Origin of the sequence: Streptomyces rubradiris (assembly GCF_016860525.1) — a bacterium.
In the GTDB taxonomy this organism is placed as follows: domain Bacteria; phylum Actinomycetota; class Actinomycetes; order Streptomycetales; family Streptomycetaceae; genus Streptomyces; species Streptomyces rubradiris.
In genome coordinates this window covers 1-56425 of record NZ_BNEA01000007.1, presented here as the reverse complement: position 1 = coordinate 56425, position 56425 = coordinate 1, and the positions used below count along the sequence as shown (strand labels likewise).

Below are 56425 nucleotides of genomic sequence, written 5' to 3'. Positions count from 1 at the left end.
TCGGCGCCGAGCCTGGCGTCATTGCACAGGCGAACGGCAGGACGGCCTCCCGGAGGTTCGGACCTGGCCGCCCGTCGGCCGTACGGACGGTCCCGGCGGTGTCGTAGCCCTCGCCCGTCACGTCGTAACGGCATCCGGCCGTGGAGCGAGCCGAAGCCGTCGGCGTTGAAGCTGTGGATCACATCGCGAACCCGGTCGGCGCGGGAGAAGGTCATCCTGGTGATCTTCGCCACCGGCATGCCCTGCGCGGACAGCAGTACCATCTGGGCCCGCCGCCAGGTCACCACCGATCCAGTGCCCCTGCGGATGATCCGCAGTAACCGCTGACCCTCGCCATCGTCGATCTCTCGGACCTGTGCGCGTATCGCCATCAGCACAGAGTGGCCGCCCCCTGCCACCCGGTACAGCACCCGGACGGCGCGTCACATCAGGCCAACGTTCGCTGTTGCAACACGCGGCCGCTCTGCCTCGGAACCGTGCACCACGCCGCCGCGTCTATCACGGGCATGGGCGAGAGAACCGCGGAACGGGCCACGGATATGAACCCGAAGACTGAGGGCGGCGCCGGATGCCTACTCGCCGGCCTCGGTGCGACAGCCGCGCCGCTTGTCTGGGCACCGCGCGCCGCGGCGAGTATCGACGGAGGATTCGAGGGACATGCCCGCGATCTGAGCGTACTCTTCATCGATCTGCCGCTCATCGTGCTCGGCGGCGCACTGGTTCCGCTCTTCGCCTGGGCGTTGGCCACCAGATGGGTGCACCGCCCCTGGGTCGCGGCACTCGTAGCCTTGGCCACGCTCGCGCTCGCGGTGTGGGGGCTCACCGAGTGGTGGACCCCCCGCCGGCAGCCAGACCCCGGTTACGGACCTGGAATCTGACAACGGCGTCCGCACATCGCAGCGCGACCAGCAGCCCCAGGATCACAACATCCCCGCGCCGTCGACTGAAGGGCAAATGTTGTCTGATGCGGTACTAGGTCGCTCCCTCCGTCGGTGCTCCAGGTCGGGAAGCGGTCAACGGTCAGTGCTGAAGAGTGGCCACAACCTCGCCTACCAACTGCTGTGGCTCACCGACGCCCGCGGTGCCGCGGCCATCCTCGACCACACCATCCCGCGCACCCAACACCCCACCGCACGCGCCCTCCTATACCTCCGCCAGGCCCGCGCCCTCGCCGCCCTCGGTGAGGACGGCCCGTGCCGCCGGGCCCTGACCGCCGCGGAGAAGGCGCTGCGGGCCCCTCTTGCGATCCGGCGCCCGCCTGGTGCTCCTGGATGGGGATGGCGGACCTGGCCGCGGACAGCGGCAGGTGCCTCGCCGGTCTCGGCCAACGACGACGGGCTCACCAGCTCATGGACGAGGGCATCGCCCTGCTCCCGCTTACGCCGCTGGGTCGAGCGGACGTCACAGGGGGAGTTCGGCCTGGGTGAGGTCACTGTGCTGGTGGCGCCGCTCGTGTGGATGGTGCTGCAGCAGTTCGCACAGGAACTGGCTGGTGTGACGGTACGAGCGGCGCCAGCCGACTGTCCGCAGCGTGGCGCAGGCTGTGCGGCAGCCCTGCAAGCGTCTCCGCCCTGCCGCGGCTGGACGAGGCACAGCGCGCGGAACCGCGCGTCGTCGTCACGCAGCGCGCTCAGGAGGCAGGGCTCGCCGAGGCTTCGGCCAGACAGCTCGCGTCAAGTGTCATCCGCCACATCGAGCGCAACCAGTAGCCGAGCCCGCCCGTGCAACAGCCGTCGTCCACAGAGATTGGGGCCTATTACCGTCGATGGAGCGTCGGCAAAACCCGCAGGTTCATCCTCCTGCTCCTGCTCCTGACCACCTCGGGCATGTTCCTGATCAACACAGCGGCGGAGACCATCCTGTGGCGCCCCGCGTACGCGCCTTGCATACAGGCGTACGACGACATCAGCCCCCCGTCAGCAAGCAACTGGCGTCCTGGTCAGCCGCCGTTACCGTGGCTGGCCTTGCGGATGTCGGCCTTCTGACGCTCTTGGTGTTCTGGTTCATGCCAACCCGGCGCCTGGCCTGGTGCCCGTGCCCGCTTCCGCCAAGTTGTACAAGAACTGGAAGGCCTACGAGAACGGTGCGGTCTGCCAGTGCGCCCGAGCTATGTCGTCGAACTCAGCGCACCGGCGAAGTCGGCGGTGGTGTTCGGCCGGCCGGGCCTGCTGGTTCTGTGTCTGGACAACACGGCCTGGTGAATACGCGGCGGCGTCCGTGGCGTCGGCTCGCTCTACTACCTCGCCCGTGGGCGGTCGTGACGTTCACCGTGCTCACCTCGGCCGTCCTGCACGGTGTCACTGCCCGGGCCGGTGGTGTCCCGTCTCGACCGGCTGTGCGGAGCCGCGCCTGCGTACCCGGAGAACCGCTTCCGGCACCGTCGGCTCACCAGGCGCGGTCGGAAGGCTCCTCGTGCAGGACGGTGCGGGCAGAGGCCGCCGGCACTTCACTCCTGACGGACCGACGGGACAGTGGCCCGGGAGAGCAGGCGGAGGGCGGCCTGTGACGGGGAGCCGGGTTCGGCGATGGCGAGCACGATGTGCCGTTCCTCGTCCTGCGGGGGACGCAGGCTGTGCTGCCGGACGGTGAGGCTGCCGACCAGCGGGTGGTGCATCTCGTACACCGCGGAGTCACAGGGGCTGACCCTGTGATCGGCCCACATGGCGGCGAACTCCGCACTCCTCGTGGTCAACTCGTCGACGAGCGAGGTGAGCAGCGTGTCATCGGGGTGCCGGCCGGCCGTCATACGGAGGTTCTCGACGACGGCCCTCGCCTTGCTCGGCCAGTCGGCGTACAGCGCGCGGGTGCGGGGGTCGAGGAAGATCAGGCGGACCAGGTTGGGCCGGTTGCCGGGATCCGCCGGGCCGGCCGGGTCGAGGTGGGAGGCGAACAGCGCGTGCCCCGTCCGGTTCCAGGCCAGGACGTCACCGCGCCGCCCGCTGACGAGGGCGGGAACGTCACCGACAGCCTCCAGCAGGTCGAGGGTCGCCGCGTCGAGGTGTTCGGCGGGCGGGCGGTGGACGGCCGTACGCCGCTTCGCGCGGTCCGCCAGGTCGTGGAGGTAACGCTGTTCGGCCTCGTCCAGGTGCAGCGCCCGGCCGATGGCACCGAGGACCTCCGGTGAGGGGCCCATGGACCGGCCCTGTTCCAGACGGGTGTAGTACGAGGAACTCACACCGGCCAGCAGCGCCAGTTCCTCACGGCGCAAGCCGGGCACCCGGCGCCGGTCTCCGTAGTCCGGCAGCCCGACATCCTCCGGACGCAGCCGAGCCCGCCGAGTCCGCAGGAAGTTCCCGAGTTCTCGCTGTCCGCTCATGTGGCCCAGTATGCGGGCCTCGCGTGCCGGGAACCTGACCCGGCCGGGGATAGGCACGGTCCGGTCTGGCTCGGTCGCCGTGATGCCGCTGACATGGGTTCCGCACCGTTCACCCGCCGCGACGACGGCACCCCGTGCGGCGCACCTCACGTAAGGACGTCCACATGACCGGGCTCTTCGGCACCGCCGCTGCGTCCGCGGCGCTTGTCCGGGAGCTGTCCGGCCGAGACCGCCGACGCGTACGGGCCGTGCCACGCCGGACAGCCTCGTCGCCCCTTGAGAAAGCGCAGGGAAAGCCACCCATGAACACCATCACCCTGGGTGATGTCACGCTCACCCGTGTCCGGGAGTACTTCGGGCCCGTGGACATGACCCCCGAGACGTTCTTCCCGGACAGCCCCGCGCAGGCGTGGGAAGAACACCGCACCATGCTGGTCCCGGACTTCCTGGACGACGGCACCCGGATCGTCAACTCGGCGATCCAGACCTGGCTCCTGCGCAGCGAGGGCAGGACCATCCTCGTCGACACCGGCGTGGGCAATCACAAGGAGCGCCCGTACGCCCCTGTATGGAGCCGGATGGACACCGGATTCCTGGACAACCTCGCCCGCGCCGGAGTCCGCCCCGAGGACGTGGACATCGTGATCAACACACACCTTCACATCGATCACGTCGGCTGGAACACGTATCTCGACGGGCGTACCTGGGTGCCCACTTTTCCCAACGCCACCTACCTGATGCCGAAGGACGACTTCGACTTCTGGAACCCGGAGAACGGCCATAGGAGCGTACTCGGCCGCGGCAACCAGAACGTGTTCGAGGACAGTGTCGCCCCGGTGCACCAGGCCGGCCAGACACTGCTGTGGGAGGACAGCCACCAGATCGACGCCGGTCTGCGCCTGGAGTCCGCCCCGGGGCACACCCCCGGGTCCTCCGTACTGACGCTCACTTCCGGGACGGACCGCGCGGTCTTCGTCGGCGACCTGCTGCACAGCCCGGTGCAGATTTTCGAACCGGACTCCAACAGCTGCTTCTGCGAGGACCCCGCGCAGGCACGCGCCACCCGCCGCAAGGTCCTGGGCTGGGCGGCGGACAACCACGCCCTCGTCGTGCCGGCGCACCTGGGCGGCCACGGCGCCGCGCACGTGGTACGCGACGGCGGCAAGTTCGCGATCAAGCACTGGGCTCCTTTCGCCGCCCGCACCGAACAGGCTGAGCTCTGCGGAAAGGCACTGCGGTGAACCATCGCACCGACCCTGTCGTCACCACGACGCGGGGACCCGTCCGCGGTCTGCACCAGGGCGGCGTCGCCACATTCCTGAACATCCCCTACGCCGCCCCGCCCCGCGGTGCCGGCCGGTTCGCGGCGCCCCACCCGCACGAACCGTGGGACGGCATACGGGACGCCACGACGCCGGGGCCCAACGCTCCGCAGGCCGGACGCGAACTCGGCCGTCTGGACATGTCCCCCTACTTCGGGGCTGGTTGGAGCCGTGGCCAGGACTACCTCACGGTCAACGTCTGGACGCCCGCCGACAGGGACGGCGACCTGCCCGTCATGGTGTTCGTCCACGGCGGTGGGTTCGTCGCGGGGTCGACGCGGTCCGCGCTGTACGACGGTTCCGCCTTCGCCCGCGACGGTGTCGTCCTCGTCACCCTCAACTACCGACTCGGCATGGGCGGGTTCCTCGACCTTCCCGGAGCGCCCGCCAACCGCGGGCTGCTCGACGTCGTGGCCGCGCTGCGCTGGGTACGGGACAACATCGCCGCCTTCGGCGGTGCCCCGCACAACGTCACCCTGTTCGGCCAGTCGGCGGGGGCGACCGTCATCGGGGGCGTCCTGGCCACTCCCGAAGCCGCGGGACTGTTCCACCGGGCGATCGTCCAGAGCGGCAACGGCCTGGGCGCGTTCACGCCCGAGCAGGCCGCCCGCGTCACCGGGGCGGCGGCCCGGATCCTGGGCATCGAACCGCACGCCGACGCCTTCGCGGAGATTCCGGACGCCCGCCTGGTGGAAGCGGCCTCCGCGCTCGCCGGCACGGACCTGCGGACGGCCACTCACCGCGATCCGCTGGTCGGGCTCAGCCCTTTCAGCCTGGTCCTGGACACCCAGCCCGCGGAATCCGTCGCCGCGGGCCTCGGCGCCGACGTCGACCTGCTCGTCGGGACCAACACGGAGGAGGGAAACCTCTATCTGGTCCCCTTCGGCACGTACGCCACCTCGACCCGTGCGGACGTCGACGCCCTCGCGGCACGTGTGCATCCCGATCCGGTCCGGCTCGTGGACACCTATCGCGAGACCCGCCCGAGGGCGACCTTCGGCGAGCTGCGGTCGGCCATCTTGGGTGACGCCCTGTTCGGCGCGGGCAGCCGGGCCCTGGCCGACGCACACACCGACCGGTCCGGTGGCGCCACCTACGCGTACGAGTTCGCGTGGCGCTCCCACGCCCTGGACGGACGACTGGGTGCCGCCCACGCGGTGGAGCTGCCCTTCGTCTTCGACCTCACGCACCTGTCCCGGTTGCACGGTGCCCATGCCCTGCTCGGCCCCGACGGACCGCCCGCCGGTCTCGCCCCCCGTATGCACGAGACATGGATCCGGTTCGCCAGGACCGGCGATCCCGGCTGGGCCCCGTACGACACCGTGCGCCGGGCCACCATGCGTATCGACACCGACTGGACGCAGACCGACGACCCTCGCGGCCGGGAACGCCAGGCATGGACCTGACCCGGCACGCACATAGTGCGACGCGTTCTCCTTCACGAGGCGAGCTGTCCGCACCGGGCGAGTGCGACAGCCATGGGGTCGTGACCGGAGCTGTTCCCTCCAGAGCGCCGAGGGACCGCGCGAACCAGACCTGCTCGAACCGTTCGGTGGCGACTGCGGCGGCTCTGGCAACGACGCGGAGCACCTCTTGCCCGAGGTACCGCACTTCGTGCGGCCCCCGGAACGTTCTGCGGCGTGGAGGGCCTGCGGTGCTCGGTGCCGGGGCCGAACCGGGGGTCGGGTCAGCGAGATCCGTCGCCTGGATGGTCAGCCCTCGTCCGCCGCCGATCCGGCCGCCCTGGGAATGGTCTCGTTGATGAGGCCGGCCAGGCGGTGCAGCTGTGCGGCGAGTACGCGCTGCTCCTGCGGAGTGAACTGCGACAGGGCCGCGTACTGGCGCGCGCGCAGCTGGGCCCACATGACCGCGAGGTGTTCGGCGCCTTCCCGGGTGAGGCGGATGAGGACCTGGCGCTCGTCGTGCGGTGAGCGGCGTCGGGTGACCACGCTCCTGCGTTCCAGCGGAAAGGGCTGAACCCGCGGACGGCTACCGGACCCCCGGCCGGCCGCTCGTCGGCAGGGGCGGTGCTGGTGCCGTTGTCCGACCGGCCTGGGGCGCCGGCCTACCGCTCGGCCCGCCCCGCCAAGCCCCCAGCGCGTGCCAGAACCACGGCGAAGCCGAGCCGCGCCCCCCGCCTCCCGGGAGAAGACCAGGTCGTACGGGTGGCCGATCGGCAGCGCGCCGCCGATCCGGTGAACAAAGCCATCGCACCTGGCCGAACACCGGGCGCTGGTTCAGTCGGTGAAGCGCACCGTCACATAAAGGTCTTCGGGGGCAACGCCGTGTTTGCCGGGGTCGCCCTTTCGCGAATCCGCCCGCTGGGGATGTCGAGCGCGGCCTGCTGTGCGGCGCGCGCCTGGTCGTAGACCTCGTGCGCGACCTGGACGGTGGTGCTGCGGCCGTCGGCGCGGCCGGTGAAGACGTGCACGCCGTGCCGGTCGGGATCGGCACTGTCGTGGCTGCGCGGCGCGGGCAGGTGGATCTGAAGCGGGCGCGCAGCGTGTCCTTGCCCAGCGTGGTGAGCACAATCAGCCGGGCCAGGACGTTCGGGTCGGGGCCGGCCAGTTGTCGCCACAGATCGAGCTGGAAGGCCATGTGGGCGTCCGCGCGGCCCCGCCCGCCACCAGCCGGGGGAGCGAGGCGACTCGGTCCGGGTACAAGGCGGCGCCCGGCGCCGCGACCACCGGGCCCAGCGCGTGGCCCACGAGGTGGAACCGGTCGAGTCCCGCCTCCCTTGCCACCGGGGGCACTGGTCTCTCCCGAGCCCTGCAGAACCGGCGACGACGATGGTGTAGCGCTCACTCGGGTCGGCGATGAACGGCGGCCAGTTGCTGCCGGTCGCGGTGGCGCCGGTGCTGTGCACCAGGACCAGGCCGGGCCCCGCTGCATGTGACGAGGCAGTGCGCCCTTGGTGACGCCGCCGGAGGTAGGAACGTCGACGAAGGGCATGGGGGACTCCCAAGAGACGGAGGAGGTGATGAGAGGGGGCGGGCGTTGCTCAGAGCAGGTCGGACAGGGCCGCGCGCAAGGCGGCCGTGAACCGGTCCGCCTGGTCCTGCTGCGCCATGTGCCCAGCGCCGTCGATCACCGTGAGGCGGCTGCCGGGGATCAGGGCGGCGAGTTCGCGGGGCACCGACAGCGGCACCTCGGTGTCGAGTTCGCCGTGCAGGAAGTGGGTGGGCACACGCAGGGCCGCCACTCGTTCACGCGGGTCGTAGCCGGCCTGGTCGACGACGAGACCGTCGATACGGAAGGTCGACTCCAGGAGCTGGGCCACCGTCCAATCGATCATCGCCGTGCTCGCGCCGGGCCGGTACCAGTGCGGCACGAAGTCGGCGAGGGTGCCCGCGCGGTCGGCGCGCAGGCCCGCGAGCAGCTTGTCCATGGCGCCCTGACGCCCGCAGAAGTGGTGGACGCCTGCGTCGACGGGGATGATCGCCCCGAACCGGTCGGGGGCCGCGAGGGCTGCCTCGATGATGAAGGCACCCGCGATCGACGAACCGATCATCACCGGCCGGTCAAGTCCCAGGGCGTCGACGAACTCCAGCACATCGCCGGCGAGCCGACTGATGGTGTAGCCGTCGGCAGGCCGCTCGGAGCGCCCGCAGCCCCGCCAGTCAAGGGTGATCACGCGGTGGTCGGCCATGAGGTCGGCCGCCTGCGCGTCCCACACCCGGCCACTGGTGCCCCAGCCGTGCAGGAACACCAGGGGACGGCCCGCGCCGAGGTCCTCGTAGTGGAGAGCGATGCCGTCGACCGTCGTGTACGCCATGAGGATCTTGCCCTTCCCTGCCGACCCGGCCTGCCTGGCCGGTTCGCTGTGGTGATGGGTAGATTCCAGCGGACGGGCGCCCGTCGGCCAATGAGTGATCTGCTCCTGGACTCATCACCGATCGTGATGGGTCGTGAAGGGCCGTGCTGGGACGTGATGAGCGAGAGGTCCGGGGGGCGGGACGGCGTGGAACTGCGTCAGATGAAGTACTTCGTGGCAGTGGCGGAGGAACTGCACTTCGGGCGGGCCGCCGAACGGCTGTACATCGGGCAGCCCGCGGTCAGCCAGCAAGTGCGGCGACTGGAGCGGGAGTTCGGCGTCACCCTGTTCGACCGCAGCAAACGGGCCGTGCGGCTGACCGAGGCGGGCCGGGCGCTTCTGCCGCACGCCCGCGCGATGCTCGCGGCCGAGCGGGCGGCAGCCGAGACGATGGACGTCGTACGCGGCGAGCAGCAATCCACTGTCCGCATCGGTACGAGCGTGGGGCTCGGGCTGCGCCTGGACGGAGTGCTGACCGCGCTGTCGGAGCAAGCGCCATGGCTGCTCGTCGAACTGGTCAGCGGCCCCACGACGACACGGTTGCAGCAGGTGCGTGACGGGTACCTGCACGCCACGTTCGTGCGCGGCGCCGACCGCGCCCCGGGCCTCGAACTGCTGCCGCTGTGGCGGGACGAACTGGTCGCGGCGCTGCCTGCCGGGCATCCGCTCGCCGAGCGGGACCGGGTCGACCTCGCGGACCTGGCCGGGCTGCCGCTGCGGATCGCATCCCGCGAGAGCAATCCGTATCTGGTCGACGTGGTTGTGGACGCCTGCCGGGCGGCGGGTTTCGAACCAGCCATGGGACCGGCGTTCACCACCGATCAGGACACCCTGGCCGCGATCGCCGCGGGCCGGCCGAGCTGGACCGTCTACTTCGCCTCCCAGGCGGCCGTGCAGCCCGTGCACCGGATCGCTTTCCGGCCCTTCGCCGACCCGGCCAGGGCGCCCTCCCTGCCGACATACCTGGCGACGCGCCCCGGCCCGCCGTCCCGTCGGCTCACGGCCCTGCTTCAGGCGTGCAACCAACAGGCAGAGCAGCCGACACGGCAGCCGGCCTACTAGCTCTGCCGCCTCATCCAACAGGAGCTCGACCGTGCGCACCGCCGCAACCTACCCGCGATCGCCTCCCGCCTCCGCCACCGGCGGGAGCGCAAGGCCGGCCGATCGGGCGGTGCCCCTCGATGCGTGGATGGCCTCGGCGACACGTCGTATAACGCCTACGGCTTGACCGACGACGTGATCGGCGATCCGACCGTGGCGAAGTCCGGCACCCCCGCGTAGTCGGGCAGCTCGATGCCGTTGATCGCGCGTCCGACCAGCTCGGTGAACCACTCGCTGGCGAAGTCGGGGCGCGGCTCGGTGTCCGGCCCAGAGACGTCACGGCTGCGGGCGTTCAACCGGCCGATCTCCTGGTTGGCCTCGACGAACGACCGCATCCGCGCCTCGTAGCGGGCGAACCCGGCCTCGGGGACCCACCCGGCAGCGGCCAGCTCTCCGGCCAGCAGGTAGGCACCGACCAGTGCCAGCCCGGTGCCCTGCCCGGACATCGGCGACGAGCTGAACGCCGCGTCCCCGAGCAACCCCACCCGTCCACTCGACCAGCGGTCCATCACCACCTGGGCGACCTGGTCGAGGTAGAAGTCCGGAGTGTCGTCCAGGTGCGCGAGGATGTCCTGGGTCAACCAGCCCAGGCCCGCCATCCGCTCCCGCAGCAGGACCTTCTGGGCTGCGACGTCACGGTGGTCGACGTTGAAGTCGGCCGAGGCGAAATAGAACATGGCCATCGCCCGGGTGGCGTCCTGGGTGGGCCGCAGGAGGGCGGAGCGCCCGGACTCCTGATCCTGGTACTCCAGCAGCCAGCGGTCCAGTCCGAACTCGTTGGGCACACTGCAGAAGGCCAGCACGTGCCCGAGGTGGCGGAGGAACCGCTCATGCGGCCCGAAGACCATCGCCCGCAGCTCCGAGTGCAGCCCGTCTGCCCCGACCACCAAGTCGAAGCGCCGCCGGCTGCCGCCCGCGAAGACCACCTCGACCCCGTCCGCGTCCTGGGCGAGCCCGGCGATTCGGTCGCCGAAGACATACTCGACCCGGTCGCGGGTGTCGTCGTAGAGCACCTGGGACAGATCCCCGCGCAGGATCTCGATATCCGCGATGAACCCGTCGCCACCATCGTCGTCGGCATGGAAGGTTTTCAGCACCTGCCCGTCCGCGTCCACGGTGTGCGCGCCGGCGGTGTCGGTGCATGCCGCGCGCACCGCCGCGTCCAGCCCCATGCGCCCGATGACTTCCTTGGCGACCCCGCGCGCGTCCACCGCCTGCCCGCCGGGGCGCAGCTCGGAAGCCCGCTCCACCACGGTCACTTCAGCCCCCCGCCGGCGCAGCCAGTGGGCCAGCGCGGGTCCCGCGATACTCGCCCCCGCCACCAACACCCTGGGACCGCTCACCCTTGATCCCTGCCCGCCCGTCCGGATCGCGTGGCCCTGGTCGGGGTCGTCGACGCTCATCACAGCCTCCCTCTACTCCTCCCGCGCTGGAACGTCCCCAGCACAGGCCCACCGCTGTCGGCGTATCCAGCCGTATCGACAACGGATCCGCGCAAAACTCATCGGTCACGGCAGACATCGATGACATCAGCCGGGCCGGGGCCGTCGACGTCGCGCTGTACACAACGGCTCCGTCGGCGCGATCCCCGCCGAGCACCCGGAGGTCGACTGGGAGCAGCTGCGCACGGTGGACAAGGGTCGGCGCTCCATCTGTCCCATCCCGGTGACCGCCCTGGCCGGGGAGAGCGACGGGATCGTGACCCCGGCCTCCGCCTGGTCCGTGTTTCCCGGACATCGGCGGACTGCCGGGCGACCACTTCACCATCTCCGGCCCGACAGCCTCACCCACCGCTCGTACACCACACTGAAACGACTCCTCCTGGAGGCACGGCCCCGAGACGGAGCGCGGCCCGCGGAGGAAGCAGGGCCCGGTCGCCCCCACCCGCTGCCTCGAATGCCGCAACGCGTTCGTACTGCCCTCGAACCTCCCCCAGCTTCTGCTCTTCTCCGACCATCTCGAACGCCTGTGGCTGCGGCTGTCGCCTCAGCTCTTCCACACGCTCTGGGGGCAGAGCCGGGTCAACGTCACCGAAGCGATCAAGGCCCGCACCGACGCAGAGATCGCCCAGGTCCGCCGCCAGATCGTCGAAGGCGTGGCGGCCTTGCCTCTTCCCCTCTCGGCACACGTGGAGTTGGATGCATGACCAGCCGTCTGCCGCTCGCCCTGCCCGTCTCGGTCTTTCGGAACGACGAGCCCGTCATTCAGTCCCACCCGCTCCTGGAAGGCGCCTGTCCGCCGCTGTTCGGCAACACCGGCTGCTGGGACCTGAACGGCATCGTCCGCAGGGCCCCGAACCTGGCTGCCGCCGGTTTCCGCATGATCTTCCGCGAGCCGGATCCTCAGTGGAATCTGCTGGCCCGGGAGATGGCCATGATCTGGTTCAACCCGCGCCACCCAGCCGTACTCGCCCGCAGACTGCATCTTCCGCCCGACCCGGTGGCACCGCACACGGTCTCCCAACGCATCGGACACCTGCGAGCCCTGCACGCCTGCGGCGTCTCCCGACAGCTTCCCCCATGGGTCGGCGACTGGCTCGACGACGATTTCAATCAGTACACCGGGCGCAGCACCACGCTGTCCCAGGCCGTCGGCTGCGCCCTGGCCGATGTACTGACCCCGCCGGCGGGCGGGAGGACGGTACCTCGGGATGAGCCGTTTCAGCCAGGGTCGGGGAGTTCCTGGCGCAGGTCGAGGTAGCAGCGCAGCCGGACGCCGGGCTGTCCCGGGTCCCGCGTGGTGTGCTCCGCGGCCGTCGCCCACCGGCCGGCGAGCATCTGCTGGAAGGCGAGGGCGGTTGCGTCGCCGGCGGCCGCGATGTCGACACGACGAGCCCCGGCTCCTTCACGTGCGTCTCGTTGATCGGGTTCACGTAGAGCACCACGCCACGCTCTCCGTGAGGGTTCCGCCGGCATGATGTGTTCACTCAGCCGGGTGCGGCTGGTGCCGGCCTGACTTACTGATCGTTTCAGAATGAGGTTCGCAGGCGGCGGAGGCATATGAGGCTGCAGGCCAGCTCGAGCAGGCCCTGGTGGAGATCAGCGCGTCGTTCGTAGCGGGTGCGGAGCCGTTTGAACTGGTGCAGCCAGGCGAAGGCGCGCTCGACCACCCAACGCACCTTGCCCAGTCCTGAGCCGTGAGCGACACCGCGTCGGGCGATCACTGGCTTGATACCGCGCTTCCACAACAGGCGGCGGTACTTGTCGAAGTCGTAGCCCCGGTCGGCGTACAGGCGCCGGGGCTTGCGGCGGGGACGTCCGCGCAGCCCCCGGATCGGTGGGACCGCGTCCAGCAGCGGCAGAAGCTGGGTGGCGTCGTGTCGGTTGCCGCCGGTAAGCGTGACGGCGAGCGGGGTTCCGTGGCGATCGACGATTAGGTGGTGCTTGGAGCCCGGGCGGGCACGGTCGACGGGTGAAGGGCCGACATGATCCCCCCTTTGAGAGCCCGGACGTGCGATCCGTCCACGGAACAATCGTCCGGGTCCAGCAGGTCGGCACGGCGGAGCTCGGTCAGCAGGGCGCCATGCAGGCGTGGCCAGACGCCGGCCTCGGTCCAGTCCCTCAGCCGGCGCCAGGCCGTCACACCAGAGCAGCCCACAGTCTCTGCGGGAACATCGCGCCACGCGACACCGGTCCGCAGCACATACATGACGCCGGCGAGGGCCACTCGGTCGGGAACGCGCAGCCGTCCGGGGTAGCGGCGGCGACGTTCGGGAGTGGGCGGCAGCAGCGGGGCCACCCGCTCCCACAGGTCATCCGGGACAAGATCAGCACACACCTTGGACACCCTGCTGACCAAGATCGTCGAGCACGGCGTTCTCGTGGGCGCGGCTCGCCGGACCCGTCCCGTGGGACGCGCACTTCGTTCTCGACATCCCTTCGGAGAGGGAGCATGACAACGCGAGGAGGAAGCCCCCACACCCGTCGACCACCGGGTCACTGAACACGAGCACTGGCTCGCCGGCTTCCGCTCGTTGCGTACGTGCCGGCACTCGGCACGTTCCTGATGGTCACGACCAAGTCCGTGGTGGCCGGTCTATTCACCGGAGATCGACGTGCATGTCATCGCGCGCGGGCATCGTTATACTCCGGTTCCCCGCTTTCGAGGACGCGGAGTAGGGACGCCGTGACGACACGCGTCACACGGCCGATGCGTAGCACACGGCACGGAAACTGCCCGCTGCGGATCAGGTCGTATCCCTTAGCCCGTGAAAATCCAAGCGCCCTTGAGGCGTCTTCCACGCTCCCCGTTCCGTCCCAGGTGGCGCGGATGTGAGCAGGGCTATAGCGAGGGCCCAGAGTCTCTTCGATCTTCGTGTGCATTCTGCATTCTTTCGTCTGATGGGTAGCCCCTACCGGGCCTACGAACGTCGCACGCGCCCGTCATCGCGGTCACTGTCAATACTCCGCGCTACCGCCGGTTTGGCTAACCGGCGGTTCTGGGCTATGTTGCTTCGCTTGCCGTAGAAGGGCCCCATTCTGGCGGCGTGAGGTACGACGGAGAGGAGTCGGCAGCATCCAACAGTTCACGTCATTACTCAGCACGGTGACGAAGGGCAGTAGTCACCACAGAAGAGTTGGGTGTTGCATGGGTTTCCGATGACGCATCATGTGGAGTGCGTGGCGATCCTGGAGACTGCCGAAAATGGCCGCTGACCTGCGGTTTCGGTGGGTGCACATGATGTGCGCCATGTGCGTTACGGGCGATATCTTGACGCTCGAATGACGCTCTGCGAGGCGTCTTGACGTTCATCTGACGCTCGTTCTGATGAGGTGTCAGGCGCGTTGCGCCACTGGCCGGCTGGCCTGATGGGGAGGTCCGTGAGGCAGAGGTGCCAGTAATTACCGGTGTCAAACGGTCATGCTCAGCCGCATGACTAGAGCGCCCCGAGCACACCAGCAGAGCCTGCGAGGGCCAGGTGGTTCCGGGCACACCCTCACGCAGTCCGAACGGGTGTCAGCGGGGCGCGTCGGTCCCGCGGTGGGCGATGCGCTCGGAAGGACTGGCCGACATGGACGGCGCAGGGCGGATCGTGGTCATCGGCGTGGGCAATGAGTTCCGCCGTGACGACGGGGTGGGGTGGGCGGTGGTGGAACGTCTCGCCGAGCCGGGGTTCCCGGCGCCCGCTCTGACCGGCGTCGGACTCGCCTTCTCCGACGGTGACCCCGGGCGGCTGATCGGGACCTGGCGGGGCGCGTCGCTCGCCATCGTCGTCGACGCCGCGCACGCCCATCCCGGGTGCCCCGGCCGGGTGCACCGGCTGGAGATGGCACGGGGTGAACTGGCCGCGTCGTCCGCAGCCAGTTCGCACGGCCTGGGACTGGGCGAGGCCGTGGAACTGGCTCGCGTTCTCGGATGGCTGCCGGAGCGGTTGGTCGTCTTCGCAGTCGAGGGTGAGGACTCTACGGTGGGCCGCGGTCTCTCCGTGCCGGTCCAGAACGCTGTCGCGTCGGTGGTCGACCGCGTACGGCGAGAGATCCTCCGCCACCGCGCGGTCCTGAGGGGCCTGTCGGCATGAGCGGAGTCAGGCAGACCTGGCGCATCGAGATCTCCGGAACCGTCCAGGGCGTGGGCTTCCGGCCGTTCGTCCACCGCACGGCCAACGCGCTGGGCCTGGACGGCTGGGTACGCAACGTGGACGGTCACGTGGTCGCGGCGGCGGCCGGACCGCGGGATGCGCCGGAGCGATTCCTGGCCCGTTGCCGGGACGAGGCGCCACCCCTGGCCGTCGTCGGCACCGTCACCGTGGGCCGTCTGGACACCACCGACCCCCACGGCATCGCCCCCGGTTCGGGTTTCGTCGTACTCGAGAGCACAGCGGGAGCGGCTACCGGGCCGGTGCGCCAAGTCCCGGCGGACGCGGCGCCCTGCGCCGACTGCCTGCGCGAAGTCCTCACCCCCGGCGATCGTCGCTACCGCTACCCCTTCATCAACTGCACCGCGTGCGGTCCACGGGCCACCGTCATCACCGGCCTCCCGTACGACCGTGCGTGCACCACGATGGGGGCCTTCACCCTCTGCACGGCCTGCGCGCAGGAGTACGCCGACCCGGCGGACCGGCGGTTCCACGCCGAGCCGCTGGCCTGCCCCCGCTGTGGCCCCCGGATCTCGTGGTGGGCACCGGAAGCAGCGTACGGGGGTGAGGAAGCGATGAGTGCCGCCGCGGACGCGGTGCGCGGGGGCGCGTGGTGGCTGTCAAAGGGGTGGGCGGTTATCAGCTGGTGTGCGACGCCACCGACGCGGCCGCCGTGGCCGCCCTACGGCGCCGTAAGTGTCGCCCCGACAAGCCTTTTGCCGTGATGGTGCCGGACCTGGCCATGGCCCGGCGGCTGGCCGACGTCGGGCCTGTCGAACGCGAGCTGCTGAACTCGCCCGCCTGCCCCATCGTGCTGCTTCCGGCACGCCCGTCCTCACCCCTCGCGGCGGGAGTCCACCCCGGCACCTCGCGCGTCGGGCTCTTCCTGCCGGCCAGCCCGCTGCACCATCTGCTGGCGCGCGATGTGGACCGGCCGGTGGTGTGCACCAGCGGGAACCTGGCCGACGAGCCCCGGGCCATCGACGACGCCGAGGCACGAACGCGCCTCGCGGGCGTGGCGGACGGCTTCCTGACGCACGATCGCGCCATCCACGCCCGCTGTGACGACTCGGTGGTGACGACCCTGGGCCGTCAGGTCCTCACCATCCGCCGAGCCCGCGGCTACGCCCCCACGCCGATGCGGTTGCCCGTGGCCGGCCCGGTCCCGGCTCTCGCGGTGGGAGCGCAGCTGAAGCACACCTTCACGCTGGTGGCCGGTGACCGCGCCGTGACCGGGCCGCACACCGGGGACCTGGCGGATCCGAGAACCGTGGACGCCTTCGAGGCGGCCTGTCGTGGCCAGTCACGGCTGGCCGGGATCGATCCGCAGGTGGTCGCCCACGATCTGCATCCCGGATATGTCTCCACCCGATGGGCCGTCTCCCGCTGGCCGGCCGAGCGGCGCATCGCCGTCCAGCACCACCACGCCCATGTGGTGGCCTGCGCGGCCGAGCACGGGCTGGCCGGTCCGTTCACCGGCCTCGCCCTCGACGGCCTGGGGCTGGGCGATGACGGCACGCTGTGGGGCGGTGAGGTGCTCGTCGCCGACCTGACGGGATACCGCCGCGTCGGACGGTTCGGCACCGCGCCCCTGCCGGGCGGGGAAGCGGCCGTGCGCGCGCCCTTCCGTATGGCGCTCGGCTATCTGTTCGGCGCGGAGGACCTGGGCACCCCGCCGCCCACCCGGCAGCTGACGGACACGTTCACGGCAGACCGGCCTGCCGACGAGGTCCGCGCCCTACGGGCCATGGTGGACCGCGAGGTGAACTGTCCCCGCGCCTCCAGCTGCGGGCGGCTGTTCGACGCGGCGGCGAGCATCCTGGGACTGTGCCACCGCGTCAGCTACGAGGGACAGGCAGCGGTCGCCCTTGAGGCGGCAGCCGGTGACGTGGAGGAGGAGCCGCTGCCGTGGCGGCTGGTCCGCGCCGGGGACGGCCAAGACGCGCTGTGGGTGTACGACCCGTTGCCCACCCTGACCAGACTGCTGCGGGGACGGGCCGAAGGCGAGCCGGTCCGGCGCCTGGCGGCGGGATTCCACTCCGCCGTCGCCGCGGCGGCCGCCGCACTGGTGGAACGCGCCGTTGCGGACGGCGCACCGCCCGTCGTGTGCCTGTCCGGCGGCTGCTTCCAGAACCTGCGCCTGCTGAGCGAGATCGGCGGGCGGCTGCGCGGAGCGGGACTGGAGGTACTCGTGGGCAGCGCGGTGCCCGTCAACGACGGCGGTATCAGCTTCGGCCAGGCGGCGGTGGCCGCCGCCCGGCTCGCGGAGGAACGCGAGAGGAAGGGGGAGACGCCGTGTGTCTGGGCATCCCAGGACGCGTGATCGACGCCCGCGACGAGGCCGGCGTGCGGATGGCGACCGTCGACTTCGGCGGCGTGCGCCGGGACGCCTGCCTGGAGTACACCCCCGAAGCTGGCATCGGGGACTACGTGATCGTCCACGTCGGATTCGCCATCACCCAGGTGCACGAGGCCGAGGCTCAGCGCACCCTCGCGGTGCTGCGCGCCATGGGCGGCGTGGAGGACGAGCTGGGGGAGCCGCTGCCATGACGGGCGACACGGCGGTCATCGACACCGCGGGGATGGAAGCACTGGTGTCCACCCTCATCCGGCGCGGGCGCGTCGTCGTGGGCCCCACGGTACGCGACGACGCCATCGTGCTGGCCGAGCTGACGTCCGCCCGCGAACTGCCCTACGGGTGGGGCGTGGAGCTGGAGGCCGGCACCTACCGGCTCCGGCGCCGCGCCGACCGGATGGCCTTCTCCCACAGCGCCGGCCCGCAGTCGTGGAAGTACTACCTGCATCCGCAGCGGATCCGGCAGTGGAGCGCCGACCGTGGCCCGGACGGCACGGTGACCGTGACGGAGGAGGCCGACCGGCCGCCGTCCTACGCGTTCCTGGGCGTGCGCCCCTGCGACCTGGCCGCCATCGCCACCCAGGACCGGGTGCTGATGGGCGGTCCGCACACCGACGACGTCTACCGGCGGCGCCGCGCCGGGGCGTTCCTGGTCATGGTCGAGTGCGTCGAGCCGGGGGCCACCTGTTTCTGCGTCTCCAGCCCGGTCAGGATGGCCCCCAGTTCCAGTAGCAGGGCGATGGGGGTCCGCACGGCTCAGCCCTGGATGATGCGCTGGGCGTCGGCAATGCCGTCGCGGGTGCCGATGAGCACGAGGACGTCTCCGGCCTGCAGCATCTGACGTGGACCGGGCGAGGCGATGACGCCGTCGCAGCGGACGACGGCCACGACCGAGGCGCCGGTGCGGGTTCTCGTCCTGGTGTCGCCCAGGGCGCGGCCGGCAAACGGGCTTTCGTGCCGCACTTCGACCTGCCCGGCGCTCAGGCCGGGCACTTCGCGGGTCAGGTCGGCGAAGCGTTCCGCGATGCGCGGGGCGCCGAGGATCTCGGCGAGGGTGTCGGCCTCCTCACTGGTGAGTCGCACGACGGGGCGTGCCTCGTCGGGATCGTCGCCGGGATACACGACCACCTCGAAGTCCCCCGAACGTTGCGCGATCACGCCGATCCGGTCACCTTCGTGGTTGACGAACTCGTACCGGAGCCCGACACCGGGCAGCAGCACCTCGTTGACGTCCACGTGCATCACTCCGTCAGTCGCGCGTACGGAACCTGGGCGAGCCCCGCTGTGCACAGATATTCGGCACATTCCGACGGGTACTCGACACCAGGCTGACCCGTACGAGTTGGCAGCCGGTGTCCTGACGGCCCGGGCATCGGCGGCCGAGCCGTGTGGCCCCTCACACGACCGGGGCCGGCTTCCAGGAGCGAGCGGGCCGAGGCCGGCAACCGAAGCGGCTGCTCGCCGACGCCGTTGTGGGAAGGAGTGTGTGTCATGTGTGATCCGGTGACGTTCGGGTTGCCCGGTTCCGCCCCGAGCCTCGACGCGGCCGACGTCGAGGCTCGGGAGGGCTGCCCGCGCGGGGCTGCGCCGCCGATCGTGCGGGCGTTCGGCAACGCGCCAGGGCACCTGCCGGTCGGTTCGCTGCCGTGGGACCTGGCCGGCCACGGTCTGGAGTCGATGGCGCACCGCATAGCGACGCGTGCCTCGGTCGGCCAGGCCCTCCTTCACCATGCCCGCCGTCCCGCCACCGACGTCCGGGGCCAGCAGTGAGTATGCCCCCGCGGCCCCCCGCTGCCGCCGGACCCGGGGCGTCAACCAGCCGGACGGAACCCCTGAGAGACGCCTACCAGCGGGGGGAGGCCACCGCGGCGAAACCCTCGTTGACCTGCTGGAACATAGTGATCCGCTGAGGGCGGGGAAGGAAGCCTGAGGGGTCTGGCGTATGGAAGGCCCGAGCCTGAGAGGCGCTGCTCTTCAGGCTACGGCGGGTTGGCGCGTGACAGGCCGGGTCCAAAGTGTGGGTGCCTCTGGCAGGCTTTGGCTGGCCTTTTGCTGACCCAATGCTGACTTTACTGACGCGTCATCAGCCGTGGCTTGCGGTGATTGCCGCAGATCGGCGCAGCGGCCTGGCCTCCCTGACCGGTCTCACCACCCCCGGGCACCCCGGCGTACGCCAATCCGGGCGTCGCCTGCCCGGCCTCGAAGGCCGCGGTCAGCATGGTCACGGTCCAGTACGCGAAGGCCTTCCCGGACATCCGCGTCAACGCCGTGGAGCCGGGTTACACCGCGACCGACCTCAACGGTCACACCGGCCTCCCGACCGTGGAGCGGGGCGCGGAGATCATCTTCCGGACGGCGGTGGTGGGCCCGGACGGGCCGACCGGGGGCCGCTTCGCCGCCCCGTGACGGACGGCCGCGCGGTCCGGCCCGGGGCGCGCCAGGAGGCGTCCCCGGGCCGGCCGGGTCAGGAGTACGCGGCCAGCTCCGCGGGCGTCTGGTCCCGGTAGCCCTGGCTGACCTCCACCACCACCCCGTCGGGGTCGGTGACCCAGATCGTCTTCCAGCCGGGGATGACGGAGTCGAACGCCAGCGGCCCGAGCGAGAGCGTCAGTTCGCCCTCGGCCTCCCGCCAGAACGCGTCCACGTCGTCGACCTGGAAGGCGAGGTGGCGGGCGATGCCGGGGTGGTCGGGTCCGTCGTCGCCCGAGGTGAGCAGCGGGGGGTTCGCCGACCTGAACAGCTCCAGGTAGACGTCGCCGCTGCGCAGGAAGACCACGCGGACGTCGTCGTCCTCGATGACCCGGGCGCGGCGGAAGCCGAACCAGCGGGTGTAGAACTCCTCGGTCGCGTCCTGGTCGGCGCAGTTCAGCCCCACGTGGGACCAGCGGGCGGTAACCGGTGCGGTCATGGCGGTCTCCCTCACTTCCCGGTGACGGGGGCGAACGGCACGGTGTCGTGGACGTTCGTCATGTAGACGATGTGACCGTCGGCGACCTGGAAGTAGTTGCACACGTCGGCCTCGACGGCCACGCCGCTGTGCGTACGCGCCGAGATGTGCGACACGACCGCCGCCTGGTCGCCCTGGACCACGGTGTGGACGGGCCGGTTGGCGAACTCGGCGTACATGTCCGGGAAGCCCTTCATCATCTCGCGCAGCGTCTCGCGCCCCTCGACGTGGCCCGCGAGCTGCTCGTCCATGGTCTGGTCCTCGGCGAACAGGTCGCACCAGGGGTCCCAGTCGCCGGCGTTGGCGAGGGCGTAGTAGCGCTCCACGATCTCCGTGGTGTTCATGTTGTGCTCTCCTTCTGCTGGTGGGAGGGTGCTGCTCCGTGCCTGCGGCGGGGCCGGTGCCGGGCGGGCGCGGCGGGCGCCGCCGCCGGGTGTCCGCCCGGCACCGGGCGGCCGGTCACTCGGGGAGGGGTACGCCGGTCTGGTACATCAGGCCCGTGGTGTCGGCCTGCACCCAGCGCTCGGCGACCTTGCCGTTCTCCAGGCGGTAGACCTCGATGCTGGTCCAGCTGACGGCCTTGCCGGTCGGCTCCTGGCCGAAGAACGGGGCGATGTGCCGGCCATTGAAGGTGATGTGCATGACGACCTTGTCGCCGTCGGCGGCGTAGAGCCGGTCGGTGGTGACGTGGAAGTCCAGGGCCTCGTGGGCGGCGCGGATGATGCCCTTCAGCTCCTCCAGGCTGGCCACGTCCCAGGCGGGGTTGCGGTCGACGAAGGTCGGGGCGAACAGGTCGTCGAGGTCGTCGTAGCGCCTGCTGTTGACGGCGTCGCTCACCTTCTGGACGACGGCGATGTTGGCGGCGTCGGAGGACAGCTGCTCGCGCAGGCCGAGGAGGTCGTCCTGGGCCCAGCGCTCGACGAGCACGCCCTGGGAGACCCGCCATATCTCGGTGGTGCTCCAGGTGACGTCACGGTCGGTGGCCGGGAACCCGAAGGCGGTGCCGACGTGCTTGCCGGTCAGCCGCACCCGGGTGACGATCCGGTCGCCGGCCTCCAGGATCTCCTCCAGCTCGCCCCGCAGGCGCAGAGACTCCCTGGCGTCGCGGAGGGCGGCCTGGTAGGAGTCGATGCCCTTGATGTCGAAGCCGGGGTGGTGGTCCACGAAGTCGGGCGCTATCACCTCGGCGATCGTCCTGTGGTCGCCGCTGTTGAGCGCGGTCAGGAAGCGCCGGTAGACAGCGGTGGGGGAAAGGGTGTTCATGCCGTTTCTCCTGTCGGGAGTGGGTGTGTCCTGGATCGGAGAATCAGATCGGCGGCCTTTTCGCCGATCATGATGCTGGGGGCGTTGGTGTTGCCGGCCACGATGTCCGGCATGACGGAGGCGTCCGCCACCCGGAGCCCGGTGACGCCGTGCACGCGCAGCTCGGCGTCGACGACGGCCGCGTCGTCGGTGCCCATGCGGCAGGTGCCCACGGGGTGCCACAGGGTGGTGGCGTTGGCCCGGATGAACGCGCGCAGCTCCGCGTCGGTGGTGACCTGGGGCCCCGGCGCCAGCTCCGCGCCGCGCACCGCGTCGAAGGCGCTCGTGGCGGCCAGTTCGCGGGCGAGTCCCACCCCGTGCAGCAGCACGTCGAGGTCGGCCTCGTCCGCGAGGTAGTTCGCCTCGACCCGGGCCTGGTCCCAGGCGTCGGCGCTCTGGAGCGTGACCCGGCCGCGGCTGCGGGGGAGCAGCGCGATGGGGGCGAAGGTGAACCCGGGGCCCTGCCACTGCCCGGCCGGAGCCGTGGGCGGCAGGAACTTCACCGGCCCGAAGGTGAACTGGAGGTCGGGCGGGCCGTCCGGGCCCGCGGCCGGGGTCCTGGTGAACAGCCCGGCCTCGGACAGCAGCGCGCCGGGCGGGTGTTCGCCGCGTGCCTGGTAGCAGACGGGTACGAAGACGTGGTCCTGGAGGTTGGCCCCGACCCCCGGCAGGTCCGCAAGGGCGCGGATGCCGTAGCGGCCGAGGTGCGCGGCCGGTCCGATGCCGGAGAGCATCAGCAGCTTCGGGCTCTCGAAGGCGCCCGCGCTGAGGATCACCTCCTGGGTGGCCGCCACGGTGTGGGTGCGGCCGTCCTTGACGTACTCGACCCCGGCGGCGCGGCGCCCGTCGAAGAGGACCTGGGTGACGCGGGCCTCCACCCGCACGTCGAGGTTGGAGCGGTCCAGGGCCGGGCGCAGGTAGGCGGTCGCCGCGCTGCTGCGGCGTCCGGCGGCGGTGCGGGTGGTCTGGTAGTAGAATCCGCCGCCCTCCTGGCGGACGCCGTTGTAGTCGAGGCCGGTGCCGGTGTGGCCGAGTTCCCGGGTGGCGGCCACGAAGGCGCGGGCGACGGGGCTGGGGCGTTCCAGGTCCCTGACCTGTACGGGGCCGCCCCGGCCGCGGAGCGGGGAGCCCGGCCCGGCGTAGTCCTCGGACCGTTTGAAGTAGGGCAGGACGTCCTCGTAGGACCAGCCGGGGTTGCCCCGCGCGCTCCACCGGTCGTAGTCGGCGCGGCTGCCGCGCACCCACATCAGGGCGTTGACGGAGCTGCTGCCGCCGACCACCTTCCCGCGGGCCACGGGGATGCTGCGTCCGTCGAGCCGCTTCTCGGGGGCGGTGCGGTAGCCCCAGTCGATCGTGGGGCTCCACGGCGAGGTCAGCAGGGAGAGCACGGAGTCCGCGTCGGTGCCGTGGATCTCGGGCCGGTCGTCCCAGTCGCCGGCCTCCAGCAGCAGGACCGAGTGCCGGGGGTCGGCGCTGAGCCGGGCCGCGAGGGCCGATCCCGCCGACCCGGCGCCGACGACGATGTAGTCGACTGCCCGGCCCCCGCTCATCTCGGGCTCCTGGGCGGGCGGGTGCCGGCCGCCGGCCGGCGGGTGGGACGGCCGGCGGGGCGGCCGCGGTCGGGTGAACCAGTCATGGCGTCTCCTGGGATCGGTGCGGGGCGTCGGGGCCGGTCAGCCGAGGCCGGGGCCGGGCACGGGCGTCATGTCGCCCACGCGGTACCAGGAGATGCGCAGCCGGGAGCCGGGGTCACGGCGCAGCCGCCACTCCTGGTTCACGCGGAACGCGGACCTCTTGCCGTCCTCGGTGGTGGTCGCCGTCCAGACCACGGTCAGCGCGACGTCGACCGTGTCGCCGCGGGTCTCGTAGTCGAGCTTCTCGACCACGTGGCTCTGGTCCTCGAACGCCTTGCCGACCACGCCGTACCAGTCGGCGAAGTCGGCATGACTGCGCAGTGTGCGCTCGGGGAACGCCATTTCCAGGTTGGTATCGATGATTTTGGGGAGCAAACGCTCGACGGGCTCATGGCGGCTGAGTTCGTCGAACCATTCCTGCACGAAATCCTCTACGTTCTTCTGCTGCACGGGGAATCATCCTCGGGATTCTGGAAAGGGATGGGGCGGGACATCGCGGGTGACTTCGAACGGAGTCCTGAGGGGACATCCTGATAAACGTCGAAGGTGCGGGGGAATCCGGTTGCGGACAGCTATTCCCGCGCTTTCCGGATTCCGTGTTCGGTGTGTCCAGTATGGAGCGGACAGGGCGCCCGCCGCGTTCTTCGCCGATGGCGGGGAACTACTTTTGCAGGTCGATTCGGAGGGACCCGGCGCAAAGGCGGGACCGGGTGCGGGCGCGCCGTCCGCCGTCTTCGCCGGGGCGCGCGGGAGGGTGTGCGGCGGCGGGAGCCGGCCGCTCGGAAGTGCGTGGGCGGCCTCGGGTGCCGGCCGCGCGGGAGTGTGTGCGGCGGCCGCCGGAGCCGGCCGCGCGGTGCCTGCCGGGCTCTCGGCGCCGGCGGCGGGTCATGCGCTGAGGTCGCGGTGGGCGCCGGCCGCGGCCAGCGGGCCCGGGTGCGCCGCGGCCTCGCGCAGCGCGCTGTAGGCGGCGGCGGTCGACACCATCGTCATGTGGTGGTGCCAGCCGCGGAAGGAGCGCCCCTCGAAGTCGCGCAGCCCGAAGTGCGTCTCCAGGCGCTGCATCCCGGCCCGGCTGCGGGCGGACAGCGAGACCAGGGGCATGACCTCCTCCAAGAGGCCGCCGGTGACATTGGTGAGCCAGAAGCGCGTCGGTTCCTGCGCCGCGGTGATCTCGCCGATCAGCCTGACGGGCTGCTGCGGCGGCGATTTGACGAGCCGGGCGGCCGTCGGGACGCGGACGTACTGGGAGATGAGCCGGCCTCTTCGCGCCCTGGTGAGGGAGAGGGCCCCGGCGCCGCGCTGCGCCACGCTGCCGGTGGCGTCGCGCAGCACGTCACGGGCGTTGGTGACCGGGCGCGCCGGGTACGCCGCGGCGTCGCCCTTGGTGACGGGGAAGGAGGCATCGACCTCGACGGCGTAGTCGATGCCCCTGGCCGTCAGCCAGTTGACCAGGCGCGCGGCGTCGGGCAGGTGCCGCAGGTTGCCGATCACCGGGGCCGGCGAGAGGTGCCAGCGGGTGCCCATCTCCTCCAGCATGTCGGTGATCTCGGCCCACTCGGGCTTTCCGTACACGTTCTCCGGGATGTAGGCGGACCGCCGGAAGGCCGCCTCCTCCCGCCACTTTCCGTGGAGGGCGATGCGCCAGTCGACCGGCACGCTCATGGTGTCGGAGGTGAGCACGACACCGAGGCCGAGCTGGCTGTTGACGGTGCGTCCGAGTTCGGGGACGAATCGCTTCTGGACCCCGACGGAACGCTCGCCGCGCTTGGGAATGACGACGCGTTCGACCGACCACGCCTGGGGGCGGCGGCTCGCCTCCGCGTGCCGGGCCAGCAGGGCGCGTACCGGTTCCCAGTCCCAGGGGCTCTGGTTGATGAATTGCTGGAGTGATTGCTTCGCCTGGAAGATGGGGAGACTTTCGGCGATACGACGGACGGATTTTTTACCGTCCACCATTAAGAGTCCGCGCAGGTACACCTCCGCCCACCTGCGTTGATCCATACGCGGCATCGGGCTGAAGATTTCACTGGCGAATGCGGAAACGTTGTCACATGCGAGGGGTGAGATATCAGCGTTCAGTGTTGACATTCCTGTCCTCATTCCCGGGGGAGGGGCACGGCAACGGCACCGATACTCCCCACAGGCGTCTCGCGACGGGCAAGTGCGACTTAACGTAGTCGTGGACGATCGGTTTACCCGTCGGTTTCACTGTCATGGGCGCGGCGAAAGGGTGCCTGCGCATGCCGGAAAAGTGCCTGGCGGATGCCGGGCATTCGCAGAGGTGATGTCGCTTTTCAGCTGTATCAGCCGGGCGGGTGCCCGAGGGGGCCGTCGCCGGGGAGCGCGTTGACGCGGTGCCGCCGACGACGGCCGGGTCCGGAATGAACCGAACGGTAACTTTTTGCCGCCGGCCCGCCGGCGGCGCCCGGGGTGTGCCCCGGCGAGCGGCCGGGGCCGGTCCGGTGCCCGCGCGTGACCTGTAACGACGCCGAGTGTGCGATCACGTTTCCCCCCGTGCTCCTCGGTTCCGTCCCGTGGCGCGCGAGGCACTTACGAGACGCTCCGGACACTAACCTACTCAACACTCGGTATGTCCATGCGGCGCCTGAGAGCGTTGACCAAGGCTTTACTGACCGGAATCGGTACCGAGGAGCCGGCCGATGGCGCGGAGCGGATTCCAGGCCCAGTCGGGGCGGTTGCGGGTCTCGTACAGCACCTCGTAGACGGCCTTGTCCAACTGGTACGCGGCCAGCAGCGGGGCGCGGGCACGGGAGCGCGGGTCCACGCGGGACGCGGCCGCGTAGCCGTCGCAGAAGGCCCCCTGCATACGCCGCGCCCACGCCTCCGCGACGGCCCCGGCGGGGCCCGGGACGCGGTCCGCGGCGCCCAGCACGTGGTACGCCGCATAACTGAAGGACCGCAGCATGCCGGCGACGTCCCGCACCGGTGACGCCATGGCGCGGCGCTCCGTGAGGGGCCGTGCGGGCTCCCCCTCGAAGTCGATCAGCAGCCATCCGTCCGGGGCGCGGAGCACCTGTCCCAGGTGGAGGTCGCCGTGCACGCGCTGCACCCGGCCGGCGGCCTCCGGCTCCATGCCGGCCACCGCCGCGAACGCCTCGCGCAGCGCCTTCTCGTACGGAGCGAGCCGCGGTACCGCCTCCAGCGCCAGGTCGAGACGGTTCGTCATGGCGCCCGCCAGGCGGGCCAGTCCGGGCCGGCCGAGCGGCCTGCTGCCGCCGACGGCCGCCAGCTCACGGTGGACGGCCGCCACCGCCTCACCGAGCCGCCACGCCTCACCGACGCCCGCAGCCTCCGCGGTGCTCGCAGCCTCCGCCGCGCTCGCCGCCGTGCCGCCCCGGGTCCCGCTGGTCGCGCCGGCACCGTCCGTCCGGCCACCGGACTCGCCGGCACCGCCCGCCGGCGCGGCCGCCCGGCCGGGGAGCGGCAGGCGGCGCAGGTCGCGCAGGGCCAGGTCCCAGCCGCTCGGCGCGTCCTCGGCGTACTCCTGGAGCGTGGCGTACGTGGGCCCGTCCGCCGCCGGGCCCTCGATCGAACCCAGCAGCCGCGGCACGTGGGCGGAGCCCGCCACGTGCAGCATGCGGTGCAGCTCCAGGTCGGGGTTGCGGCCGGGGCCGAGCCTGCGGAAGACCTTCAGCAGGTAGCGGCCGTCCACCACCACCGAGCTGTTGCTCTGCTCGACCCCGAGCGGCCGGCTCGACGGGACGGGGTGCGGCGGGCGCATCCCGGGGCTCTCCGCGCGGAAGCGCAGCCCGTCGGTGCGGGTGCCGCGGGCGATCAGGCCCACGAGACACGAGGTCAGCTCCGGATCGGCCAGGGCGTCGTAGACGACGGTGTCCCGGTCGCGGGCGACGACGGCCGGGGCGCCGGCCGCCGCCGGGAGACGGGAGGACACCCCGAGCGGCACCTGGTAGTCCTCCGGCGGCCCCCCGTCCGCGAAGTGGGCGCGGGCCACCACGATCACGCCCTCGGGGCCGCCCGGCGGCCGTGCCTCACGGAAGGGCAGACAGTGCTCCACACCGACGTGGCGCAGCGGCCGCCCCTTGCCCGCGAACCAGCGCTGCGTCGGCAGCCACACGGTCAGCGAGGCCGCGAGCCGCGCGCTCCAGGTGACACGGGCGGGCGCGGTCATGACGTCTCCTTCGCGTCCGTCAGGGAGAACCACAGGAACCCGTGTCCGCCCAGGGTGAGCCGGTAGGGGGCGCCGGTGACGCGGGGGAACGTGACGTCCCCGGTCAGCTCGGTCGGTACGGCGCCGGCCTCCGCGCCGAGGTGGAGGGTGGCCGGCTGCGGGGAGGCGGAGAAGTTGTGCACGCAGACCAGGACGTCTTCGTCGCCCTCCGGTCCGGTGAGCCGCCTGATGTAGGCGAGGACGGCCTCGTTCTCCGTCTCCAGCTCCTCGAAGGTGCCGAGCCCGAAGGCCGGGTGGCGGCGGCGCACGTCGAGCATGCGGCGGGTCCAGTGCAGCAGGGACGACTGCTCGGCCGCCTGCCGTTCGACGTTGACGACCGCGTAGTCGTAGGCCGGGTCCATGATGACCGGCAGACCGAGGCGGCCCGGGTTCGCCGTGGAGAAACCGGCGTTGCGGTCGGAGGACCACTGCATGGGGGTGCGGACCGCGTCACGGTCGGGCAGCCAGATGTTGTCGCCCATGCCGATCTCGTCGCCGTAGTACAGGATCGGCGAGCCGGGCAGGGAGAGCAGCAGCGCGGTGAGCAGCTGGATCTGGTTGCGGTCGTTGTCGAGCAGCGGCGCGAGCCGTCTGCGGATACCGAGGTTGGCGCGCATCCGCGGATCCTTGGCGTACTCCGCGTACATGTAGTCACGTTCCTCGTCGGTCACCATTTCGAGGGTCAGCTCGTCGTGGTTGCGCAGGAAGATGCCCCACTGGCTGCCGGACGGGATCGGCGGTGTCTGGGCCAGCACCTCGGACACCGGCAGCCGGCTCTCGCGGCGCAGCGCCATGAAGATGCGCGGCATGAGGGGGAAGTGGAAGGCCATGTGCGCCTCGTCGCCGCCGGAGGCCGCGTCCCCGAAGTACTGCACGGCGTCGATGGGCCACTGGTTGGCCTCGGCCAGCAGCACACGGCCGGGGTACTCGTCGTCGACGATCTTGCGTACGAGCTTCAGGAAGTCGTGCGTCCGGGGCAGGTTCTCGCCGTTGGTGCCCTCCTCGACGAAGAGGTAGGGCACCGCGTCCATGCGGAAGCCGTCGATGCCGAGGTCGAGCCAGAACCGCACGACGTCGAGCATGGCGTCCTGGACGCGGGGGTTCTCGTAGTTGAGGTCCGGCTGGTGGCTGAAGAAGCGGTGCCAGTAGAACTGGCCGCGCACCGGGTCGTGGTTCCAGTTGGACTCCTCCGTGTCCACGAAGATGACACGGGCGTCCGGGTAGCCGCTGTCGTCGTCGGCCCAGACGTAGAAGTCGCCGTAGGGCCCCTCCGGGTCGCGGCGGGAGGCCTGGAACCACGGGTGCTGGTCGGAGGTGTGGTTCATCACCAGGTCGGTGATGACGCGCATGCCTCGGTCGTGCGCGGCGTCCAGCAGCTCCACGAAGTCGGAGATGGTGCCGAACTCCGGCAGCACCGCCCGGTAGTCGCTGATGTCGTAGCCCCCGTCGCGCAGCGGAGAGGCGAAGAAGGGCGGCAGCCAGAGGCAGTCGACGCCCAGCCACTGGAGGTAGTCCAGCTTCTCGGTGAGCCCGCGCAGGTCGCCGGTGCCGTCGGCGTTGCTGTCGTAGAAGGAGCGGACGAGCACTTCGTAGAAGACCGCGCGCTTGTACCAGTCGGCGTCGACGGGCAGGGCCCGGGCGCTGTGGTAGTCCTCGGCGCGCACCTCGGGCAGGTGTCCCGCCCGTGTGCCGTCGCCGGGTCGGTCACTCATGACGGCTCCAGGTGATGATGCGGGCGACGGAGTCGGCGGGGTCGATCTTGACGTGGCTGCTGGTGCCCCAGACCACGTCGGCGCCGGTGAGCTCCTCGCGCGCGGCGAAACGCGCCCCGGCCGTCAGGCCGAGCGGTGCGGGGTCGAGGGTGACGGTCCCCTCCTGCGTCCGGTACGGATCGAGGGTGACGACGCACAGCACGGTGTCGCCGCCGGCCGGATCGGTCTTGGAAAAGGCGAGGAGCTGGTCGTTGTCCACCTCGTGGAAGCGGAGGTGGCGCAGCCGGCGCAGCGCTGGGTGCGCGCGGCGGACCCGGTTCAGCGCCGCGATCAGCGGCTCCAGGCTGCGCCCGGCCGCTCGCGCCACCTCCCAGTCGCGGGGCCGCAGCTCGTACTTCTCGGAGTCCAGGTACTCCTCGCCGCCCTCGGCACCGGCCAGCGCGCGGTGTTCGAGGATCTCGAAGCCCGAGTAGACGCCCCAGCTGGGGGAGAGCAGCGCGGCGAGCACGGCGCGCAGCGCGAAGGCCGCGGGGTGACCGTCCTGGAGGTGTCCGGGGAGGATGTCGGGGGTGTTGACGAAGAAGTTGGGGCGCAGGAAGTCGGCCGTGTCCACCAGTTCGGTGAGGTAGTCGGTCAGCTCCTGCTTCGTGGTGCGCCAGGTGAAGTAGGTGTACGACTGGGTGAAGCCGGCCTTCGCCAGCCCCTGGAGGACGGCGGGCCGGGTGAAGGCCTCGGCGAGGAAGACGACGTCCGGGTGGCTCTCCTTCACCTCCCGGATGAGCCGGTTCCAGAAGACGGCCGGCTTGGTGTGGGGGTTGTCGACGCGGAACACCGTCACCCCGTGGTCGATCCAGTGCGTGACAATCCGGAGCAGCTCGGCGTAGAGCCCGTCGGGGTCGTTGTCGAAGTTCAGCGGATAGATGTCCTGGTAGGCCTTGGGCGGGTTCTCCGCGTAGGCGATGGTGCCGTCGGGGCGTGTGGTGAACCATTCCGGGTGGCTGCGCACCCAGGGGTGGTCGGGGGAGCACTGGAAGGCCAGGTCCAGGGCGACTTCCAGGCCGAGGGCGCCCGCCGACGCGACGAAACCGTCGAAGTCGTCGAGGGTGCCCAGCTGTGGGTGGACGGCGTCGTGGCCGCCGTCCGCCGAGCCGATCGCCCAGGGGGACCCGACGTCGTCCGGGCGGCTGGTCAGGGAGTTGTTGCGGCCCTTGCGGTGGGTGTGGCCGATGGGGTGGACGGGTGGCAGGTAGACCACGTCGAAGCCCATCCGGGCGATGCGGGGCAGCTCCTTCGCGGCGGTGGCGAAGGTGCCGTGGACGGGCTTCCCGTCCAGGTCACGGCCCCCCGTCGACCGGGGGAAGAACTCGTACCAGGCGCCGGCCAGCGCCAGCTCGCGGTCGACCCACACCTGGCGGCTCGGTCCCCGGGTGAGCAGTTCGCGCAGGGGGTGCAGTGCGACGGCCGCGGTCACGCCGGGGGCGAGGGCGGCGGCGGTGCGCTCAGCGGGCGGGAGCCGCCAGTCGCGCAGCCGTTCGGCGGCGGCGACGAGCAGCCCGCGGTCCCCGTCGTCCGCCCGGCGGGCGTGCCGCTCCAGCAGCCGGGCGCCGGTCTCCAGGTCGTTGGCCAGTTCATCGGCGTCCTGTCCGGCCGCGAGCTTGGCGCGCACGGCGGCGCACCAGGTGGTCCACGGGTCGCCCCAGGCGTCGACCCGGTAGGTCCACATGCCCGGGCGGTCCGGTACCACCGTCGCCGACCAGCGGTCCAGGCCCTCGTCGAGCAGGGTCATGGGGACACCGGCGGCTTCCGGCCGGTCCGGTCCCGGGCCGCGCCACAGCACCGAGGCGGCCAGCGCCTCGTGTCCCTCGCGCCAGATCGTCGCCTCTATGGGGACGTGCTCGCCGACCACCGCTTTGGCGGGGAACGCCCCGCCCTCCACGGTCGGCGTTACATCGCCTATGGATATGCGTCCACTCATTCGTGAAAGCCCTCTCTTTCCGCGTTTTCTCCACCCTCGGGGCGGCGGGATGTCGAGGGAAGCATTCCGGCCGTATCGCGGTGCACTTCGCGGACTTGGCCAAGTGGCAGCGTAAGTGTGAGAGGCGGGAATTCCGGTGCGGAGCCGGGGGCGAATGCTGCTGGCCGGGTCCGTTGCGGGTTTGCTCAACCGCAGGTCAGTGATGGTGCGGGTAGGCGGGTGTCCACTCTGGCACAGTCTCGGGTGCCCGGACGGCGACTGTCCGGGCTGGTGCGCAACTGCGTCAACTTCCCATAGTTGTAGTCATGTCCGAGCCGTTCGTTGCGGCATGTGTCAATTCCCGTATCTACTCGGTCCTGTTCGGCGGAGGTCATTCTCCGCCGGCTGCGGGGACCGACCCGCGTAACTCGTGATTCACACGGAGGAAAAAGTGTCGCAACGAATTCTCGTGGTGCTTTCGGAATACGGCTATTGGGGTGAGGAACTCGTCGGCCCGCTGGAGGCGTTCGACGCCCGCGGGTACCGCGTCACCTTCGCCACGCCCACCGGCAAGCGGGCCCGCGCGCTGCCGCCGAGCCTCGACCCCGACTACATCGACCCGCCGCTGGGCCGCTCCGTCACCAGCCACGACATGGCCCGCAAGGCCCGGGCGCTCGACGAGTCCTCCCGCCTCGACAACCCGCTGAGCCTGGCGGACCTGATTCCGGAGCGCCCGTACTACAGCGCCCTCAACCACCTGCGGGAGCTGGAGGACTACAACCGCCGGCTCCAGTCCGCCACGTCCGACCTGGTGGCAGGGTTCGACGCGCTCGTCATCGTGGGCGGCAGCGGCCCGATCGTGGACCTCGCCAACAACGAGCGGCTGCACGAGGTCGTCCTGGCCTTCGCCGCCGCCAACAAGCCGATCCTCGCCGAGTGCTACGGCGTGGCCGTGCTGGCCTTCGCCCGGGACCTGGAGACGCGGGAGAGCCTGCTCCGGGGCAAGCACGTGACCGGGCACCCCAAGGAGTACGACTACAAGGACGGCACCGGCTTCATCGGCGTGGACTTCAACATGGGCCCGCCGCCGTACCCGCTGGAGTACATCCTCCGCGACGCCACCGGTCCCGAGGGCGGCTTCCACGGCAACGTCGGCAAGGAGACGTCCGTCATCGTCGACTACCCCTTCGTCACCGGCCGGTCCACCCCGGACTCCGTCCTCTCCGGCGAGCTGCTGGTGCAGACGCTGGAGAACGGCCTGCGCCGGTACGGCTGGTAGGGCTCCGCACCACACCCCCGATCAGAGGAAGGACAGCACCATGCGAGCCAGACCAGGGAAGACCGCTGTTTTCGAGCAGTTCGCGGCCGACGGCATCACCTACATGTTCGGGAACCCGGGCACCGTCGAACAGGGCTTCCTGGACGAGGTGCGACGGTCCGGCGTCTCGTACCTGCTGGGGCTCCACGAGGGCGTCGCGGTGGGCATGGCGGACGGCTACGCCCGCGCCGCCCAGCGGCCCGCCCTGGTCCAGCTCCACAGCGGGGTCGGCCTGGGCAACGGCATCGGCATGCTCTACCAGGCCAAGCGGGGCGGTTCACCGCTGGTGGTCCTGGTGGGCGAGGCCGGTGTGCGCTACGACGCGATGGACGGGCAGATGGCGGCCGACCTCGTGTCCATGGCGAAACCCGTGACCAAGTACGCGACCCGCGTACTGGACCCGGCGTCGACCCTGCGGGTGCTGCGGCGCGCCGTCAAGATCGCCATGACGCCGCCCCGCGGCCCCGTCGTGGTAGTGCTTCCGGCCGACGTGCTCGACCAGATCACCACCGAACCCGCCGTCCCCACGCCCCTGCTCGACACGAGCGCCGCGCCGGCCCCCGCCACCGTGTCGCGCGCCGCCGACATCCTGCTCGGCGCGCGGCGCCCGCTCGTCCTGATGGGCGACGGGGTGGCGGTCAGCGGGGCGCAGGAGGAACTCACCCGGGTCGCCGAGCGGCTGGGCGCCCCGGTGTGGGGGGTCAACTCCTCCGAGACCAACTTCGACACCACGCACGCGCTGTACGGCGGGCAGCTCGGCCACATGTTCGGCGCGGACAGCGCCCGGGTGGTCCGTGACGCCGACGGCGTCCTGATCGTGGGCACCTATGTCTTCCCCGAGGTCTTCCCCTCGCTTGAGAGCCCCTTCCGGGACGACGCCCGCATCGTCCACATCGACCTGGACGCGTACGAGATCGCGAAGAACTTCCCCGTGGAGCTGGGCGTGGTCGCCGACCCCCGGGCGGCGCTCGGGGCACTCGCCGGCGAGCTCGAACGGCGGGGCCCGCTCACGCCGCGGGCACCGGCAGCCGCCCGCCCGCCCGTCCCGGCCGCCACCGACGGGGACTCCCTGATGGAGCGCTTCGTGCGGGAGCTGTCCGCGCAGGCCCCCGCCGACCTGGCCGTCTTCGACGAGGCGCTGACCGCGTCGGGCCCGATCGCCGCCCACCTGCCGGCGCGGCGCCCCGGGGACTTCTTCCAGACCCGCGGCGGCTCCCTGGGCGTCGGCATCCCCGGCGCGCTCGGCGTCAAGCTGGCCCGCCCCGAGCTGCCCGTCGTGGGCTTCACCGGCGACGGCGGCAGCATGTACACCATCCAGGCGCTGTGGACCGCGGCCCGCTACGGCATCGACGCCAAGCTGGTGATCTGCAACAACCGCCGGTACCGGCTCCTGGACCTGAACATCGAGCAGTACTGGCGCGAGCTGGGCATCCCGCCGCACGCCGAGCCGGACGCCTTCGACCTGTCCGATCCGGAACTCCGCTTCAGCGCCCTGGCCGAGTCCATGGGCGTGCCCGCCCAGCGGGTGGAGCGGCCGGACCAGGTGGAGCAGGCGGTGCGCACCATGCTCGCCCACCAGGGCCCCTACCTCATCGACCTGGCCACCGACTGAGGGCACCCGAGCGCGCACCCGAAAGGACATCACCATGACATCTGCCCCCTCCCGGTCCGTACTCTCCGTGGACGCCGTCCACCGGCTCGTCGACCAGTGGCGCGCGGCGCTCGCCCGGCGGGCACCGGTGGAGGAGCTGCTGCCCCACCTGGCCAACGGCCTGCTGGTGGAGCTGCCGGGCCGCATCGTGCGGGGCGCCCAGGACTTCAGGCACTGGTACGGGGAGAGCGGCGGCCAGGCCGCGCTCTGCGACGACCGCCCCGGCGCGGACGAGGTCCGCGTCCGGGTGGTCTCCCCGGTCCACGCCCAGGTCACCCTCCAGGACCCCGGCTCGTCGCCCGACGCCCCGGCCCCGCTCGCCCGCCAGACGTGGTGGGTCGTCCTCCAGGACGGCGTACCGCGCATCCGCACCATGGCGTTCCACCAGCCGGCTCCGCAGCCAGCCTGAGCCGGCACCGCCCCCGGCGGCCCGGGGTCTGCACATCACCGCCCCGGGCCGCCTCCTTCGTTTCTCCGTGCCGGACCGGCCCGCCGCCTTCGTACCGGAGCCCGGACCGGCCCGCCGCCTTCGTACCGCACCGACCCGCTCCGACCGACGAACGGAAGAGGACCGACCGATATGACCACCGCGACACCGTCCACGATCCTGCCTCCCGGGCGCCTGTCCGGCCGCCGGATAGGCATCCTGATGGAGAGCGACTTCGTCGAGGACGAGATCGCCTACTACCAGCACCGGTTCCTGGAGGAGGGCGCCGAGGTCGTCCTGCTGACCCGGCTGTGGGGCCGCCCCTCGCTCACCTTCCGCGGGCACGACTACCGCGCCGAGGTGACCGTCCACAACGACCTGGAGAGCCTCGACTACGGGGAACTCTCCCAGTACTCCGCCCTGATCGTGCCCTCCGGCATGGTCGCCGACCGCCTGCGCTACAGCGAGGACGTGACCCGGCAGGCGCCCGCCGTCGACCTCCTGCGCCGCGCCTTCCGCCTCCCGCACCTCATCAAGGCCTTCTCCTGCCACGGCCTGCTGCTCATGTCGGCCGCCCGCGACAGCATGCGCGACCGGCGGGTCACCGCCCACAACAACCTGGTCGGCGACGTCCGCAACATGGGCGCCGTCTACACCAACCAGGACCTGGTCGTCGACGGCGACCTGGTGACCTCGCGCACCGTGGACGAGCGCCACCTGCTCGCCCGCGCGGTCATCGAACTCCTCGCGGCGGCGAAGCAGGACCCGGCGGTGGCGCGGTGAATGCCGGCCCGACCGCCGCGGTCCCCTTCACCTTCTCCGACCGCACGGCCGGTTACGTCGTGGGGCGCCGCGGCCGCGAGGTCGAACTGCGCACCCTCGACGGGCGCCTCGTCACCGTGCACCTGACGGACGTCACCTACGCCCACCGGATGCGCAACCTGGGTGAGCCCTACCAGGACGCCACCGGCAGCATGGACGAGCACCTGCGCCCCGGCGCCTTCCTCTTCAGCTACGGGCCGGTGTACCCGGAGGGCGGGGAACTGCACTACCAGGCGACCGAGCTGATCTTCGTCACCGAGGCCGGCGGCACGCCGCCGTACGAGAGGGCGGGCTGGTGGACCTCCCAGCTGGGCCGGCTCGCGTCCTTCTACCGCACCTCGCAGTTCGGCACCGGCCCGGTCGACTTCGCCGACTACCGGACCGAGATCCGGGCGGGCGGCGCGAAGACCGGGCGCCACGTCCAGGAGACCGACACGATCTCCCGCATGGTCTACGGCATGGCCACCGCCTACATGCTCACCGGCGAGGAGGACTTCCTGGACGTGGCCGAGAGAGGTTCGAGGTACCTGCACGACCACATGCGCTTCAGCGACCCGGCCGAGGACGTCGTCTACTGGTACCACGGCATCGATGTACGGGGGCCGCGCGAGAGCAAGCTGTTCGCCTCCGAGTTCGGCGACGACTACCGGGCCATCCCCGCCTACGAGCAGATCTACGCGCTGGTGGGCCTCACCCAGACGTACCGCCTGACCGGCGACCCGGTCATCCGCGCCGACATCGAGGGCACGGTGCGGCTCTTCGAACGCTACTTCGCGGACCGCAAACTCGGCGGCTACTTCTCCCACATCGACCCGGTGACGCTCAGCCCGCACAGCGACGCCCTCGGACCCAACCGCTCCCGGAAGAACTGGAACTCGGTGGGCGACCACGCCCCGGCCTACCTCTTCAACCTGTTCCTCGCCACCGGGGAGGAGCGCTACCGCCGCATACTCGAACATACATTTGACATGATTGTCACCCATATGCCGGACAGGAACAGCCCCTTCGTCAACGAACGCTTCCATGCCGACTGGACACCCGACACCACCTGGGGATGGCAGCAGGACCGCGCCGTCGTCGGGCACAACCTGAAGATCGCCTGGAACCTCATGCGGATGAACGCCACCATGCCCAAGCGCGAGTACCTGGCGCTCGCGGAGCGGATCGGCGCGACCATGCCCGACGTCGGCCGGGACCCGCAGCGCGGCGGCTGGTACGACATGGTCCAGCGGCTGCCGGAGCGCGGCCGGCACCCCTTCGTCTGGCACGACCGCAAGACCTGGTGGCAGCAGGAGCAGGCGATCCTCGCCTACCTGGTGCTGGCCGGGCACACCGGTGACCAGGACGCGCTGCTGCACGCCCGCGAGGCGTCGGCCTTCTACAACTCCTTCTTCCTCGACCACGACGAGGGCGGCGTGCACTTCACGGTCCTGGCCGACGGACTGCCCTACCTGGTGGGCGACGAACGCCTCAAGGGCAGCCACGCGATGAGCATGTACCACAAGGCCGAACTCGCCTACCTGGCCGAGGTCTACACCCGTCTCCTCGTCCACCGCGAACCGCTCGACCTGTGGTTCCGGCCCGGCGCAGGCGCGGACTTCCCGCAGCGGCTCCTGCGCGTCGCGCCCGACGTGCTGCCGCCGGGGCGCGTGGAGCTGGAGTCGGTGCGTGTCGACGGCGCTCCCCATACCGACTTCGACGCCCGGTCGATGACGGTGTCGCTGCCGGACACCGGCGACAGGAGCACCGTCCGGGTCCGGCTGCGCCCCGTCCGGTCGTGACCATGGCCCGCACGTCCGCACCGCACGACGGCCGGCTACCGGAGCCCGGCCTCGGCACCCGCCCGGGCCGGCCGGCGCCCCTGGGGGCCACCGTGGTCCCCACGGGCGTCAACTTCGCCGTGTGCGCACCCGGCGCCCGGGCGCTGTGGCTGGTGCTGATGGCGCCGGAGAGCGGGGATGTCGTCGCCGAACTGCCGTTCCCCGAGGACGGCAGGACGGGCGACGTCTTCGCCGTCACCGTCTCCGGGCCCGGCGTCGAACAGCTCCACTACGGCTACCGCGTCGGCACCGGGGCGGGCACCGCCGCCGCCCCGGTGCTCCTCGACCCCCGCGCGCGCGGGCTCGCGGGCGGGGGCGCCTGGGGCGAGCGGCCCCGCTACCGCTCACAGATCGGCGAGGACACCTTCGACTGGGGCGGTACGCGGCGGCCGCGCACCGCCCCGGAGGACCTCGTCGTCTACGAGCTGCACGTCCGCGGCTTCACCCGCGACCCCAGCTCCCAGGTGGCGCGCCCGGGCACCTACGCCGGCCTGCGCGAGAAGATCCCGTACCTGCTCGGCCTCGGCGTCAACTGCGTCGAGCTGCTGCCCGTCTTCGAGTTCGACGAGACGGACAACACGTACACCTCTCCGGAGACCGGCGCCCCGCTGCTCAACTACTGGGGCTACAACCCCGTCGGCTTCTTCGCGCCCAAGGCCGCCTACGCGGCGACGCCCACCCCGGACGCGGCGGCGAGGGAACTCAAGGAACTGGTCAGGGCGCTGCACGAGGCGGGGATCGCGGTCGTCCTCGACGTGGTCTTCAACCACACCGCCGAAGGCGACCACCGCGGACCGACCCAGTCCCTGCGGGGTCTCGACGGGCCGGCGTCGTACCTGATGACCCCGGACGGCGGCTACCGCAACCTCACCGCCACCGGCAACACCGTCAACGCCAACCACCCCAGGACCCGGGCCCTGATCCTGGACTCCCTGCGCCACTGGGCGACCGAGTACCGCGTCGACGGCTTCCGGTTCGACATGGCGTGCATCCTGGCGCGCGGGCAGGACGGCGAACTCCTCGACAACCCGCCGCTGCTGGAGGACATCGCGCACGACCCCGTGCTGGCCGACCGGCTCCTCGTCGCCGAGGCCACCGACGCCACCGGGCTCGACCTGACCGGCGGCTTCCCCTCCTACGGGCGGTGGAGCGAGTGGAACGCCCGCTACCGGGACGACATCCGCCGCTTCCTCCTCGGCCGCCCGGGCAGCGCCGCCGCCTTCGCACCGCGCCTGCTCGGCTCGCCCGACCTCTACGGCGGACGGACCGCTACCGCCTCCGTCAACTACATCACCTGCCACGACGGGATGACGCTCGCGGACCTCACCTCCTACGACGAGCGGCACAACCACGCCAACGGCGAGGGCGGCGCGGACGGCATCCCCGACGAGGACAGCTGGAACTGCGGCCACGAGGGCCCCACCGGTGACCCGGCCGTCCTCCTGACCCGGGACCGGCAGCGGCGCACCGCGCTGGCGCTGCTGTTCCTCAGCCAGGGGGTGCCGATGCTGCTCGCCGGTGACGAGTTCGGCCGCACCCAGCAGGGCAACAACAACGCCTACAGCCAGGACAACCCGATCAGCTGGCTGGACTGGACGGGCACCCGTACCCACGCGGACCTCCTCCGCTTCACCCGGCGGTGCGTCGCCTTCCGGCGCGCGCACCCGGTCCTCCGGCGCGTCCGGCACCCCGACGGCGTCACGCCCGAGGGCTGGAAGCTGCCGCCGGTGAGCTGGCACGGGGAACGGCCGGGGGAGCCGGACTGGAGTGACGGTTCGACCCTGCTGGCCGTCCTGCTGCACCAGGAGCCTCCCGAGGGCGTCCGGGACACCGTGTTCATCGCGGTCAACACCGGCCGCGCCGACCGCGCCGTCGAACCGCCGGCGCCCCCGTCCGGCACGCACTGGCGCCTGTCCCTGGACACCGGCGCGGCCACGGAGCCGGAGGCCCCGGTGCCGCCCGGGCGCGTCCACGGACCGGCCACCCTCCGGCTGGCCCCCCACACGGCGGTCGCCCTGACCGCACACCCGGACGGCTCCTGAACGGGGCCGTCCTGCCACTCGCCCGACGAAAGGACATGACCATGGCTTTCGACGCCTACCTGGGCTTCGCCGGAACCACCGCGAGCATTCACCTCGCCGGCGACCTCTCGGAACACGATGTGCCCCGGCTGCGCTCGCTGATCGACCAGGCCGCGCGGCAGCCGGTGCGCCGGCTGGTGCTGGACGCGGCGGAGCTGACGTCGATGGACGCCGGCGGCGCCCGCTGCCTGGCCTTCGCCCAGCAACAGCTCCCCGCGGGCGCGGAGATCGTCGTGGACGGCGCCGGTGACGCCGTTCTGGAGGCCCTGCGCTTCAGCGGCCTCGACCGTTCGGTCACGGTGGTCGCGGCCCGGGTGCCCGTGGCGTAAGCACCACACGCGGTATGACAGCGGCGGCCGGCCCCGAAAGGGACCGGCCGCCGTTCGCGTGCCGTACGCGCCTGCCGCGCCGTGCGTTCGCGTGTGCCGTGCCGGTACTGGTGTGCCGCGCCCCGCACGCGTGTGCCGTGCCGTACGGGCCCGCCGCCTCCGCCTCGGGACACCGGTGCGCCCCGCCGGTCGTGGTGGACCGGCGGGGCGGACGGCCGGGCCGCGGACGGGGGATGTGACGCGGCCCGTGGTACGCCGTCCCCGCCGGTGGCGGGGACGGCGCGTGTGGTGGGTCAGACGATCTCGTGACCGCTGACCGTGTTCTCGGGGACGCTCTCGCGCAGGTCCCAGTGCTCCACGATCGCGCCGTCGGCGATCCGGAAGATGTCGACGACCGCGGTGCCGCGGTCCTCGGGGCCCGTGGTGAACAGGCTGTGCACGAAGACCAGGTCGCCCTCGGCGGCGCTGCGACGGATCTCGAAGCGGCCGTCCGGCACCTGCTGGCGCAGGCCCTCGATGAACTCCACGAGCGGCTTGCGGCCGTCGGGCAGGTTCGGGTTGTGCTGGATCAGGTCCTCGGCCAGGTAGTCGGCGGCCTGGTCGGTGCGGCCCTGGTTCCAGACCTGCTCCAGGTAGTCGTGCGCGAGCTTCACGTGGTTCGTCGTCATGGTGGACTCATTCCTTCGTCGAGGTATGCGGGTGGTGCCGGTGGCCGGACGGACGGCTGGCGTCCGGGCGGTCACCGGAGAACTGGTGGTGAGGCCGGACCGGCGGGTCAGGAGGAGACGGGCACCGGCCGGGGCGCCGTCTCGGCCTTGCGGACCGACAGGTAGTGGGTGGCGCCGGCGAACAGGAGCAGGCCGAGCCCGGTGGCCGGCAGGATGCCGGAGCCCCAGGCGGGCAGGCCGGTGCTGCCGATGAAGCTGCCGAGGCTCATGCCCAGGTAGAGGGCCGAGGCGTTGAGGGCGAGCAGCAGACCGCGCTGCTCGGGCAGGAGCGCCACCAGCCGCGCCTGCTGGGGCGCCTGGTAGAGCTGGCTGAAGAAGGCCCAGAGCGCGAAGAGCAGCAGGCCGCCGATGGCCGCGTCGGGGGCGACGAGGAGCGCGGCGAAGGCGACGGCCACGCCCGCGACGGTCAGGGAGACGGTGCGGGTGGTGCCGATGGCGCGGGTCGCCCTGCTGGCGAAGCCGTTGCCCAGGACACCGACGATGCCGAACGCGAGCAGCGTCGCCGTCACATAGCCGGACGAGGCGTCGAACCGGTCGGCCACATAGGCGCCGGCGATGCCGTAGACCGTGAACTGCGCCGCCATGAAGAGCAGGGTGGTGCCCACGGTGGGCAGCGCGCCGGGCGTCGCCAGCACACCGCGGTACGCGGCGGGTGTCGGGCGCGGTCCGGGGTCGAGCCCGGGCATCAGGACGGCCACACCCACGAGGGCGACCCCGGACAGGACGGCCACGCCGATGAGGGCCTGCCGCCAGCCGAGCACGTCCCCGAGGAAGGACGCCAGCGGAACGCCGAGGACGGATGCCGCGGTCATGCCGCCGAACACCACGGCGAGGGCCTGCTGACGCCGCTCCTCGGGGACGATCAGCGATCCGGCCGCGGAAGAGGCGGGGCCGAATATCGCCGCACCCAGGGCGGCGACGACGCGGGCGCCGGTGAGGAAGGCGTAGTTGGGGGCGAGTGCCGCCGCCACCGAGCCGGCGGTCAGCAGGGCCATGCCCAGCAGCAGGACCTGCTTCCGGCCCATCCGGCCGAGTGCCATCGGGGCGAGGGGAGCGGCGATGGCGAAGGTCAGCGCGAACACGGTGACCTGGAGTCCGATACGGGCCGGCGCGACGTCGAGACCGTCGCCCATGGGCGCGCTGAGGCCCACCACGGCGAGCGAGGTGGTCCCCAGGGTGAAGTAGCCGAGCGCCAGCGCGAGTAACGCCGGGGTGGAGCCACGGGAAGACATCCGTCCTCCTTCCAATACGGAGCGTTGCGTATTGCAATACCAGCACGCGCCGTGTCCGTATGTCAATGGCGGATTGGAAGGCGCCGCCGATGTCCGCACATCGGATGCGCCACCCGGTCGTCGAGGGCGTGAAATCCCGCGTTAATGGGGCCTGAACAGCATATTCGCGGGCGTCGATGAGGGTGGCCGGACGACCGGGCGGGGCTCGGGGCGCACTTGAGGAGGCTTCGGGCTTGGCAGGAGCCGCCTGTTCGTGATTACGATACGCACCGCACCGTATCTAGAGGTCTTAAGGTGGGTTCCATGACAGGACGTCCTCGTGATCCGGCCGTAGACGACGCCATTCGTCGTGCCACCCTCGAACTCGCCGCCGAGGCAGGCGCGCCCGGCGTCACCATGGAGGGCATCGCCGCGCGCAGCGGGGTGTCCAAACAGACCGTCTACCGGCGCTACGGCGGCAAGGGCGAGGCGATCCTCGACGCACTGGCGTGGTTCGCCGCCGCGCGGCTGCCGACCCCCGACACCGGCTCGCTGCGGGACGACATCTGTGTGCTGCTGACGGCGACCTTCGCCGCCCAGCAGGGGGTCAGCGGAGTGCTGAACCGGGCGCTGATCAGTGAGGCGCTCCAGGACGAGGACTTCACCGAACTGCTCTGGAAGCGGCTGACCGGCCCGCGCCGCGAGGAGGTGGCGAAGATCATCCGGCGTGCCCGGGATCGCGGTGAGGTCAGCCACCCCGACGAGGAGTTCCTCATCGATCTGGTGTTCGGTCCGATGTGGTACCGGCTGCTCTTCGACCGTGTATCGCTGGACCGGGGGTACGCGGCGGCCATCGCCGACACCGTCGCGGTGGCCGCGCGGCTCGACGGCGGGGGAGCGGCCCTCGCCCCCTGACCCCGCGCCCCGCTCCGGACGCCCCTCCGGGCCCCGGCTCCGGACATCCCCGTCCGGGCCACCCCGTCCGGGACGCCCACCGCCCGGGGCACCGCCCGGGACGCCCCTTCCGGGGATCGCGTTCCGGGCGCCCACCACCTCGCACCCGCACGGCCGGGCACCACACGTACGACTTGCACCGCGAGCCCGACTCGCATCACGCGCCCGAGGCGCACACCACACGTACCACTCGCAGCACGTGAACCACGCGACCTCCTGGCGGCCGTACGGGCCGTCGTGGGGGCGCGTCATCCACCGGGCAGGGTCCTGCCCGTTACCGGAGGTACGACATGACGTCCATCGCGGACCAGACCATCGTCATCACCGGCGCGACCGACGGCCTCGGCCGCGCGCTCGCTCATGAACTGGCCCCGCTGGGACCCGAACTCGTCCTGCACGGGCGCAGCGAGGAAAAGGGCCAGGAGCTTCTCGCGGAGCTGCGGGCCGCCACGGGCAACGAGCGGCTGAGCTACGAGCGGGCCGACTTCTCCTCGCTCGCCGAGATCCAGTCGCTCGCCGACCGGCTGCTGTCCCGGCCCCGGATCGACGTCCTGGTCAACAACGCGGGCATGGGGGTCGAACTCGACCGCCGGGAGAGCCGGGACGGGCTGGAGCTGACCTTCCAGGTCGACTACCTCTCCACGTACATCCTGAGCTGCCGGCTGGCCCCGCTGCTGGTCGACTCCGCGCCTGCCAGGATCGTCAACGTGACCTCGGCGGGCCAGGCCCCCATCGACTTCGACGACGTCATGCTGCGCAGCGGCTGGAGCGGGGGCCAGGCCTACTGCCAGGCCAAGCTCGCCCAGATCATGCTCACCATGGACCTGGCGGACGTGCTCGACGGCACCGGGGTGACGGTCAACTCCCTGCACCCCGCCTCGTACATGCCGACCAAGATCGTCACGCATCTCTTCACCCCGCAGAGCACGGTCGCGGAGGGCGTGCGGAACACCGCGCGCCTGGTCACGGACCCCGAGTACGCCAGGAACAGCGGCCTCTACGTGAACCGTTCGCAGGTGGCGCGCGCCCACGCGCAGGCGCACGACGAGGGCGCGCGCGCCCGCCTGCGCCGGCTCAGCGAGGAGCTGACGGGCACCCCGATGCCGGCCGTGAACGCGGACGCCTCTCCGCGCTGACCGTCCGCCGGCCGGACGGCGTTCCGTGCCGACCGCGGGCCGGCCGGACGGCGTAACGGAAGGAGTGCGTTCTGCTGTCGAGAGGCGAGAGCACACGGAGCCGAATCCTCCTCGCGGCCGCGGAAGGCTTCGGCACACACGGGTACCACAGGACGAGCGTCGCCGACATCAGCCGGGAAGCCGGCGTGACCGGCGGGGCGCTCTACTTCCACTTCGACTCCAAGGAGCAGCTGGCCGCCGCCGTCCTGGAACTGGAGGACGACATCTGGCCGGCCCTGGCGATGGCCGTCCGGGTGCGGGAGCGCAGCGGGCTGCGGGGCCTCGTCGAGTTCTCCTACGAGGCCGCGTGCCGCATGGCGCACGACCCCGTCGCCCGGGCCGGGTTCCGCCTCCGGGTGGAGGGCGAGCCCGACGGCGAGGGCACGCACGGCGCGGAACTGCGGTGGCTCTCCCTGGTCACGGAGTTCCTCGCGCTGGCCCAGCGGCAGCGGGAGATACGGGCGGACCTGCTGCCCGTGGACATCGCCCACGTCTTCGTGGAGGCGCTCACCGGGATGCGGCTGCTCTCCCTCGCGGTGGAGGGGGCCGACCTGGACCGGCGGCTGCGCAGGTTGTGGGACGCCCTGCTGCGGATGGTGCTGGCGGAGGGCAGCACCATCTCGTTCCGGCCGCCCCGCGAGGTGCCGGCGGCGTGCCCGCCCGGCCGGCCGGAAGACGACCGGGCACACCCGGCACGACCCCTGGGAAGGACGACCGCCCGGAAGCACGAGCCCTGAGAAACAAGATCGCTGAGAACGGGGAGATGCAGATGTCAGCACTGACGCGCCGCGGGTTCCTCGGCGCCGGAGCCGGCGGCACGGTCGCCGCGCTCACCACCGTGGGACCCGCGTACGCGGGCGCGCCGGACACCGCCGGGGAGACGGGCCGGGCGGCGGGCGCCCCGCCCGCGGTCACCGTCACCCCGGACGACTTCCGGTACGGCGACCTGACGGCCCGCGGGTACAACGGCCGCTTCGTCGGGAAGCCGGACTCCGTGCGGATCGTCCACACGACCGAGCAGGTCACGGCCGCCGTCGCGGAGGCGGTGCGGGACGGCGCGCGGATCGCCGTCCGCAGCGGCGGCCACTGCCTGGACGGGCTGGTCGACGACGGGCAGGTACGAATGCTGCTCGACGTGTCCGAGATGGACGCCGTGTACTTCGACGAGGAGCGGCAGGCGTTCGCCGTCGAGGCGGGCGCCCAGCTCGGCCATGTGTACCGGACGCTGTACCTGGACTGGGGCGTGACGATACCCGGCGGTACCTGCCCGACCGTGGGCGTCGGCGGCCATGTGCAGGGCGGTGGCTACGGGGCGCTGTGCCGCCAGTACGGAGCGGTCGTCGACCACTTGTACGGGGTGGAGGTGGTGGTCGTCGACGGCGCGGGGGAGGCGCGGGCGGTGATCGCCACCAGCGACGCGGACGACCCGCACCGCGACCTGTGGTGGGCCCACACCGGCGGGGGCGGCGGCAACTTCGGCGTGGTCACCAAGTACTGGTTCAGGACCCCCGGCGTCACCGGGAACCCGGGCGACCTGCTGCCCAGGCCGCCCGGCGCGCTGCTGAAGGCGTCCGTCAGCTGGAAGTGGAGCGACCTCACCGAGGAGGCGTTCACCCGCATCGTGCGCAACCACGGCCAGTGGCACACGGACAACGACGGCGACGGCGGGCCGTACGCCAGCCTGAACAGCGTCCTACTGCTGCACAACGCGGCCCTCGGGACGGTGGGCCTCAACGTCCAGGTCGACGGCACCCTGGCGAACGCGGCCGACTTGGTGGACGACTACATCGGCGCGGTGACCGTCGGCGTGGACGTGGCGCACACCAGGACCCGGGCGACGGGGCCGTGGCTGAAGGAGACCCTCAAGAACCCGTACGAGACCGGGGCCTACGACCGCTCCAAGTCCAAGGGCGCCTACCTGCGCCGGGGCTACTCCGAGGACCAGATCGCCGCCCTGTACCGGCGGCTGTCCGACCCCGGTTACGACGGCCACGCCTCCGTGCTCCTCTACACCTACGGCGGCCGCGCCAACGTGCCCGCCCCCGCCGACACCGCCATGCCGCAGCGGGACTCGGTCCTCAAGGCCAACTTCATCACCTACTGGGCCGACCCCGCCGACGACGCCCGGCACGTCGACTGGATGCGGGGGCTCTACAAGGAGACGTACGCGGCGACCGGTGGCGTCCCGGTCATCGACGGCGACAGCGACGGCTCGTACATCAACTACCCGGACACGGACCTGAAGGACCCGGAGTGGAACGCCTCCGGCATCCCCTGGCAGACCCTCTACTACAAGGACAACTATCCGCGGCTCCAACGGATCAAGGGCGAGTGGGACCCGGGGAACGTCTTCCGCCACGCGCTGTCCATCACCTGCTGACACACCCGATGACACCCACGGGCAGCAGCCGCTGACATGCGTGTCCGTGCCCTGGCCGGTATCCGCCGGGCGGGCACGGACAGCCGGGCTGGCGGGACTGTGCTTCAAGCGACTCGATGAGCCGTACCGGCCGAGCGCTCCTGGCGGAAGTACAGGAGCGGGTCACGACCGAGGCCGTCATCGGAGCCGTCACCGGCTCACTCACCGCGCCACGGACCGTGCTGCTGGACCACTACGACACAGCGGGCCAGAACGCCCACCTGGCCTTCGAGGGAGTTCCGGCGCGGCTCTGTCGGCCGATGTTGTGCTCGCCCCATCCGGTGATGGGGCAAGCATTGTCCGGGTGAACGAAGAGGCCGGGTACGGGGCGAGTCCTTCCCGCTCTTCGCCCGGTGCGCGGCGAGAATCCAAAGAATCGCAGACGAGTCCACCGTTCGGGCCCTTTCCGTACAGGGCCGAACTGAATGCGGGCTCAAGCAGGGACTGCGGCGGTCTCCGGCTCGGCCTGTGCAGTGTTGTGGGATGCGAGGCAGCGCTCGGCGTCCAGGGCCGCTGCGGCGCCGGTGCCGGCCGGGCGGACGCGCACGGCGGCGAAGGACCGTAACTGGCCGCGCGAGCCCTGCCGTCTGGGAGGCCGATTCTCGGCCAGGGCGACGTGGCCGGCGCGGGCTGGACGGTGGTGGCCCGCAAGGGCGCGTAACGCTGAGGTGCAGGCGCGCCTCCCTCGTCCGGTGGCGCTGCCACGGGGGCCGTCCGGTGGCTGACAAAGCGCTGTTGCCGACGCCGGTGAGCGGCCGTGACCATCGATTGGCGATCCACCGAGCGACCGGGAGGTCACGCCATGACGGTCACGGCCGAACAGCCCGTCCCCTATCCGTTCAACGAGCCCGACGGGCTGAGCCTGGCGGACGCGTACCAGGCGGCGCTGGAGGAACCGGGCCTGATCCGCGTGCGTCTGGCGTACGGGGAGCCCGCCTGGCTGGCCACCCGGTATGCCGACGCGCGCCTGGTTCTGGGTGACCGCCGCTTCAGCAGGGCGGAGGCGCTACGGCACGACGCCCCACGTCATTCGGAGGGCAGCCAGGACAGCGGCATCCTCAGCATGGACCCGCCCGAGCACACGCGGCTGCGCACGCTGGTGGCGAAGGCGTTCACCGTGCACCAAGTGGAGAAACTGCGTCCGGCGGTCCGGGAGCTGGCGCACCGGCTGCTCGACGAGATGGAGGCCATGGGGCAGCCCGCCGACCTCGTGGAACACTACGCGCTGCCGATCCCGGTCGCCGTCATCTGCCGCATGCTGGGAGTGCCGGAGGAGGACCGCCCCAGGTTTCGGGCCTGGAGCGACGCGGCGCTCTCCACCAGCTCCCTGACGGCTGCGGAGTCAGAACGCAACAGGCAGGAACTGCGGGCCTACATGACCGAACTGGTGGCGGACCACCGGCGCAACCCGCGGCCCGACCTGATGACGGGCCTGATCGAGGCGCGTGACACCGGTGACCGGCTGAGCGAACTGGAACTGGTCGATCTGTGCGACGGCATCCTCATCGCCGGCCACGAGACGACGGCCACACAGATCCCCAACTTCGTGCACACACTGCTCGACCACCCCGAGCAGATGGAGATACTCCGCAAGAGCCCCGAGCTGCTGCACGGCGCGGTCGAGGAACTCATGCGCTTCGTGCCCCTGGGCAGCGGCGCGGGCTTCCCCAGGTACGCCACCGAGGACGTGGAGGTCGGCGGTACCCTCGTCCGTGCCGGTGAGCCCGTCCTGGTCGCGATCGGCGCCGCCAACCGCGACGCGTTGAAGTTCGCGGACCCCGGCCGGCTCGACATCACCCGGAGCGGCGTCCAGCATCTCGGGTTCGGGCACGGGGTGCACCACTGTCTCGGCGCACCGCTCGCCAGGCTGGAGCTTCAGGAGGCTCTGGGGGCCCTGCTCGAACGCTTCCCCGGTCTGCGTCTCGCGGGCGACGTGCGATGGAAGGACCAGATGCTGGTCCGTGGACCGCGCGAGATGCCGGTGGGGTGGTGAGGGCGGTGTCCTGGACGACCGGGGTGGACCGCGCCCTGTGCATGGGATCGGGCATGTGCGCCGGTATCGCACCCGAGCTGTACCGGCTGGACGACGAGGGCCGGGCGGAGCCGCTCGCCGCGGACATCCCCGAGGACGAACGTGCGCTGGACGCCGCGGACTCCTGCCCGGCGACGGCGATCTCAGTACGTGCCGGGCAACGGCTGATCGGGCCACGCCCGTGAGCGAGCACGAGGTGCGACGCACCTGGCAGGTCGACTCGCCCTTCCATGGGACGCATTCAATGCATCATCGATGCGTCACATCGGCTGATCAGGCCGAAGACCACCTCAACGCCGTAACCGCTATGTGTTCGGACGCCCTCTTGCGTGGCAGGTATGGCTGGTCCAGGCCCTTGAGCACCACACCTTCGATGCCTGCGCTTCCCCAGGCCGGGTCGAGCCAGTCCTGCGCCATTGCACAGTCGGTCGTGGCGGGACACAGCGTGAAGGGCGAGTCGAGCGCTCCGGTGGCGAAAAGGGATTCGAGCCGAGCGCGCCGGTCCCGGTAGGGCAGCGGCATCAGGTTGGTGCCGTCCGATTCCAGTACGTCGAAGGCGATCAGGTAGGCGGGGTCCGCCACGGCGGCCTGCCCCGCGCTGCGGCCTCGGCGACGGGCGCGGCGCTGGAGTGCGGCGAAGTCCAACCTCCCCTGACGGGGGACGACCAACTCACCGTCCAGGACGAGGCTGTCCCCGAGGGCCCTGGCCGCCCGGGCGATATAGGGAAACGCCGAGGTCAGGTCCGCGCCCTGGCGAGACTGCACCATCACCAGATCACGCCGGGCGAAGACGATGGCACGGAACCCGTCGGGCTTCTGTTCCGCGACGATGCCTCCGGGCAGGGCATTGGCCGGCGGCAGCTGCCGCCGGGCCTCAGCGAGCATCGGCTCGATGGGAGGGGTCAGGGACACACCTCCACCTCTACGCGCCCCTCACCCGCACCGCGCGCCGAAAGCCACATCGGCACGTTCTCGTCCGCCGAAGCGATCACGGCGTAGGGACCGAGCGCGCTGGTGGCGGAGTCCGCCACCAGTGGCACTCCGCTCCGCCGACAACGGCGGTGTACAGCAGTTCGCCCGGGGCAGACAGGAAAGATCCGCGAAAGACTGGCCAACGCGTCCGGGGCATGTCAAGGTAGACGACCTCCCCGGAAAAGCCCAGGTCAGGAAGGCGATCCGCGCCCGACGTCAGCCGCAGAGGGCGGCATGCCACCGCAGTTGGGTCGGGGACTGGATGGCCTTTGAGGCCGAGACGCCGGCGGGCATTGGTCTCCGCGCCGTGCAGGCGCCTTCCTGTTTGACCGACGGTTCATCTGGCCGAGCGTCGTATCCGCCGCTTTCCCTCGTGAGGAGGCTTCCGTGTCGTCCGCGGAAATGACCGTCCAGGATCTCATCGACCTGCTGTCCGCCTGTGAGCGTGATGCTCCGGTTCGGCAGGCGCTGAACCCCTTCTTCCCGGTGGAGCACCGGCTCGCTCAGGTCATCCAGGCCATGGACGCGACCGGGAAGACGGTCGTCTATCTCGCCGAGGGAGGTGATGAGCACAGCCAGCTCGGTGCCCTGCCGCCCGAGGTCGCCGTGAAACTGGCCTGGCAGTCTCCCGTTCAGCCGCCACCGCGTCGTGCCCGCCGCACCGCCCGCGGCGGCCAGTAAATCCCCTCATCCCTGGAGGTGCCCCTGAACCCCGACGTCCCGCTCGACCCCGCCGCCCACGACCAGTTCCCGGCGGCCTGCTGGGTCGGCCCCCGCCACCTGGCCGGCGACGACGGCCGCCTCTACGACACCGTCGCCGACACCCTCTCCACTCTGGGCTGGACGAGCCTGACGATGGTCCGCGGCCGGCAGGAGCCGGACGAGGAACCGGAGGACCGGCAGGTTGTGCGCAGCACCGTCCTGCACCTGAGCCCCGACACCCTCCGGTGGGCCCAGTGGGTCTTGGCGGACGAGCCGTTCCTGCTGGGGGATCTGCCGATCGCCTGGCATGTATCGGCCCGAGCGGACACGGGCAGTCCGCTCGCCCAGTGGTCCGCGTACTTCACCTCGGATGTCCCCGGGGAGGCCGTCGCCGACTTCCTCGTCGCGCTCGACGTACGCCGGCACCCCGCAGCGCCGTCCGGCGGCAGGGAGCTGGTCCTTGAGGCGGTTACCGGGCACGGGTGGCTTCTCGACATCGACCAGCCGCATGCGGGGGCGATGGACGCGACCTTCACCACCCACCTCAGCTACGGCACGGTGCCGCCCCTCATCCAGGACGGCGACCCCCAGGCCCTCACCCGCGACGAGCTGGACGGGTGGCAGGCGTGGGCCGAGCCGGTGCTCGGCGGGCGGTGCCTGTGGGCGGCATCCTTCAGCTCCAGTGTCCCCGACGACCTGGTCGCGGCCTTCGCCCGCTCGGTCAGTTCCACCGCACCGGTCCTGCGCCGGGTGCTCCCGGACAGCACCCGGGACCGGCTCCTGCGCGCGCCGGCCATCTGACGCGCCCGGCCGTGCCTGCCGGCCCGGAACCGCGAAGCCCGGCCATCCCGATGGGATGGCCGGGCTTCTGGCATACCCGCACGCAACGGGCAGTCGGCGACGCCTCGACGGCGGACGCTAACGCGATATGGCCTTGGCGAGGGCCTTGTCGAGGTGGCGGTCGACGAGGGCGGGGGAGCCGGAGACGATGACGAGGACGTTGCCGTCGCGGATCGCGGTCTGCTTCATCACGCTGTCGTGTCCGCCGGCGGAGAAGGTCAGCAGCTGGCTCCACTGCTCGTCACCGAGGTGGGGCGGAGTCGTCTTCCGGGTGGCGATGTCGATGGCGGAGCCGCCGACGAGGATCTGGTACTTCGGGCATCCGGTCATGGCGTCGAAGATCCTCCCCATGCCGTCGGACAGTTTGCCGGGGGTGTCGCTGTACAGCTCTTCGGAGATCTCCGAGTCGTCGCCGCCGGCGTAGGTGAAGGCGGTCGTCGCCTGGCGGGGGAAGTCGAGTGATCCTCCGGTGGCCGCGTCGCCGCCGAGTTCGTCAAGGGCGGGGCAGCCGAGCACGGTGACGTCGTCGTTGTGCTCGGCACGTTCGAGCTTGCGGGTGTAGCCGCTGCCCAGGTCGCCGGCGGCGAGCAGTCGCTCCGTGAGCGCGGCTGACGACAGCGGGCTGCTGCCCGGCTCCGGCACGGCCGGGCTGGTGGCGCGGGCGGAGGAGGACGTGGCGGAAGGAGCCGTTTCGGCGTCGGAGGAGCAGGCGGGCAGGACGAGGAGGGCGGCGGCGGTGATGCCGGCGGCGGTGGTGGTGACGCGCACGCGCACGAGGTGACCCCTTTTGTGCTGGGAGACGGTTGGGCAGTGCGGGCCCGCGGGCCCGATGGTCGTAGGGGTAAGGGGTCAGTGGCCGAGATGGCGCAGGCAGTCCTCGAACGTGAAGAGCGCGTTGTCGGCGGCCGGCCCGGAGTGCCGGTTGAACCAGGCGACGTCCAGACGCCTCTCCTGCTGCTGGTGACCGGCGCGGCAGCGCAGCCAGATCTGGGCGCGGGTGGCCATGATGATCCAGTCCCGGTAGGCGCCGCACTCGCCGCAGGTGACGACCTCGCCGGCCAGGACGAGGGGCCACGGCCACGGCATCATCCACCCGTCGACCTGGTCGTGGCTGGGCACCCGCAGCTCCGGGGGAAGGAAGTCGTCCACCTCGGCCACCGGCTCCGACGCCCCCGCATCAACCTGTGACTGCGGGGGAACCGGACCGGCCTGCGGCGCCGGCGCCGGGGGACAGGACATTGGTCTACAGGCTGGAGTATGAGCCGCGTTTTCAGCCAGGTTGATGCCACAGTAATGAGCGAGAAGCAGGGCCGGTCTCAGATCCGGCCCTGCTTCTCAGCTGCTCTATGGCTGGCTTCGTCGTGCCGTATGTAACCAGTAGGTGGCAGCTCCCCATACCGCGAGGAGTAGCACGAGCAGTCCCCAACCGCCAGCGTTTCCCTTGACGATGAGGATGACGCCCAGTAGCACGCCGATCATTGAGAAGATCGTGCCGAATTGCCACCACCGTCTGATACCGGCCTTCTGTTCACTGGTCCAACCGAGAGGCACAGTTGCTCCTATCCGGCGTCAGGGCACTGCTCTTCGTGTACTCGGCTGTCTCAACCCGATACGAGGTTCGAAGCAGCCTGACTCGCTCCCCACGCGCCGGCGAAGCACACTGCTTGTCCTCCGATAGCTGAGGCGCCACCAGTTACTGGTGCCCCACCGAGCATGACCGACTCGCACAAGGACCCGACGGCTGCGCCTGCTACGAATCCAGCTACGTCCCCCCAGAGACCCTGGGTGTCTCCCTGAAAGAGGTGGGTACCTGCTTGAATCACATCTCCTGCTGTTCCAAGTACGTCCCAGGCAGACAGCCCCGTGGGGTCTGTGCCATTCATGGGATCGGATCGCCCGCCGCATAGAGGTAGGAGTTCTCCTCCTGGCCGCTGGGGTCGGGCTGGGTGAAGCGGCCGAGGTTGGGGTCGTAGTAGCGGGCGCCCATCTTGTACAGCCCCGTCGGGTCGAGGTAGGCGCTGGTGTAGCGGAAGGGCTGCTGGGTGCCGGAGTTGGTGCGCGGCTCGCCGTAGGGGCCGTAGGCGTACGTCGCGGTGCGCTTGCCCGAGGTGTCGATCAGGCCGATGACCGAGTTCTGGGCGTCGGTGAGGTAGTACTGGCTGCCGCCCCCGCTCCTCATGGCCACCAGGGTGCCCGAGGGCTCGCGGACGAAACCGGTCGCGGTGCCGGAGACGGTCTGTCCGGTGGTGCCGACGGCGGCGTTGGTGAAGGTGGTGCTGTCGCGGGTGAGGCGCTGGGTGTTGTCGATGCCGGCGTAGGTGTGGCTGGTGGTCGCGCCGGACTGGGTGTAGGCGGCGAGTTGGGTGTACGGGGTCCAGTTCTCGTCGGTGCGGGTGCCGGTGGGGCTGGCGGCCGAGGTTTCGTTGCCGGCGCCGTCGTAGGTGAAGCCGGTCGCCTGTCGTAGGCGGTGAGTTCTCCGGCGTCGTTGTAGGTGGAGGTGTGCTGGGGCTTGTCACAGGCGGGGAGGCTGGTGCCCGAGGAGCGGCCGGTGCGGTTGCCGGCCTTGTCGTAGCAGTAGGCGCAGCCGGCCGTGGTGGAGCCGGACTTGGTTTCGACGGCCTTGGTGAGGCGGCCGAGGGTGTCGTAGGTGTAGGTGGTGGTGGCGCCGTCGGTGGTGCGCTTGCGGATCTTGTCCGTGTCCTTGCCTGACAGCGAGTAGTCGTAGGAGATCGACGACAGTGTGGTCGAGCCGGACTTCACTTCGACCTTGGTGGGGCGGTCGGAGTCGTCCGGGGTGACGGTCTGGGTGGTGCTGCCGGGGAAGGTCGTCTTGGTCCGCTTGCCGTTCTTGTCGTACTCGAACGTCGTCTTGGCGCCGCCGGGTTCGGTGACGGAGGTGAGTTCGTTGGCGTCGTCGTAGCCGTAGGTGACGGTCCCCGCGGTGTCGGTGGCGGTGTCGACATTGCCGGAGGGGTCGTAGGTGATCTGTGTGGTGCCGGTACCGGGCAGGGTGCGGGTGCGTTCGCGGTTCTGCTCGTCGTAGGTGAACGTCGACGTGCCCGCCGGGGTGGTGCGGGACGTGAGGTTGCCGTCGGCATCGTAGGTGAAGGTCGCGGTGGTGTTGCCGGCGGTCTGGGTTTTGACGCGGTCGCGGTTGTCGTAGGTGTAGGCGGTGGTGACGCCGCGGCCGTCGGTGACGGTCTTCTGCCGCCCGAGGTCGTCGTAGGGCGGCCGTGTCCTCAGGAGTGGGGGCGCCGGGGACGTGACCGCAGCGGCGGAAGAAGGAGGGACGCTTCATCGGGTGGGCTCCTGTTCGCGGGCGGGGCAGGTCCCAGGGCAGCGCGAGGTTGTCGCTGGCTCGGCGAGGGACGAGGTGGCCGTGGAGGTGAAACACGGTCTGGGGGGCGTCGCACCCGCAGCTGGTGAGTCGTACGAAGGGGTTGAGGGCCGCCCCGGCCGGGAGGGGCGGGGCAGCCCTCAACGCGCGGCGGCGGCCGCAAGGGCCCGGTCCTGCGCCGCAGGTCCATCACGACCTGGGCCTTGATGCCCTGGGCGCGCTGGGTGGCGGCGTACTCTTCGGCCGACCAGGAGCCGCGGGGCCTCCGGCGGGGAACCGCTTCAGGACGGTTCGGGCCTGCGTGGTGGTGGCCATCAGGTTTCGCCGCCGTTCACACGCTCTTGGTTCTCGATAAGGGTGGCGCGGACGTCGGGGTTCTTCGCCAGACCGACCCATGCGGTGGCATCGGGAAGTTCACTGACCAGAGTGCCTGTGGGCCTGCAGGCCCCCCGCCGCTCCCGTTACCCTGCGGGTGATGTCCAGCAGAGCGGCCAAGGTCGGGCGGTCCCGGTTCGTGGGCATCCAGGCGAGTGCGGCCGTTGACGGCGGCGCGTCGGCCACGTCGAGGTAGGCGATACCAGGGCGGGGGTACAGGAGACGGGCGGCGGCCGGAAGGAAGCTGAACGCGTGTGCGCGCGCGATGATGTGGAGCAGCCCTTCGATGTTTTCGGCAACGGGGCCGAACTCTACGGATGAGCCGTCCGGGCGGGGATTGACGGCCCAGCTGTCCCACCAGTCTCGTGGCGCCTGCGTGGGCATGTCCACCACGAGATAGTCTGCGAGATCCATGAGGGTGACCGGCCGTTCGGCCTGGAGGGCGGCCAGCCGGTCCGACGCCGGTATACAGGCGACCCGAGGCTCGGTGGCCAGCCGAATGGTACGCAGCGAACGCGGGAGCGGGTGCCTGAGCAGCGCCGCGTCCACATCACCGTTCGCGAGCGCCTGAAACTGGTTACCGAAGGACAGCGCCCGCAGTTCGACTTGGATACAGGGCTGGCGCCGGTGCAGTTCGTCGAGGATGGCGTGGGTGTAGGGCATGGCTGCCTCGCCGGCGATGAACCCGAGGACGAGGTGGCCGCGCACCTGGCGGGAGTGCTCGGCGGCGCGCTGCCGTAACCGGGCCATGGCCCGCACCGCTTCCTGGGCCTCAGGGATCAGCGCCCGGCCCGCTGGTGTGAGGGCCACCGCCCTGCTTGTCCGGTCGAGCAAGATGACTCCCAGCTTGCTTTCCAGCAGGCGGATCTGCTTGCTGAGGGTCGGCTGGGCCATGAACAGGCGTGCCGCAGCCCGTCCGAAGTGCAGTTCCTGTGCCAGCGCGAGAAACAGGCGCAGCTGGTGGGTGCTTGGGTCACGGTCGCCGCCGGGGAGTGCGAGGCCGTCCGCCTCCGCCGCCGACCGGATTTCATCCGGAGCGCCTTCCATGGAAGGAAGGCTATCGATCGGGCTCGAACAGCGATAGGAGAACTGTTCTCACCGCGTATAGGTCCGGTGAAGGATGGTCTCGCCGGGGGGAGGCAGGCCCTGGCCCGGAGCCAGGGACACCCGCATGCGCGCTGCGGGCACGGGGGCGTCGGATCCGCGTGTACGGCCGGGCCTGGTGACGGCACCAGAGCGGCGGTTGACGGGCGGAGAAGCGGTGACCGTGGCCAGTTCGGCTGCGGGCCGGCTGAAAGCAAAGGACGGGCGGGCGCCCGGCCTTGTCGAGAGAGAAGGATCTTGCATGCAGTTACTTCGCGAGGCCTCCAGTGCCTCTAGCCCTCCTGCTCGTCGCTTCCGCACGAGGACGGTCAGTGTGCGCTTCCGTCATCTGCTGCTCGCGGCAGCCGCCCTGGTGGCGATCGTGCTGAACGCCGTACCGGCAAGCGCGGCCCCGGCAACGGAAGTCGTCACAGCCAGGCAACCGATAAGTACGGCCGCTCAGCCGCTGCTCCAAGCTGGAGGAGCAGTCACTACCACTGTCTCGCCTGCTTCGGTCGGCGGCATGTGTCTCGATGACAGTTTGGCGTACGGCCTTCGCGTCATCACATGCAACGGAACGAGGTGGCAGTTGTGGTCAGTCGGCAACCCTGGCCTCGGCTACGCAATGCAGAACCTGGAGACCGGGCGCTGTGTGGACGACAGCTCCGCCTACGGGCTGCGAGCCTTCCCGTGTAACGGCATGACCTACCAGTTCTTCGCGTCACAGCTCATGGCTTCTGACGTAAACATGCAGAAAAGGACCTTCCAGAACGTGAACACCGGGGCATGCATGGACTACAGCTCCCCGTACGGACTGCGTGGCTTCCCGTGTAACGGCACGCAGTACCAGAACTGGTGGGTGAGGAACCTGCTCTGAAGGGGGCGCCGCAGCTAGCTACTGCGACGCTGGGTCGGACTCATTCGATC

Annotated in this window: 53 protein-coding genes and 3 pseudogenes (1 of these 56 cut by a window edge); 29 read left to right on the top strand and 27 right to left on the bottom strand. The window is 71.1% G+C overall.

All coding sequences use genetic code 11. The features are described 5' to 3' along the window. Positions 1-22 carry the start of a hypothetical protein gene (locus Srubr_RS40390; RefSeq protein WP_229926870.1) on the bottom strand. The gene continues 332 nt to the left of window position 1, outside the view, so the window shows 22 of its 354 coding nt (coding positions 1-22); it begins with the start codon at positions 20-22; its stop codon lies off the left edge, out of view. 120 nt (positions 23-142) lie between these two features. Further along, positions 143-371 (bottom strand): annotated as a pseudogene (locus Srubr_RS41625) (hypothetical protein); the annotation flags it as partial. Between the two features lie 105 nt (positions 372-476). On the opposite strand from Srubr_RS41625, the gene Srubr_RS40385 reads away from it, so the two are divergent. Then, positions 477-878 carry a hypothetical protein gene (locus Srubr_RS40385; protein ID WP_229926851.1) on the top strand — a complete coding sequence of 134 codons (402 nt, stop codon included), beginning with the start codon at positions 477-479 and terminating at the stop codon, positions 876-878. Positions 879-2446: 1568 nt separating this feature from the next. On the opposite strand, the gene Srubr_RS09540 is transcribed toward Srubr_RS40385, so the two are convergent. Then, a complete protein-coding gene (locus tag Srubr_RS09540) occupies positions 2447-3316 on the bottom strand; it encodes a helix-turn-helix domain-containing protein (protein WP_189997695.1) in 870 nt (289 codons plus the stop codon). Positions 3317-3618: 302 nt separating this feature from the next. On the opposite strand from Srubr_RS09540, the gene Srubr_RS09535 reads away from it, so the two are divergent. Beyond that, on the top strand, positions 3619-4557 hold the full coding sequence (locus Srubr_RS09535) for an MBL fold metallo-hydrolase (protein ID WP_189997694.1): 939 nt from the start codon (positions 3619-3621) through the stop codon (positions 4555-4557). After that, on the top strand, positions 4554-6044 hold the full coding sequence (locus Srubr_RS09530) for a carboxylesterase/lipase family protein (protein ID WP_189997693.1): 1491 nt from the start codon (positions 4554-4556) through the stop codon (positions 6042-6044). Before Srubr_RS09535 ends, Srubr_RS09530 begins: the two co-directional genes overlap by 4 nt. Positions 6045-6350: 306 nt before the next feature. Here Srubr_RS09530 and Srubr_RS09525 read toward each other — a convergent pair whose 3' ends face one another. The 3 genes from Srubr_RS09525 to Srubr_RS09515 form a co-directional block, all read right to left on the bottom strand. Then, positions 6351-6587: a helix-turn-helix domain-containing protein gene (locus Srubr_RS09525; protein ID WP_308439930.1), complete on the bottom strand. Its 237-nt coding sequence runs from the start codon at positions 6585-6587 to the stop codon at positions 6351-6353. Between the two features lie 308 nt (positions 6588-6895). Next, the gene (locus tag Srubr_RS09520; RefSeq protein ID WP_189997692.1) at positions 6896-7069 is read right to left on the bottom strand and encodes a hypothetical protein; all 174 of its coding nucleotides are present in this window, start codon (positions 7067-7069) and stop codon (positions 6896-6898) included. A 570-nt stretch (positions 7070-7639) separates the two neighbouring features. Next, positions 7640-8413, bottom strand: coding sequence for an alpha/beta fold hydrolase (locus Srubr_RS09515; RefSeq protein ID WP_189997691.1), 774 nt, complete (start codon positions 8411-8413; stop codon positions 7640-7642). Positions 8414-8599: 186 nt separating this feature from the next. Here Srubr_RS09515 and Srubr_RS09510 point away from each other — a divergent pair, with 186 nt between their 5' ends. Next, on the top strand, positions 8600-9514 hold the full coding sequence (locus tag Srubr_RS09510) for a LysR family transcriptional regulator (RefSeq protein ID WP_189997796.1): 915 nt from the start codon (positions 8600-8602) through the stop codon (positions 9512-9514). Between the two features lie 155 nt (positions 9515-9669). Here the strand turns inward: Srubr_RS09510 and Srubr_RS09505 are convergent, their stop codons facing one another. Then, entirely contained in the window at positions 9670-10956 is a 1287-nt protein-coding gene (locus Srubr_RS09505) for an FAD-dependent monooxygenase (RefSeq protein ID WP_203854955.1), read from the bottom strand. A 739-nt stretch (positions 10957-11695) separates the two neighbouring features. Here Srubr_RS09505 and Srubr_RS09500 point away from each other — a divergent pair. Beyond that, the gene (locus Srubr_RS09500) at positions 11696-12253 is read left to right on the top strand and encodes a hypothetical protein (protein ID WP_189997802.1); all 558 of its coding nucleotides are present in this window, start codon (positions 11696-11698) and stop codon (positions 12251-12253) included. Here the strand turns inward: Srubr_RS09500 and Srubr_RS40380 are convergent. The 3 genes from Srubr_RS40380 to Srubr_RS09490 all read right to left on the bottom strand — a co-directional run bounded on the left by Srubr_RS40380 (position 12214) and on the right by Srubr_RS09490 (position 13875). Further along, positions 12214-12330, bottom strand: coding sequence for a DUF6207 family protein (locus Srubr_RS40380; protein ID WP_229926850.1), 117 nt, complete (start codon positions 12328-12330; stop codon positions 12214-12216). The genes Srubr_RS09500 and Srubr_RS40380 overlap by 40 nt on opposite strands. Positions 12331-12521: 191 nt before the next feature. Then, a protein-coding gene (locus Srubr_RS09495; RefSeq protein WP_189997794.1) for an IS5 family transposase occupies positions 12522-13330 on the bottom strand; the annotation gives its coding sequence in 2 pieces (ribosomal slippage) (positions 12522-12991 and positions 12991-13330; 810 coding nt in all). Positions 13331-13614: 284 nt separating this feature from the next. Next, the gene (locus tag Srubr_RS09490) at positions 13615-13875 is read right to left on the bottom strand and encodes a helix-turn-helix domain-containing protein (RefSeq protein WP_189997690.1); all 261 of its coding nucleotides are present in this window, start codon (positions 13873-13875) and stop codon (positions 13615-13617) included. 689 nt (positions 13876-14564) lie between these two features. Here Srubr_RS09490 and Srubr_RS09485 point away from each other — a divergent pair. The 5 genes and pseudogenes from Srubr_RS09485 to Srubr_RS09470 all read left to right on the top strand — a co-directional run. Beyond that, entirely contained in the window at positions 14565-15071 is a 507-nt protein-coding gene (locus Srubr_RS09485; protein ID WP_189997689.1) for a hydrogenase maturation protease, read from the top strand. Further along, positions 15068-15853 (top strand): acylphosphatase, encoded by a 786-nt coding sequence (locus tag Srubr_RS41620; RefSeq protein ID WP_308439929.1) that lies wholly within the window; start codon positions 15068-15070, stop codon positions 15851-15853. The genes Srubr_RS09485 and Srubr_RS41620 overlap by 4 nt, the downstream gene beginning before the upstream one ends. Then, on the top strand, positions 15739-17451 hold the full coding sequence (hypF, locus tag Srubr_RS09480; RefSeq protein ID WP_308439928.1) for a carbamoyltransferase HypF: 1713 nt from the start codon (positions 15739-15741) through the stop codon (positions 17449-17451). The genes Srubr_RS41620 and hypF overlap by 115 nt, the downstream gene beginning before the upstream one ends. After that, a complete protein-coding gene (locus Srubr_RS09475) occupies positions 17424-17678 on the top strand; it encodes a HypC/HybG/HupF family hydrogenase formation chaperone (protein ID WP_189997688.1) in 255 nt (84 codons plus the stop codon). Before hypF ends, Srubr_RS09475 begins: the two co-directional genes overlap by 28 nt. Next, positions 17675-18184: pseudogene (locus Srubr_RS09470) on the top strand (4Fe-4S dicluster domain-containing protein); the annotation flags it as partial. The gene Srubr_RS09475 and the pseudogene Srubr_RS09470, both read left to right, overlap by 4 nt. A gap of 56 nt (positions 18185-18240) precedes the next feature. Here the strand turns inward: Srubr_RS09470 and Srubr_RS09465 are convergent. Next, positions 18241-18726: a cation:proton antiporter regulatory subunit gene (locus Srubr_RS09465; protein ID WP_229926849.1), complete on the bottom strand. Its 486-nt coding sequence runs from the start codon at positions 18724-18726 to the stop codon at positions 18241-18243. Between the two features lie 249 nt (positions 18727-18975). Here Srubr_RS09465 and Srubr_RS09460 point away from each other — a divergent pair, with 249 nt between their 5' ends. Together Srubr_RS09460 and Srubr_RS09455 are read left to right on the top strand one after the other, a co-directional pair. Continuing rightward, positions 18976-19254 (top strand): hypothetical protein, encoded by a 279-nt coding sequence (locus tag Srubr_RS09460; protein ID WP_189997686.1) that lies wholly within the window; start codon positions 18976-18978, stop codon positions 19252-19254. A 347-nt stretch (positions 19255-19601) separates the two neighbouring features. Beyond that, a pseudogene (locus Srubr_RS09455) lies at positions 19602-19890 on the top strand (short-chain dehydrogenase); the annotation flags it as partial. Between the two features lie 58 nt (positions 19891-19948). Here the strand turns inward: Srubr_RS09455 and Srubr_RS09450 are convergent. From Srubr_RS09450 to Srubr_RS09410, 9 genes are all read right to left on the bottom strand, one after another. Further along, positions 19949-20392, bottom strand: a complete 444-nt coding sequence (locus Srubr_RS09450; protein ID WP_189997685.1) for a VOC family protein — start codon at positions 20390-20392, stop codon at positions 19949-19951. A gap of 11 nt (positions 20393-20403) precedes the next feature. Further along, on the bottom strand, positions 20404-20775 hold the full coding sequence (locus Srubr_RS09445; RefSeq protein WP_189997684.1) for a nuclear transport factor 2 family protein: 372 nt from the start codon (positions 20773-20775) through the stop codon (positions 20404-20406). Between the two features lie 115 nt (positions 20776-20890). Further along, positions 20891-21694 (bottom strand): ester cyclase, encoded by an 804-nt coding sequence (locus Srubr_RS09440; RefSeq protein WP_189997683.1) that lies wholly within the window; start codon positions 21692-21694, stop codon positions 20891-20893. Then, a complete protein-coding gene (locus Srubr_RS09435; protein ID WP_189997682.1) occupies positions 21691-23283 on the bottom strand; it encodes a GMC family oxidoreductase in 1593 nt (530 codons plus the stop codon). Before Srubr_RS09435 ends, Srubr_RS09440 begins: the two co-directional genes overlap by 4 nt. A 123-nt stretch (positions 23284-23406) precedes the next feature. After that, positions 23407-23817 carry a nuclear transport factor 2-like protein gene (locus Srubr_RS09430; RefSeq protein WP_189997681.1) on the bottom strand — a complete coding sequence of 137 codons (411 nt, stop codon included), beginning with the start codon at positions 23815-23817 and terminating at the stop codon, positions 23407-23409. Between the two features lie 435 nt (positions 23818-24252). Next, a complete protein-coding gene (locus tag Srubr_RS09425) occupies positions 24253-25455 on the bottom strand; it encodes an IS701 family transposase (RefSeq protein ID WP_189997680.1) in 1203 nt (400 codons plus the stop codon). 538 nt (positions 25456-25993) lie between these two features. Next, entirely contained in the window at positions 25994-27517 is a 1524-nt protein-coding gene (locus Srubr_RS09420; protein WP_189997679.1) for a maltokinase N-terminal cap-like domain-containing protein, read from the bottom strand. Next, positions 27514-29268 carry a maltose alpha-D-glucosyltransferase gene (gene treS / locus Srubr_RS09415; protein WP_189997678.1) on the bottom strand — a complete coding sequence of 585 codons (1755 nt, stop codon included), beginning with the start codon at positions 29266-29268 and terminating at the stop codon, positions 27514-27516. Before treS ends, Srubr_RS09420 begins: the two co-directional genes overlap by 4 nt. Continuing rightward, positions 29261-31243 carry an alpha-1,4-glucan--maltose-1-phosphate maltosyltransferase gene (locus Srubr_RS09410; protein WP_189997677.1) on the bottom strand — a complete coding sequence of 661 codons (1983 nt, stop codon included), beginning with the start codon at positions 31241-31243 and terminating at the stop codon, positions 29261-29263. Before Srubr_RS09410 ends, treS begins: the two co-directional genes overlap by 8 nt. Before the next feature lie 430 nt (positions 31244-31673). On the opposite strand from Srubr_RS09410, the gene Srubr_RS09405 reads away from it, so the two are divergent. The 7 genes from Srubr_RS09405 (at position 31674) to Srubr_RS09375 (ending at position 39670) form a co-directional block, all read left to right on the top strand. Further along, positions 31674-32501: a type 1 glutamine amidotransferase domain-containing protein gene (locus tag Srubr_RS09405; protein WP_189997676.1), complete on the top strand. Its 828-nt coding sequence runs from the start codon at positions 31674-31676 to the stop codon at positions 32499-32501. A gap of 40 nt (positions 32502-32541) precedes the next feature. Continuing rightward, positions 32542-34152 carry a thiamine pyrophosphate-binding protein gene (locus Srubr_RS09400; protein ID WP_189997675.1) on the top strand — a complete coding sequence of 537 codons (1611 nt, stop codon included), beginning with the start codon at positions 32542-32544 and terminating at the stop codon, positions 34150-34152. 34 nt (positions 34153-34186) lie between these two features. Beyond that, positions 34187-34600, top strand: a complete 414-nt coding sequence (locus Srubr_RS09395; RefSeq protein WP_189997674.1) for a hypothetical protein — start codon at positions 34187-34189, stop codon at positions 34598-34600. A gap of 171 nt (positions 34601-34771) precedes the next feature. Next, positions 34772-35401 (top strand): DJ-1/PfpI family protein, encoded by a 630-nt coding sequence (locus Srubr_RS09390; RefSeq protein WP_189997673.1) that lies wholly within the window; start codon positions 34772-34774, stop codon positions 35399-35401. Continuing rightward, the gene (locus Srubr_RS09385) at positions 35398-37221 is read left to right on the top strand and encodes an AGE family epimerase/isomerase (protein ID WP_189997672.1); all 1824 of its coding nucleotides are present in this window, start codon (positions 35398-35400) and stop codon (positions 37219-37221) included. Before Srubr_RS09390 ends, Srubr_RS09385 begins: the two co-directional genes overlap by 4 nt. Before the next feature lie 2 nt (positions 37222-37223). Further along, the gene (locus Srubr_RS09380; RefSeq protein ID WP_189997671.1) at positions 37224-39302 is read left to right on the top strand and encodes a glycogen debranching protein; all 2079 of its coding nucleotides are present in this window, start codon (positions 37224-37226) and stop codon (positions 39300-39302) included. Positions 39303-39343: 41 nt separating this feature from the next. Beyond that, a complete protein-coding gene (locus tag Srubr_RS09375) occupies positions 39344-39670 on the top strand; it encodes an STAS domain-containing protein (protein WP_189997670.1) in 327 nt (108 codons plus the stop codon). 293 nt (positions 39671-39963) lie between these two features. Here Srubr_RS09375 and Srubr_RS09370 read toward each other — a convergent pair whose 3' ends face one another. Both Srubr_RS09370 and Srubr_RS09365 read right to left on the bottom strand, forming a co-directional pair. After that, on the bottom strand, positions 39964-40338 hold the full coding sequence (locus Srubr_RS09370; RefSeq protein ID WP_189997669.1) for a nuclear transport factor 2 family protein: 375 nt from the start codon (positions 40336-40338) through the stop codon (positions 39964-39966). Positions 40339-40445: 107 nt separating this feature from the next. After that, a complete protein-coding gene (locus Srubr_RS09365) occupies positions 40446-41630 on the bottom strand; it encodes an MFS transporter (protein ID WP_189997668.1) in 1185 nt (394 codons plus the stop codon). Positions 41631-41933: 303 nt separating this feature from the next. Between Srubr_RS09365 and Srubr_RS09360 the strand changes: the two genes are divergently transcribed. The 7 genes from Srubr_RS09360 (at position 41934) to Srubr_RS09330 (ending at position 48374) form a co-directional block, all read left to right on the top strand. After that, the gene (locus Srubr_RS09360; protein WP_189997667.1) at positions 41934-42524 is read left to right on the top strand and encodes a TetR/AcrR family transcriptional regulator; all 591 of its coding nucleotides are present in this window, start codon (positions 41934-41936) and stop codon (positions 42522-42524) included. 329 nt (positions 42525-42853) lie between these two features. Further along, complete coding sequence (locus tag Srubr_RS09355) at positions 42854-43699, top strand: SDR family NAD(P)-dependent oxidoreductase (protein WP_189997666.1); 846 nt, start codon at positions 42854-42856, stop codon at positions 43697-43699. Between the two features lie 71 nt (positions 43700-43770). Beyond that, positions 43771-44475, top strand: coding sequence for a ScbR family autoregulator-binding transcription factor (locus tag Srubr_RS09350; RefSeq protein WP_189997793.1), 705 nt, complete (start codon positions 43771-43773; stop codon positions 44473-44475). Positions 44476-44507: 32 nt separating this feature from the next. Further along, a complete protein-coding gene (locus Srubr_RS09345) occupies positions 44508-46118 on the top strand; it encodes an FAD-binding oxidoreductase (protein WP_189997665.1) in 1611 nt (536 codons plus the stop codon). A gap of 116 nt (positions 46119-46234) precedes the next feature. Beyond that, positions 46235-46465, top strand: coding sequence for a hypothetical protein (locus tag Srubr_RS09340; protein ID WP_189997664.1), 231 nt, complete (start codon positions 46235-46237; stop codon positions 46463-46465). Positions 46466-46959: 494 nt separating this feature from the next. Then, complete coding sequence (locus Srubr_RS09335; protein ID WP_189997663.1) at positions 46960-48150, top strand: cytochrome P450; 1191 nt, start codon at positions 46960-46962, stop codon at positions 48148-48150. Further along, positions 48147-48374 (top strand): ferredoxin, encoded by a 228-nt coding sequence (locus Srubr_RS09330; RefSeq protein WP_229926847.1) that lies wholly within the window; start codon positions 48147-48149, stop codon positions 48372-48374. Before Srubr_RS09335 ends, Srubr_RS09330 begins: the two co-directional genes overlap by 4 nt. 88 nt (positions 48375-48462) lie before the next feature. Here Srubr_RS09330 and Srubr_RS09325 read toward each other — a convergent pair whose 3' ends face one another. Then, entirely contained in the window at positions 48463-49101 is a 639-nt protein-coding gene (locus Srubr_RS09325; protein WP_229926846.1) for an ATP-dependent DNA ligase, read from the bottom strand. 447 nt (positions 49102-49548) lie between these two features. Here Srubr_RS09325 and Srubr_RS09320 point away from each other — a divergent pair, with 447 nt between their 5' ends. Beyond that, the gene (locus Srubr_RS09320) at positions 49549-49842 is read left to right on the top strand and encodes a hypothetical protein (RefSeq protein WP_189997661.1); all 294 of its coding nucleotides are present in this window, start codon (positions 49549-49551) and stop codon (positions 49840-49842) included. 12 nt (positions 49843-49854) lie between these two features. Continuing rightward, entirely contained in the window at positions 49855-50664 is an 810-nt protein-coding gene (locus Srubr_RS09315) for an SPDY domain-containing protein (RefSeq protein ID WP_189997791.1), read from the top strand. A 117-nt stretch (positions 50665-50781) separates the two neighbouring features. Here the strand turns inward: Srubr_RS09315 and Srubr_RS09310 are convergent, their stop codons facing one another. From Srubr_RS09310 to Srubr_RS09295, 4 genes are all read right to left on the bottom strand, one after another. Further along, positions 50782-51477: a hypothetical protein gene (locus Srubr_RS09310; protein ID WP_203854954.1), complete on the bottom strand. Its 696-nt coding sequence runs from the start codon at positions 51475-51477 to the stop codon at positions 50782-50784. Positions 51478-51552: 75 nt separating this feature from the next. Further along, positions 51553-51942 (bottom strand): hypothetical protein, encoded by a 390-nt coding sequence (locus Srubr_RS09305; protein WP_229927031.1) that lies wholly within the window; start codon positions 51940-51942, stop codon positions 51553-51555. Between the two features lie 640 nt (positions 51943-52582). Continuing rightward, on the bottom strand, positions 52583-52882 hold the full coding sequence (locus Srubr_RS40375) for an RHS repeat-associated core domain-containing protein (RefSeq protein WP_229927030.1): 300 nt from the start codon (positions 52880-52882) through the stop codon (positions 52583-52585). Between the two features lie 1572 nt (positions 52883-54454). Then, positions 54455-55462, bottom strand: coding sequence for a LysR family transcriptional regulator (locus Srubr_RS09295; RefSeq protein WP_189999938.1), 1008 nt, complete (start codon positions 55460-55462; stop codon positions 54455-54457). A gap of 370 nt (positions 55463-55832) precedes the next feature. On the opposite strand from Srubr_RS09295, the gene Srubr_RS09290 reads away from it, so the two are divergent. Next, positions 55833-56375 (top strand): RICIN domain-containing protein, encoded by a 543-nt coding sequence (locus tag Srubr_RS09290; protein WP_189999937.1) that lies wholly within the window; start codon positions 55833-55835, stop codon positions 56373-56375. Positions 56376-56425 lie beyond the last annotated feature (50 nt).

Excerpts from the sequence above, each read along its gene's own strand:
- Srubr_RS09305 (WP_229927031.1), bottom strand. The coding sequence starts at position 51,942 with ATGTCCTGTCCCCCGGCGCCGGCGCCGCAGGCCGGTCCGGTTCCCCCG.
- Srubr_RS09485 (WP_189997689.1), top strand. The coding sequence starts at position 14,565 with ATGGACGGCGCAGGGCGGATCGTGGTCATCGGCGTGGGCAATGAGTTC.
- Srubr_RS09360 (WP_189997667.1), top strand. The coding sequence starts at position 41,934 with ATGACAGGACGTCCTCGTGATCCGGCCGTAGACGACGCCATTCGTCGT.
- Srubr_RS09355 (WP_189997666.1), top strand. The coding sequence starts at position 42,854 with ATGACGTCCATCGCGGACCAGACCATCGTCATCACCGGCGCGACCGAC.
- treS (WP_189997678.1), bottom strand. The coding sequence starts at position 29,268 with ATGAGTGACCGACCCGGCGACGGCACACGGGCGGGACACCTGCCCGAG.
- Srubr_RS09380 (WP_189997671.1), top strand. The coding sequence starts at position 37,224 with ATGGCCCGCACGTCCGCACCGCACGACGGCCGGCTACCGGAGCCCGGC.
- Srubr_RS09465 (WP_229926849.1), bottom strand. The coding sequence starts at position 18,726 with ATGCACGTGGACGTCAACGAGGTGCTGCTGCCCGGTGTCGGGCTCCGG.
- Srubr_RS09540 (WP_189997695.1), bottom strand. The coding sequence starts at position 3,316 with ATGAGCGGACAGCGAGAACTCGGGAACTTCCTGCGGACTCGGCGGGCT.
- Srubr_RS09395 (WP_189997674.1), top strand. The coding sequence starts at position 34,187 with ATGACATCTGCCCCCTCCCGGTCCGTACTCTCCGTGGACGCCGTCCAC.
- Srubr_RS09400 (WP_189997675.1), top strand. The coding sequence starts at position 32,542 with ATGCGAGCCAGACCAGGGAAGACCGCTGTTTTCGAGCAGTTCGCGGCC.
- Srubr_RS09460 (WP_189997686.1), top strand. The coding sequence starts at position 18,976 with ATGTGTGATCCGGTGACGTTCGGGTTGCCCGGTTCCGCCCCGAGCCTC.
- Srubr_RS09500 (WP_189997802.1), top strand. The coding sequence starts at position 11,696 with ATGACCAGCCGTCTGCCGCTCGCCCTGCCCGTCTCGGTCTTTCGGAAC.
- Srubr_RS09440 (WP_189997683.1), bottom strand. The coding sequence starts at position 21,694 with ATGAACACCCTTTCCCCCACCGCTGTCTACCGGCGCTTCCTGACCGCG.
- Srubr_RS09505 (WP_203854955.1), bottom strand. The coding sequence starts at position 10,956 with ATGAGCGTCGACGACCCCGACCAGGGCCACGCGATCCGGACGGGCGGG.
- Srubr_RS09295 (WP_189999938.1), bottom strand. The coding sequence starts at position 55,462 with ATGGAAGGCGCTCCGGATGAAATCCGGTCGGCGGCGGAGGCGGACGGC.
- Srubr_RS09375 (WP_189997670.1), top strand. The coding sequence starts at position 39,344 with ATGGCTTTCGACGCCTACCTGGGCTTCGCCGGAACCACCGCGAGCATT.
- Srubr_RS09535 (WP_189997694.1), top strand. The coding sequence starts at position 3,619 with ATGAACACCATCACCCTGGGTGATGTCACGCTCACCCGTGTCCGGGAG.
- Srubr_RS09340 (WP_189997664.1), top strand. The coding sequence starts at position 46,235 with ATGAGCCGTACCGGCCGAGCGCTCCTGGCGGAAGTACAGGAGCGGGTC.
- Srubr_RS09335 (WP_189997663.1), top strand. The coding sequence starts at position 46,960 with ATGACGGTCACGGCCGAACAGCCCGTCCCCTATCCGTTCAACGAGCCC.
- Srubr_RS09365 (WP_189997668.1), bottom strand. The coding sequence starts at position 41,630 with ATGTCTTCCCGTGGCTCCACCCCGGCGTTACTCGCGCTGGCGCTCGGC.
- Srubr_RS09490 (WP_189997690.1), bottom strand. The coding sequence starts at position 13,875 with ATGCACACGAAGATCGAAGAGACTCTGGGCCCTCGCTATAGCCCTGCT.
- Srubr_RS09445 (WP_189997684.1), bottom strand. The coding sequence starts at position 20,775 with ATGAACACCACGGAGATCGTGGAGCGCTACTACGCCCTCGCCAACGCC.
- Srubr_RS09410 (WP_189997677.1), bottom strand. The coding sequence starts at position 31,243 with ATGAGTGGACGCATATCCATAGGCGATGTAACGCCGACCGTGGAGGGC.
- Srubr_RS41620 (WP_308439929.1), top strand. The coding sequence starts at position 15,068 with ATGAGCGGAGTCAGGCAGACCTGGCGCATCGAGATCTCCGGAACCGTC.
- Srubr_RS09390 (WP_189997673.1), top strand. The coding sequence starts at position 34,772 with ATGACCACCGCGACACCGTCCACGATCCTGCCTCCCGGGCGCCTGTCC.
- Srubr_RS09420 (WP_189997679.1), bottom strand. The coding sequence starts at position 27,517 with ATGACCGCGCCCGCCCGTGTCACCTGGAGCGCGCGGCTCGCGGCCTCG.
- Srubr_RS09425 (WP_189997680.1), bottom strand. The coding sequence starts at position 25,455 with ATGTCAACACTGAACGCTGATATCTCACCCCTCGCATGTGACAACGTT.
- Srubr_RS09435 (WP_189997682.1), bottom strand. The coding sequence starts at position 23,283 with ATGAGCGGGGGCCGGGCAGTCGACTACATCGTCGTCGGCGCCGGGTCG.
- Srubr_RS09515 (WP_189997691.1), bottom strand. The coding sequence starts at position 8,413 with ATGGCGTACACGACGGTCGACGGCATCGCTCTCCACTACGAGGACCTC.
- Srubr_RS09450 (WP_189997685.1), bottom strand. The coding sequence starts at position 20,392 with ATGACCGCACCGGTTACCGCCCGCTGGTCCCACGTGGGGCTGAACTGC.
- Srubr_RS40375 (WP_229927030.1), bottom strand. The coding sequence starts at position 52,882 with ATGAGGAGCGGGGGCGGCAGCCAGTACTACCTCACCGACGCCCAGAAC.
- Srubr_RS09370 (WP_189997669.1), bottom strand. The coding sequence starts at position 40,338 with ATGACGACGAACCACGTGAAGCTCGCGCACGACTACCTGGAGCAGGTC.
- Srubr_RS40380 (WP_229926850.1), bottom strand. The coding sequence starts at position 12,330 with ATGCTCGCCGGCCGGTGGGCGACGGCCGCGGAGCACACCACGCGGGAC.
- Srubr_RS09345 (WP_189997665.1), top strand. The coding sequence starts at position 44,508 with ATGTCAGCACTGACGCGCCGCGGGTTCCTCGGCGCCGGAGCCGGCGGC.